The 57,671-nt window shown below is 44.4% G+C and carries 48 protein-coding genes (2 of these 48 running past the window's edge); 21 read left to right on the forward strand and 27 right to left on the reverse strand.

What is annotated here, in order from left to right:
• On the reverse strand, positions 1–197 hold the 5' portion of the coding sequence (locus tag KHS38_RS17290) for a VOC family protein (RefSeq protein ID WP_213489787.1). 25 nt of this gene lie to the left of the window's left edge; only the first 197 of its 222 coding nucleotides appear in the window; the start codon lies at positions 195–197; the stop codon falls past the left edge of the window.
• Between the two features lie 223 nt (positions 198–420).
• On the opposite strand from KHS38_RS17290, the gene KHS38_RS17295 reads away from it, so the two are divergent.
• A complete protein-coding gene (locus KHS38_RS17295) occupies positions 421–1,989 on the forward strand; it encodes a M28 family metallopeptidase (protein ID WP_213489788.1) in 1,569 nt (522 codons plus the stop codon).
• A 112-nt stretch (positions 1,990–2,101) separates the two neighbouring features.
• Positions 2,102–2,674 (forward strand): pentapeptide repeat-containing protein, encoded by a 573-nt coding sequence (locus KHS38_RS17300; protein ID WP_213489789.1) that lies wholly within the window; start codon positions 2,102–2,104, stop codon positions 2,672–2,674.
• 121 nt (positions 2,675–2,795) lie between these two features.
• Here the strand turns inward: KHS38_RS17300 and KHS38_RS17305 are convergent, their stop codons facing one another.
• From KHS38_RS17305 to KHS38_RS17320, 4 genes are all read right to left on the reverse strand, one after another.
• Positions 2,796–3,200 carry a hypothetical protein gene (locus tag KHS38_RS17305; protein ID WP_213489790.1) on the reverse strand — a complete coding sequence of 135 codons (405 nt, stop codon included), beginning with the start codon at positions 3,198–3,200 and terminating at the stop codon, positions 2,796–2,798.
• 106 nt (positions 3,201–3,306) lie between these two features.
• Positions 3,307–6,678: a trifunctional glycoside hydrolase family 18/polysaccharide deacetylase/glycosyltransferase family 2 protein gene (locus tag KHS38_RS17310; protein ID WP_213489791.1), complete on the reverse strand. Its 3,372-nt coding sequence runs from the start codon at positions 6,676–6,678 to the stop codon at positions 3,307–3,309.
• Between the two features lie 75 nt (positions 6,679–6,753).
• A complete protein-coding gene (locus KHS38_RS17315; protein WP_213489792.1) occupies positions 6,754–6,915 on the reverse strand; it encodes a FeoB-associated Cys-rich membrane protein in 162 nt (53 codons plus the stop codon).
• A gap of 188 nt (positions 6,916–7,103) precedes the next feature.
• Positions 7,104–8,309: an ATP-grasp domain-containing protein gene (locus tag KHS38_RS17320; RefSeq protein WP_249665447.1), complete on the reverse strand. Its 1,206-nt coding sequence runs from the start codon at positions 8,307–8,309 to the stop codon at positions 7,104–7,106.
• A gap of 263 nt (positions 8,310–8,572) precedes the next feature.
• Between KHS38_RS17320 and typA the strand changes: the two genes are divergently transcribed.
• From typA to KHS38_RS17335, 3 genes are all read left to right on the forward strand, one after another.
• Positions 8,573–10,387 carry a translational GTPase TypA gene (gene typA / locus KHS38_RS17325; RefSeq protein WP_213489793.1) on the forward strand — a complete coding sequence of 605 codons (1,815 nt, stop codon included), beginning with the start codon at positions 8,573–8,575 and terminating at the stop codon, positions 10,385–10,387.
• Between the two features lie 354 nt (positions 10,388–10,741).
• A complete protein-coding gene (locus KHS38_RS17330) occupies positions 10,742–11,671 on the forward strand; it encodes a glycosyltransferase (RefSeq protein WP_213489794.1) in 930 nt (309 codons plus the stop codon).
• A 345-nt stretch (positions 11,672–12,016) separates the two neighbouring features.
• Positions 12,017–13,036 (forward strand): LamG domain-containing protein, encoded by a 1,020-nt coding sequence (locus tag KHS38_RS17335; protein WP_213489795.1) that lies wholly within the window; start codon positions 12,017–12,019, stop codon positions 13,034–13,036.
• Between the two features lie 58 nt (positions 13,037–13,094).
• Here the strand turns inward: KHS38_RS17335 and KHS38_RS17340 are convergent, their stop codons facing one another.
• Positions 13,095–14,585 carry a lipopolysaccharide biosynthesis protein gene (locus KHS38_RS17340; protein ID WP_213489796.1) on the reverse strand — a complete coding sequence of 497 codons (1,491 nt, stop codon included), beginning with the start codon at positions 14,583–14,585 and terminating at the stop codon, positions 13,095–13,097.
• Between the two features lie 57 nt (positions 14,586–14,642).
• On the opposite strand from KHS38_RS17340, the gene KHS38_RS17345 reads away from it, so the two are divergent.
• From KHS38_RS17345 to KHS38_RS17355, 3 genes are read left to right on the forward strand one after another with little or no spacing between them, the layout of a single operon-like run.
• Positions 14,643–15,659, forward strand: coding sequence for a glycosyltransferase family 2 protein (locus tag KHS38_RS17345; protein WP_213489797.1), 1,017 nt, complete (start codon positions 14,643–14,645; stop codon positions 15,657–15,659).
• 56 nt (positions 15,660–15,715) lie between these two features.
• A complete protein-coding gene (locus tag KHS38_RS17350) occupies positions 15,716–16,495 on the forward strand; it encodes a class I SAM-dependent methyltransferase (RefSeq protein WP_249665448.1) in 780 nt (259 codons plus the stop codon).
• A gap of 14 nt (positions 16,496–16,509) precedes the next feature.
• A complete protein-coding gene (locus KHS38_RS17355; RefSeq protein WP_213489798.1) occupies positions 16,510–17,427 on the forward strand; it encodes a glycosyltransferase in 918 nt (305 codons plus the stop codon).
• Between the two features lie 449 nt (positions 17,428–17,876).
• Here KHS38_RS17355 and KHS38_RS17360 read toward each other — a convergent pair whose 3' ends face one another.
• From KHS38_RS17360 to KHS38_RS17385, 6 genes are all read right to left on the reverse strand, one after another.
• Positions 17,877–18,623 (reverse strand): class I SAM-dependent methyltransferase, encoded by a 747-nt coding sequence (locus tag KHS38_RS17360; RefSeq protein ID WP_213489799.1) that lies wholly within the window; start codon positions 18,621–18,623, stop codon positions 17,877–17,879.
• 214 nt (positions 18,624–18,837) lie between these two features.
• Positions 18,838–20,022 (reverse strand): GTPase HflX, encoded by a 1,185-nt coding sequence (hflX, locus tag KHS38_RS17365; RefSeq protein WP_213489800.1) that lies wholly within the window; start codon positions 20,020–20,022, stop codon positions 18,838–18,840.
• A 653-nt stretch (positions 20,023–20,675) separates the two neighbouring features.
• Complete coding sequence (trpC, locus tag KHS38_RS17370; RefSeq protein WP_213489801.1) at positions 20,676–21,461, reverse strand: indole-3-glycerol phosphate synthase TrpC; 786 nt, start codon at positions 21,459–21,461, stop codon at positions 20,676–20,678.
• Between the two features lie 110 nt (positions 21,462–21,571).
• Positions 21,572–22,156: an anthranilate synthase component II gene (locus KHS38_RS17375; protein WP_213489802.1), complete on the reverse strand. Its 585-nt coding sequence runs from the start codon at positions 22,154–22,156 to the stop codon at positions 21,572–21,574.
• A gap of 42 nt (positions 22,157–22,198) precedes the next feature.
• Positions 22,199–23,608 carry an anthranilate synthase component I family protein gene (locus KHS38_RS17380; RefSeq protein ID WP_213489803.1) on the reverse strand — a complete coding sequence of 470 codons (1,410 nt, stop codon included), beginning with the start codon at positions 23,606–23,608 and terminating at the stop codon, positions 22,199–22,201.
• Between the two features lie 226 nt (positions 23,609–23,834).
• A complete protein-coding gene (locus KHS38_RS17385) occupies positions 23,835–24,281 on the reverse strand; it encodes a cytochrome B (protein WP_213489804.1) in 447 nt (148 codons plus the stop codon).
• Between the two features lie 318 nt (positions 24,282–24,599).
• Here KHS38_RS17385 and KHS38_RS17390 point away from each other — a divergent pair, with 318 nt between their 5' ends.
• Complete coding sequence (locus tag KHS38_RS17390) at positions 24,600–27,695, forward strand: amidohydrolase family protein (protein WP_213489805.1); 3,096 nt, start codon at positions 24,600–24,602, stop codon at positions 27,693–27,695.
• A gap of 19 nt (positions 27,696–27,714) precedes the next feature.
• Positions 27,715–29,028: an amidohydrolase family protein gene (locus KHS38_RS17395; protein ID WP_249665449.1), complete on the forward strand. Its 1,314-nt coding sequence runs from the start codon at positions 27,715–27,717 to the stop codon at positions 29,026–29,028.
• Between the two features lie 66 nt (positions 29,029–29,094).
• Here the strand turns inward: KHS38_RS17395 and KHS38_RS17400 are convergent, their stop codons facing one another.
• On the reverse strand, positions 29,095–29,274 hold the full coding sequence (locus KHS38_RS17400) for a hypothetical protein (RefSeq protein ID WP_249665450.1): 180 nt from the start codon (positions 29,272–29,274) through the stop codon (positions 29,095–29,097).
• Positions 29,275–29,359: 85 nt separating this feature from the next.
• On the opposite strand from KHS38_RS17400, the gene KHS38_RS17405 reads away from it, so the two are divergent.
• Both KHS38_RS17405 and KHS38_RS17410 read left to right on the forward strand, forming a co-directional pair.
• Positions 29,360–30,301, forward strand: coding sequence for an SPFH domain-containing protein (locus KHS38_RS17405; RefSeq protein WP_213489807.1), 942 nt, complete (start codon positions 29,360–29,362; stop codon positions 30,299–30,301).
• Positions 30,302–30,428: 127 nt separating this feature from the next.
• Positions 30,429–30,992 (forward strand): DUF922 domain-containing protein, encoded by a 564-nt coding sequence (locus tag KHS38_RS17410; protein ID WP_213489808.1) that lies wholly within the window; start codon positions 30,429–30,431, stop codon positions 30,990–30,992.
• 439 nt (positions 30,993–31,431) lie between these two features.
• Here KHS38_RS17410 and KHS38_RS17415 read toward each other — a convergent pair whose 3' ends face one another.
• On the reverse strand, positions 31,432–34,041 hold the full coding sequence (locus tag KHS38_RS17415; RefSeq protein WP_213489809.1) for a ligase-associated DNA damage response DEXH box helicase: 2,610 nt from the start codon (positions 34,039–34,041) through the stop codon (positions 31,432–31,434).
• An 89-nt stretch (positions 34,042–34,130) separates the two neighbouring features.
• On the opposite strand from KHS38_RS17415, the gene KHS38_RS17420 reads away from it, so the two are divergent.
• Positions 34,131–34,760, forward strand: a complete 630-nt coding sequence (locus tag KHS38_RS17420; protein WP_213489810.1) for a hypothetical protein — start codon at positions 34,131–34,133, stop codon at positions 34,758–34,760.
• A gap of 23 nt (positions 34,761–34,783) precedes the next feature.
• On the opposite strand, the gene KHS38_RS17425 is transcribed toward KHS38_RS17420, so the two are convergent.
• Both KHS38_RS17425 and KHS38_RS17430 read right to left on the reverse strand, forming a co-directional pair.
• Positions 34,784–35,257 carry a DUF2059 domain-containing protein gene (locus KHS38_RS17425; protein WP_213489811.1) on the reverse strand — a complete coding sequence of 158 codons (474 nt, stop codon included), beginning with the start codon at positions 35,255–35,257 and terminating at the stop codon, positions 34,784–34,786.
• 4 nt (positions 35,258–35,261) lie between these two features.
• Positions 35,262–36,398, reverse strand: a complete 1,137-nt coding sequence (locus KHS38_RS17430) for an acyltransferase family protein (RefSeq protein ID WP_213489812.1) — start codon at positions 36,396–36,398, stop codon at positions 35,262–35,264.
• 116 nt (positions 36,399–36,514) lie between these two features.
• On the opposite strand from KHS38_RS17430, the gene KHS38_RS17435 reads away from it, so the two are divergent.
• Positions 36,515–37,702: an anhydro-N-acetylmuramic acid kinase gene (locus KHS38_RS17435; protein ID WP_213489813.1), complete on the forward strand. Its 1,188-nt coding sequence runs from the start codon at positions 36,515–36,517 to the stop codon at positions 37,700–37,702.
• Between the two features lie 57 nt (positions 37,703–37,759).
• On the opposite strand, the gene KHS38_RS17440 is transcribed toward KHS38_RS17435, so the two are convergent.
• On the reverse strand, positions 37,760–38,314 hold the full coding sequence (locus KHS38_RS17440) for a C40 family peptidase (protein WP_213489814.1): 555 nt from the start codon (positions 38,312–38,314) through the stop codon (positions 37,760–37,762).
• Between the two features lie 276 nt (positions 38,315–38,590).
• Here KHS38_RS17440 and pdhA point away from each other — a divergent pair, with 276 nt between their 5' ends.
• The 3 genes from pdhA (at position 38,591) to KHS38_RS17455 (ending at position 42,078) form a co-directional block, all read left to right on the forward strand.
• Positions 38,591–39,586 carry a pyruvate dehydrogenase (acetyl-transferring) E1 component subunit alpha gene (pdhA, locus tag KHS38_RS17445; RefSeq protein WP_213489815.1) on the forward strand — a complete coding sequence of 332 codons (996 nt, stop codon included), beginning with the start codon at positions 38,591–38,593 and terminating at the stop codon, positions 39,584–39,586.
• Between the two features lie 44 nt (positions 39,587–39,630).
• On the forward strand, positions 39,631–41,313 hold the full coding sequence (locus KHS38_RS17450) for a dihydrolipoyl dehydrogenase family protein (protein WP_213489816.1): 1,683 nt from the start codon (positions 39,631–39,633) through the stop codon (positions 41,311–41,313).
• Between the two features lie 66 nt (positions 41,314–41,379).
• Positions 41,380–42,078 (forward strand): uracil-DNA glycosylase family protein, encoded by a 699-nt coding sequence (locus KHS38_RS17455; RefSeq protein WP_213489817.1) that lies wholly within the window; start codon positions 41,380–41,382, stop codon positions 42,076–42,078.
• Positions 42,079–42,144: 66 nt separating this feature from the next.
• Here the strand turns inward: KHS38_RS17455 and KHS38_RS17460 are convergent, their stop codons facing one another.
• Complete coding sequence (locus KHS38_RS17460; protein WP_213489818.1) at positions 42,145–44,301, reverse strand: VWA domain-containing protein; 2,157 nt, start codon at positions 44,299–44,301, stop codon at positions 42,145–42,147.
• Between the two features lie 85 nt (positions 44,302–44,386).
• Here KHS38_RS17460 and KHS38_RS17465 point away from each other — a divergent pair, with 85 nt between their 5' ends.
• The 3 genes from KHS38_RS17465 to KHS38_RS17475 all read left to right on the forward strand — a co-directional run bounded on the left by KHS38_RS17465 (position 44,387) and on the right by KHS38_RS17475 (position 48,303).
• Positions 44,387–44,956: an RNA polymerase sigma factor gene (locus tag KHS38_RS17465; protein WP_213489819.1), complete on the forward strand. Its 570-nt coding sequence runs from the start codon at positions 44,387–44,389 to the stop codon at positions 44,954–44,956.
• Positions 44,946–46,463 carry a carboxypeptidase-like regulatory domain-containing protein gene (locus KHS38_RS22485; RefSeq protein ID WP_213489820.1) on the forward strand — a complete coding sequence of 506 codons (1,518 nt, stop codon included), beginning with the start codon at positions 44,946–44,948 and terminating at the stop codon, positions 46,461–46,463. The genes KHS38_RS17465 and KHS38_RS22485 overlap by 11 nt, the downstream gene beginning before the upstream one ends.
• 73 nt (positions 46,464–46,536) lie before the next feature.
• The gene (locus KHS38_RS17475; RefSeq protein ID WP_213489821.1) at positions 46,537–48,303 is read left to right on the forward strand and encodes a DUF885 domain-containing protein; all 1,767 of its coding nucleotides are present in this window, start codon (positions 46,537–46,539) and stop codon (positions 48,301–48,303) included.
• Positions 48,304–48,372: 69 nt separating this feature from the next.
• On the opposite strand, the gene KHS38_RS17480 is transcribed toward KHS38_RS17475, so the two are convergent.
• The 9 genes from KHS38_RS17480 to crtD form a co-directional block, all read right to left on the reverse strand.
• Positions 48,373–49,131, reverse strand: coding sequence for a DUF4197 domain-containing protein (locus tag KHS38_RS17480; protein ID WP_213489822.1), 759 nt, complete (start codon positions 49,129–49,131; stop codon positions 48,373–48,375).
• A gap of 35 nt (positions 49,132–49,166) precedes the next feature.
• A complete protein-coding gene (locus tag KHS38_RS17485) occupies positions 49,167–50,177 on the reverse strand; it encodes an inorganic phosphate transporter (RefSeq protein WP_213489823.1) in 1,011 nt (336 codons plus the stop codon).
• 20 nt (positions 50,178–50,197) lie between these two features.
• Complete coding sequence (locus KHS38_RS17490; RefSeq protein ID WP_213489824.1) at positions 50,198–50,848, reverse strand: DUF47 domain-containing protein; 651 nt, start codon at positions 50,846–50,848, stop codon at positions 50,198–50,200.
• A gap of 49 nt (positions 50,849–50,897) precedes the next feature.
• The gene (locus tag KHS38_RS17495) at positions 50,898–51,959 is read right to left on the reverse strand and encodes a sensor histidine kinase (protein WP_213489825.1); all 1,062 of its coding nucleotides are present in this window, start codon (positions 51,957–51,959) and stop codon (positions 50,898–50,900) included.
• Positions 51,960–51,968: 9 nt separating this feature from the next.
• Positions 51,969–52,670: a methyltransferase domain-containing protein gene (locus KHS38_RS17500; RefSeq protein ID WP_213489826.1), complete on the reverse strand. Its 702-nt coding sequence runs from the start codon at positions 52,668–52,670 to the stop codon at positions 51,969–51,971.
• A gap of 97 nt (positions 52,671–52,767) precedes the next feature.
• A complete protein-coding gene (locus tag KHS38_RS17505; RefSeq protein WP_213489827.1) occupies positions 52,768–53,934 on the reverse strand; it encodes an NAD(P)/FAD-dependent oxidoreductase in 1,167 nt (388 codons plus the stop codon).
• A gap of 3 nt (positions 53,935–53,937) precedes the next feature.
• The gene (locus KHS38_RS17510; RefSeq protein WP_213489828.1) at positions 53,938–55,044 is read right to left on the reverse strand and encodes a type III polyketide synthase; all 1,107 of its coding nucleotides are present in this window, start codon (positions 55,042–55,044) and stop codon (positions 53,938–53,940) included.
• Between the two features lie 12 nt (positions 55,045–55,056).
• The gene (locus tag KHS38_RS17515) at positions 55,057–55,593 is read right to left on the reverse strand and encodes a YceI family protein (protein ID WP_213489829.1); all 537 of its coding nucleotides are present in this window, start codon (positions 55,591–55,593) and stop codon (positions 55,057–55,059) included.
• 86 nt (positions 55,594–55,679) lie between these two features.
• Positions 55,680–57,152: a 1-hydroxycarotenoid 3,4-desaturase CrtD gene (gene crtD / locus KHS38_RS17520; protein WP_213489830.1), complete on the reverse strand. Its 1,473-nt coding sequence runs from the start codon at positions 57,150–57,152 to the stop codon at positions 55,680–55,682.
• Positions 57,153–57,268: 116 nt separating this feature from the next.
• Here crtD and KHS38_RS17525 point away from each other — a divergent pair, with 116 nt between their 5' ends.
• Positions 57,269–57,671, forward strand: the 5' portion of a protein-coding gene (locus tag KHS38_RS17525; RefSeq protein WP_213489831.1) for an alpha/beta fold hydrolase. Its footprint extends 413 nt past the window's final position; 403 of the gene's 816 nt are visible here — the first part of the coding sequence; the start codon lies at positions 57,269–57,271; its stop codon lies off the right edge, out of view.

The following is a 57,671-nucleotide window of genomic DNA, read 5'->3' on the forward strand; positions in this document are numbered from 1 at the left end:
CCGAAGTGAATAATATTGCCATTGTTATCTACAATACTAAATTGCCGCATTCCCCAGGGCTTTTCTTCTAACTTTCCATTTGGATGTACAATACCGAGCGGCTCATACTCGGCATATAAGTCATCAGCGTTGTCTGTATGGATATAGCATCCTGTTTGTTTAGGTATCTCTGCATCATTACAGGGCCATAAGTGCAAAAATATGCCATCCCGGCTTAGTATATATAGCCATCCCAGCTCGAGTGAAAGGAAAAGCCTGCTTTTCGGGTGTAAAATTCTATCGTTTCTTTCTCATTTAGAGAAGCCAGTACCGGAATGGCAGATAAAAGCATGTGATTTTAAGATTAAGTGCAAATTATTAGTTACAAAGCTAATAAACGGCCGGCATTTTTTAGATTTGGTAAACGCTAAAACAATCTGTATGAACAAATCTTTACTTTTTTCTGCTTTATTGGCTGCCGGTATTGGCTTTTCGGCCACGGCACAGGAGATGGTCGACAAAGCCGCCGTGCAAAAGATACGCGAAGAAGGCTTAAACCATTCGCAGGTAATGCAAACCGCATTTTATATTACTGATGTAGCCGGTCCGCGGTTATCCGGTTCGCCGGGATTAAAACGGGCGCAAGAATGGGCCGTAAACCAGCTTAAAAGCTGGGGAGTTTCTAATGCTAAATTGGAACCCTGGGGTAAATTTGGCAAAGGTTGGGAAGTGCAAAAAAATTATGCGGCTATTACCGTACCTTACTACCATGCTATCATCGCTATCCCCAAAGCCTGGACACCCGGCACCAACGGCCCGATAAAAGGTGAGGTGGTGTTGCTAAAAGCCGACACGATTACCGATCTGGATAAATACAAGGGCAAGCTGCAAGGCAAAATTGTGATTTTTGATACCAAAGCCGAGTTGACGCGCAACCCGCAGCCCGATTCAAAACGCTATACAGACGAAGAACTGGCCCAAATGGCTGCTGCTACGGTGCAGCCGGGTGGACAGCGTCGCGGTGCACCGGGTAGTAATCCGGCATTTGCGGCACAAATGGCTGCACGCCGTAAAGCAATAGCTATGCGCACTGCCATGAATAATTTTATTAAAACCGAAAATGCTGCTTTGGTTTTGAGCCAGGGCCGTGGCACGGATGGTACCGTATTTACCACTAATGGTGCATCCTATGCAGATACGGCAAAAGCAGTAGCCCCGGAGCTGGAAACCAGCGGCGAAGATTATTTGCGCATTGTGCGCTTGCTGCGTGCCGGCCAAAAAGTAGAAATGGAAGCCGACATTAAAACCCAGTTTTTTACTGATGATATGAACGGCTACAACGTAATTGCCGAAATACCCGGTACCGATAAAAAGCTGAAAGAGCAAGTAGTGATGATTGGCGGCCATTATGATTCATGGCATGCCGCAACCGGCGCTACCGATAATGCTGCTGGCAGTGCCGTAATGATGGAGGCCGTTCGTATTTTGAAATCTATTGGCTTTAAACCAAAACGTACCATCCGTATTGCGCTTTGGAGCTCGGAAGAGCAGGGGCTGTTCGGCTCGCGCGGTTATGCGGCCAGCCACTTCGGTACAGCATCAGAATTAAAACCGGAGCAGGCGAAAGTATCTGCTTATTATAATCTGGATAACGGTACCGGTAAAATACGTGGTATATACCTGCAAGGTAATGCCGCTGTTGATCCTATTTTTAAAGCATGGTTGGAGCCGTTTAAAGATTTGGGCGCTGCTACCACTACTATCAGCAATACCGGCGGTACCGACCACCTGTCGTTTGATGCAGTGGGTATCCCAGGCTTCCAGTTTATTCAGGAACCAATGGATTACAACACCCGCACCCACCACAGCAACCAGGATACTTATGACCGTCTTTCGGCCGATGACCTGAAACAAGCTGCTACCATTGTGGCATCATTGGTATACCATACCGCACAACGTGCCGAGATGTTGCCACGCAAAGAAGCACCTAAAGCTGCCGGTACCAATTAATTATTAAAACATACATACATTTATAAATGGCAGGGTACTAAAGGTGCCTTGCCTTTTTTTATTAACAGGGGTCGCAAGGGAATGATGTTATCGTTATTTTGGCTGCCTGAATATGAGTCGGAAAGTAGACGAAGATATCATCTTTAAAAATGCCAGCCCAGCAGAACTGGACGGTTTTGACCGCAGCTTTGATAACTGCCAGTTTATCGGTTGCGATTTCTCTTATGCCGATCTATCGAACAAAACATTCATCGATTGTACGTTCGATACCTGTAACCTGTCGCTCATCAAACTGGGTGGCGCAGGTTTACAAAACGTTAACTTTAAGGATTGTAAACTTACAGGCGTAAATTTTAGTGGCGCTTCTAATTTCTCCTTTTCTGTAAGTTTTAAAAGCTGCCAGTTGGATTACAGCATCTTTACCGGCAAAAAGATGAAGGCTGCAAAATTTGCAGACACTTCGTTGTCTGAAGTGGATTTTACAGAGGTAGACTTAACCAATGCCGTGTTTGAGCATTGTAACCTTAACCGGGCTGTTTTTAACCGAAGCATTTTAAAGGGAACTAACTTTGTTACCTCTTACAATATTGTTATCGATCCCGAAAATAACGTTATGGATAAGGCTAAGTTCAGCCACGATAGCCTGGCCGGGCTTTTAGCCAAGTATAACCTAATTATTAAATAATAGAGTCTTATTAAACCTAAAGTTATCAGGAATATGGGATCCAAGCCAGGCATTGGGTACTTATAAAGTTAAGCACCTACTATCCCTCTGTTTTATTCTTCCGGAATATTCGTCCCGACGTTTAAATAGACGCCCGTAAAAAAAGGAATAAGAGTAGAAGTACAACTGCTATAATGATGATCACACTAACACTGGCGGCAGCAGAAGCCTTATATTCTGGATTAGGGATATGCCTTTTTTGAACTGGATCCCAAATCAACTTTGGAGTTCCGTATGTAACGCCTTCCATCTTTGTTGAATGATTTGGATCTAGTGTTTTGCCTTCTCCTGGTTTAAAATCTTTTCCACAATTAAGGCAGGTAATAATAATTTTATTACTTCCAATTGTTCCTGCAAACAGGCCTATGCCACCTGTTACGAGAACACCAGCTACAGCTTTTTTGCCACTAAACCCCTTTTTATTAGCACTAAGTTGTGTGGAACCACATTTAGGGCAATGTATTTCGAGTTGAGAATCAGTAGTCATATTAACATTATAATGTGAGAATCAAAAAAAGTCAACGCAGCAGTTTTATGCTAAAAATAAACGCAAGTATTAATGATTTTTAGCCAGCTTGTTATCTTTTGTCCATTCAACTTGTAGTATCCATTTTATTAGCGCTTACATTACCTGTACGCTTCAGTACGCCCCAGCCGCTCAGCTCACCTTTCAGCGCCTTACGGATAGATTTGAACAGAATGTAGTACATCAGCTGCCGCCAAACAAAACGTTGCGGGATAATATATATCAGCTTCTTTAGACTTTCTCGCTCCATCTTGAAAGCAATGATAGCCACAACAAAGTCGATCAAAATAAAAGCTGCATAGTAACCGAATATTTTGCCCGGATGATCGCTGAAGAAACCGGCAATCATCATCAAATCGGCCAGTGGCGAAAACAGCGGCAGTATGATCTGAAATATCAGAATATTCGGCATACCCACCATGCCAAAGAATTTGTATTTGCGGTTAAACAGCGCATCGCGGTTTTTCCAGAAGCTTTGCATTACTCCAAAACTCCATCTAAAGCGTTGTTTCAGTAAAGCCTGCAGGGTTTCTGGCGCTTCGGTATAAGCAATGGCCTCGCCGGCGTTGCGGATAATGTAATCGTGCTTCAGGATGCGCATGGTCAGGTCGCAGTCCTCAGCCAGCGTATCGGTAGTGAAACCGCCTGCGCGGAAAATGGCTGCTTTGCGGAAAGCGCCGATAGCACCCGGTACTACGGTAATGCTATTCAACAGGTCGAATGCACGGCGGTCCATATTTTGCGCGGTGATATATTCGATAGACTGCCAGCGGGTAATCAGGTTAGTTTCGTTACCTACCTTAACTGTTCCGGCAACGGCGCCAATCTCCTCGTCGGTAAAGTAAGCCATCAGGTGCAAAATGGCATCGTTTTTCAATAGGGTATCCGCATCAATACAAACCACATAGTCGTGCCTGGCATGGCTGATACCAAAATTGAGGGCCGATGCTTTGCCACCGTTGGGTTTGGTTAACACCTTTACTACCGGGTGGTTACTGTAGGCCATGCTTACCACTTCAAAAGTTTTATCTTTTGAGCCGTCGTCCACAAAAATGATCTCCATTTCGGGATACTCCAGCTGGGTAAGGCTTTGTATTGTTTTTACAGCCGTAATTTCCTCGTTATATGCCGGTACAATAATGCTTACCGGTGGTAGCTTGGTCTTATCAATAATATGGTCGGGCGCATTTTTATTCGTTGCGAACTGCCTTACAGCCAGTATGCCAATCAGTATAATACGGCCTACTGCCAAAAATATGGCCGACAGGAACAGGTATAAACAGAACCAGTTGCTGTAAAACAGACCTACAGTAAACCAGTCATACAGTTTGCCGGTAACACCACTGTTGGCATCATCATGTACAGGCGGCATCAGGTCAGCCTTCTTTTTGTTCAGCACATCGGCTATCGTGGTAAACTGGTAGCCATGGCTTTTAAAATAACGGATGATGGCTGGCAGTGCTTTTACCGTTTCCTCGCGCGATTCGCCGCCCGCATCGTGCAATAGTATCATCGAGCCATTATCATGCTGTGCAATGGTACGGGCAATGATGCTGTCGGCTGTTACACCCGGTTCCCAGTCGTGCGGATCGATAAACTCACCGATGTTGATATAGTTTTCTTTACGGCTCTGCGCCACCGGGATAATTTCGGCCAGTGTTTGCGGCTCGGCATCGGCGTTAAACGGTGCGCGGAAAAGTACCGTACTATGCCCGGTGATGGATTCAATCAGCTTACGGGTAGAGTTAAGCTCCAGGCTTACACGTTGCAAGCTGATCTGTGAAATATCCGGGTGAAAAAAAGTGTGATTGCCGATTTCATATCCTTCGTCGTAAATGCGTTTCAGGATAGGGATATTTTTTTCGACCATGGAGCCAACTACGAAAAACGAAGCCGGTACTTTCTCCTTTTTCAGAATATCGAGTATACGGGGCGTATAGTTCGGGTCTGGCCCGTCATCAAACGTGAGTACTACTTTGCCTGGCGCGTAGCCATACCGCCTGATCACGTATTTGGTTGGCAGCTTGATATACCGCTGATTGGTGATAGTAAAGTTTTGGTTATCCAGGTTAACATCAATCTGGCCGGTGGTAGGGGTGGTCACCAAATCAAGTACCTCACCGTCGCCGGCGTAATCAATACGGTTGTTTAAACCTACGGTGGTAAGCTTCTTTACATCAACGCCGGTTTTGCGCAGCGAGTCGATCGATAAGTTTTTTTGGAAGAACGACCATAGCCGCGGGTCTTCGGTGCCTAAGCGCCATAGGGCTACACCGCCGGTAGCCCAGTCATCGGCCATGCGGATGATGTTAAAATTAGTAGCAGCATCGGCAAAGTACACGGTGTGCTGCAAGCTGTCAGAACCTTTATAAGTATAGCTCAGGTTGGCCGATTGCGGATCGAACTTGATTACACTACGGTGTTCTTGTGCCGTACTCACCGCCTGCTGATAGCCCATTGCCTGGCCTGCGCTGTTCAGGGGCCAGTCATAACCGCCGCCTGCTACGGCTAATATTACTTTTTCGCTGGGTACTTTGGCGCATACATCATCCAGTATCTCTTCAACCCAGTGCTGGTGCGATATATCTCCGGCATTGGTTACGTCGGTATGCTGGTCTATCGCCATAACAAAAAGGTAGTCATTTACCTTTTGCAGGCGTGCCAGGTCAAACTCATCGTCCTGCGGCGATACATTCTGGGTCACCAGGAAGCCCTTGGCATGCAGGGTTTGATAAAGTTCCTGTTGAAAAGCAATATAATTGGGCGTATTACGGCTGCCGATATCCTCAAAGCTCAGGTTAAGGCCCTTCAGGCTATACTTTTGCAGATTATCGGCCAGATTATTAATAAAGGCCGTACGCAGCTTTTTGTTATTGATAATACGGATAACATCCTTACTATCAAACCCGCCTGTCGTGTTCGTATAGTTGATATAATTGGTTAAAGATACGATGACCGGCTTTTTGAACTTTTTATTCAGATTTACCAGGCCCGTGTCCAAACGCACGGTAATCGTATCCTGATTAGGTGTCATAGAAAAGCCTTCGCTTACAATCATATCCAGCTTGGCTATATGGTCAACCAGCGAAGCGTAGGCCTGCGGCTCCCATGCATGGTAAAAACCTGCACTAATGCGGTTGGCATTATTGGGATGCTTAAGCTGGTGCTGCCGGCGGGCACGCTCCAGCGCCTTTATTTCTTCTTTTTGTATAGTAAACGACCTGTATTTGGTTGACCGCTTAAGCCGGTTCAACTCATCTTGGGTCAGTTTTTTAGGCGTAGGTGTAAGATTGGGCAGAGCGGGGTATTGTTTGGAGCTAACCGTAATAGCAGCAGCTACCACACCGCTAATGAGTACCAACAACAACAAGCGGCTAAGCCATTTAAAACGATTCCAACGATTGGGATTATCTGCTTGAAAGATTTGCTTTTCAGCCATTAACAGGATATTTAAACTTCGGCTACAAAAGTACGGCTTTTGTTATGAAGATAATAGAGAAGGAAGTACAGAGGCCTATTTGCCGGCTTTACCCGGCTCTACCGACGAAAAATCAACGCCGCATTTACAGTTGGTGCCACAGCCTTTTTTGGCAACCAGGCTCTTATAAATCATCCGCCCCACATAAAAAACAGCGGCAATAAAAAGTAAAATTATAATAGCTGTTTGTACATTCATCACACAAAATTACATTACTACTGCTATAATATACGCATAATGCGGCCGGTTATTATGCAGTTTTACTTTTATATGAAGCAAGTTAATATAGCTGTGTATAAATATTTTTAAAGCATAAAGCCATGCTCCGGAAGTATACTTTAACAGCATACCTCCGGTTGCATGGCTTTGTGAATTATTGCAGCAGGTTATGCTTTTTTCTTGGCGGCTGGCTTTTTAGCTTTGGCCTTGGCTGGTTGTGCTTCTGCAACCGGGGCTGCAACAGCTGGCTCAGCAACTGCGGGTTGCTCCGTAGCTTTGGCTTTTGCCTTAGGTGCAGCCTTTGCTTTTTTAGGTTTTTCGGCAACTGCTGGTTCCGGTTGGGCCTCTTCACTTATCGGGTGGTCAATTACACCAATGCTTACATCGGCTTTGGCAGCCGGCGCTTTTGCTTTTACCGGAGTGCTTACCAGCGGTGTTTTGCCAACTGCAGCTTTGATGTATTCGCCCCAGGTAAGATTGTCAATACCGTCTTTCTGCTTTTTAGCACAATCAATAGCGTAAGTAGCAAGCGTATCAACTACCCAGTCAAAGTTTTCCTGGCCCAATAGTTCGGCGTCAACCTCGGCTACCGGGTTGCTGAAATCAATGGCATAGGGTATGCCATCACGTACGGCAAACTCCACAGTGTTGAAATCATAACCTATGTACTGGTTTATTTTTAAAGTATACTCTTCAATGGTTTTTAACAGTTTTTTAGCTGCTGCCGATGTGCCCGGCTGGCCCAGTTGCTGGTTGCCCTGATTGTATTGCATAATACGCACATGCTTGCCGCCAATGCAATAGCAACGGAAGTACTCATCAAAGGTAATGGCTTCCTGCAGCATCATTACCTGCTGGCCGGTGCCTTCAAATTTACTCCACAGATCTTCCTGATCTGCTATCTGATAAACGCTGTCCCAGTTGCTGCCGTCAACCGGTTTTAAGTAAGCGGGGAAACCTACGTATTCAAAAATGGCATCCCAGTTAAGTGGGTAGGCCAGGTTTTGAAAAGATTGGTCGGTAGTACCGGCAGGCAGTTCTTTTGATGGTAACAGCACGGTTTTAGGCACCGGTATGCCTAACGTAACGGCCAGGGCATTGTTAAAGAACTTTTCATTGCCTACGGTGTAAAACGGATTATTGATAACTGCCGTTCCTGACAGTGCTGCATTTTTAAGGGTTGCCTGATAAAAAGGCACATCCAGTGAAGCGCGGTCAATAATAACGGCGTAATCCAGCGGTTCGCCCTGTAATACTTTGTCTATCCGGACAAACTCGGCGGTAATGTTTTTGTCGGCTTTTTCGTTAACACGATCAACAATGGCTTGCGGAAAAGTACTGTCCTGGCCAAATAAGATACCTATTTTTTTCATGGTAATGGATATGGATTTGTGGTCGGTTTTTGGAGTTTGCTATCTGTTTAATTTTTATTGATAAAAAACAAGACAAACGGATTGTTTGACCAAGCCGTAACTATTATACAGATATGATGCGAAGCAGCTTAAAATGTAACCGCAATTTAAACATAATTTGATATCAGCAACTATTAATTCTCAATGCATTGTAAAATCGTTGCAAAGCTTTAAAATGCAATAAATTAAGCGTATCTTTGCGCAAAATTCAAGAGGCATATTTCATGCAAAATCAAATTCGTAACATTGCTATTATAGCACACGTTGACCACGGTAAAACTACACTGGTTGACAAAATTCTGCATAGCTGCGCCATTTTTCGTGATAATCAGGAAACCGGTGAGCTGATTCTGGATAACAATGATTTGGAACGTGAACGTGGTATTACCATCGTATCTAAAAACGTATCAGTACGTTACAAAGATGTAAAAATCAACATCATTGATACCCCAGGTCACGCCGACTTTGGTGGCGAGGTAGAGCGTGTGTTAAAAATGGCCGACGGTGTATTGCTGCTTTGCGATGCTTTTGAGGGCGCCATGCCGCAAACCCGTTTCGTAACCCAAAAGGCTTTGGCTTTAGGCTTAAAACCTATTGTGGTTGTTAATAAAGTAGATAAAGAGAACTGCCGCCCTGAAGAGGTGTACGAGCAGATATTTGAATTGTTCTTTAACCTGGATGCTACCGAAGAGCAATTAGAGTTCCCGGTAATTTACGGTTCATCGAAACAAGGCTGGATGAGTACCGACTATAAGGTTAAAACCGATGATATTTTCCCTTTAATGGATGCTATCCTGGAAAATATCCCGCCGGCACCTATAAGTGAAGGTACGCTGCAAATGCAGATCACTTCGTTAGATTATTCATCTTTCGTAGGTCGTATTGCAGTAGGCCGTGTAGCTCGTGGCGTTATTAAAGAAAACCAACCGGTATCTTTAGTAAAACGCGATGGTACAATCCAAAAATCAAGAATAAAAGAGCTTTATACTTTTGAAGGTTTAGGAAAAGTTAAAGTTCAGGAAGTTAAGTCGGGTGATATTTGCGCAGTTGTAGGTATTGAAGGTTTTGATATTGGCGATACTATCGCTGATTTTGAAAATCCGGAACAACTGGAAGTTATCCACATCGACGAGCCTACCATGAACATGCTGTTCACCATCAATACCTCACCGTTTTTTGGTAAAGAAGGTAAATTTGTAACATCACGCCACCTGCGCGATCGTTTGTACAAAGAGATGGAAAAAAACCTGGCTCTGAAAGTAGTTGAAACCGAATCTCCGGATGCTTACTTAGTATATGGCCGTGGTATCCTTCACTTATCTGTACTGATCGAAACCATGCGTCGTGAAGGTTACGAGTTGCAGGTTGGTCAGCCACAGGTTATCATCAAAGAAATTGATGGTGTTAAATGTGAGCCGGTCGAAGTATTAACAGTAGACGTACCTGGTGATGTTGCTGGTAAGGTAATTGAGCTGGTAACCCAACGTAAAGGCGACCTGCTGGTAATGGAACCTAAAGGCGATTTGCAACACTTAGAGTTTGAAATTCCGGCACGTGGTATTATCGGTTTACGTAACAACGTATTAACCGCTACCGGCGGCGAGGCTATTATGGCACACCGCTTTAAAGCTTACGAGCCTTGGAAAGGTCAGATCCCTGGTCGTTCAAACGGTGTATTGGTATCTATGGATACTGGTAAAACTACCGCTTTTGCTATCGATAAATTACAGGACCGCGGTCGTTTCTTCATCGAGCCTGGTGTAGATATTTACGAAGGTCAGGTTTTAGGCGAACACATTCGTGATAACGATTTGGTGATCAACTTAACTAAAGGCAAGCAGTTAACCAACATGCGTGCATCAGGTAGTGATACCAACGTGCGTATTGCACCAGCTATCAAATTCTCGTTAGAAGAATCAATGGAGTATATCCAGGCTGATGAGTACATTGAGGTTACCCCACAAAGTATCCGTATCCGTAAAATATACCTGAACGAGAACGAAAGAAAAATTAACGCTAAAAAATTCGCACAAGCGTAATTTTCACTATACTAATTGAAAAGCGGGCTTTTTAAACCCGCTTTTTTTGTGCCCATCATTTTTTTGCTCAGTTTCAGATTATTTATTGCTTATACAGCAGATGTCTTGTTAAAAAGGGTATATTAGCGCAACTAATCCTTATTATCAACACAATTAATGCAATTGGTATGCAATTACACGTCCAATCTGTCGTACTTACAATCCTTCTCTCATCCGTCAAGCAGTCACATTTTTCCATGTTGCCTTTAGAAACAAATAATTCTTAAGAGGTAGCCCATTGTATCTTGTTTTTATAGCAAATACCCCGTATAGGCCATTTTGCTGATTCTCACACTGTTTTTAAGCTTGATTTTTATGATTCATAATATACGAGTTGAAGGTGTTGTTGTGCTGTACAATCCCGAACTGTCAGCTATTGACAATATCAAATCTTATATCAATCAATTAGATACCCTTTATATAATTGATAACTCTGAGCACCCTGATGAGGTGTTTTTACAACAACTTCGAGAGACCGGTAAGTACATTTATATAAGAAACATTAAAAACCCAGGTGTAGCATGGGCACTAAACCATGCTGCTGCATTGGCCATTGGGAATGGTGCCCACTGGTTACTTACCATGGACCAAGACAGTAAGTTTATGCCTGAAGCTGCGTTTAAGCTAATTGATTTTGCTGTGTTACAGGATAGCAGCCAGGTAGGATTAGTGTCTCCTTTTCATGAAACCGCTATTTCGGTGCGTCCGCAAACGCAGATAGATGAGGTGCTGACCACTATGACATCAGGTAACTTAGTCAGTTTAGCGGCATATAAACTGATCGGTGGGTTTGATGAGGATTACTTTATAGATGCTCTTGACTGGGATTATTGTTTACGGCTAAACTTGCATAAATTAAAAGTTTTGCGGCTCAATAGCGTTTCGTTGGGGCATCATCTGGGAAATCCGTCCTACCATAGGTCACCCTCGGGCAAGACTGTAGTAACGTTAAATTATAATAAATTAAGGCGTTTTTATATCACCCGCAATAAGCTTATCATTCTTGCCAAATACCGGAGTGTTTATCCTGATTTTTGCAGACAAGTTATCAAAAGTCTGAAGATGGATTTAAAGTATGTTGTTTTGTATGAGAAACAAAAAGCAGTGAAACTGCAATATATGTTAAAAGGAGCTATTTGTTATTATTTGGGCCATAGAGGTAAACTTGGATATACACCCAAACTGGTGCAGGATTTGGTTGTAACTCATAACGCCCCGGTACTTTTAACTGATGCTGCTATTTAACGTAGCCTATAACTACAGTTTTAGCGCTAACAGATATATGGAAAGTTTGTGTACCTAAGCTAAAGTGCTCGATTTTAAATTAATAGCTTAGCTAAGGTGAATATAATACTAAACTTTGAAACGGATTAAAATAAAGTAAAAGCCTTGTCATGCGAGGCTTTTACTTTACCTTAGCAGCGCTTTAAGCCAACCTATACAATATAAGCATATAAAATGCCTGAACTTATTACATGTATTCTAAAGTTATCATCATAACATACCTTAGCCGCGTTAACAAAGTAGGCAAAGTGAAACCTCACATTACAGCTTTATAAGCTGTTCTTTTCTTTTCATAATCTAAACTCAATGATAAAATCAATTTCAAAAGCAAAGCTTATTCAGGCTATTGGTGTGGCCTTGTTATTCACCTTAGGATTCAGTTCATGCCAAAAAGATGGCACCCTGCCCGAAGATATCAGCAAGATTGTTTTAGGTAAAGATACTTTAACTATGTATGCTGGTGATGTAGTAGATATAGATTACAAGATCACGCCATCTAACTATGATACAACTCTACTTGTCTGGTCGGTGTCTGACACCTCTGTAGTATCTATCAATAAAGGTAAAGCAACTGCAAAAAAAGAGGGCTTAACTACTGTGACTGTGAAAAATACGGCTAATACAGTATCAGTTAGTTGTGTAGTGAAAGTAATAGACGCCTTGGATAAAGGTTTGATTGCCTACTGGAAATTTAACGGTAATAACCGCGATGCATCCGGGAATAAAAATAAAGTGACTCTTTATAACATAAGCACAGTTGCCGACCGTTTTGGTAAGGCCAATCATGCTTTTTCTTTTAATGGATATAACAGCTACCTTTCGGTTGCTGATAACCAGGCGCTACGCTTAAACAATACCAACTTTACGCTGAATGCCTGGATTAAGATGGATACTCACAACAATTCTTATGGTTCCATGATTCTGAATAAACACCTTACCGGTGTTGATAACGGCTGGACCTGGAGTATAACAGGTTATGCGTCAAATCCATTTGCTGTAGGCTTTTTTGGTCCTGGTGGCGGTAGTAATAATGCATATGGCTCTAAAGAGATTACTCTTAACGGTTGGCATATGGTTACAGCAGTTTACAATGTAAGTACACAAAGGTTAAGCATGTACGTTGACGGTGTTTTGGATAACGTAACTAATAATGTTTTATCGCCTAATGCGGCTATTACCACCGGACTCTATATCGGGCGTGATAATCCAAGCGTTAATACCAATGGCTATTTCTATAAAGGTATTATGGATGATATTCGCATATATAACCGGGCTTGTAACCCAACTGAAATTCAGCGGTTATTTCAAGCTGTAGAAAAACAGTAACATAAACGAATATAACATTATCAAAAGGGCTGCTTTATCACGTAAAGCAGCCCTTTTATTAATGGTGCTTTTTGATGCCTGCTTTGTACAAATACTTGTTGATAACGTTGTTAATATCTTCCGATAGATCAAGGAAGTAAACGGCTGCACCAAATGATGCAGCTATAAAAGTGCTACGAGAGATTGCTGTCCAAAGTAAGTTGCCGTTTAATGGAAACAGCCATATACTTGCATAGTATATCAAAATTATAAAAATTAATGTTGCCGGAATTTTAAGTGTAAACGGCTGCATTTTGAATACAAACAGGATAAACATATACCGGCACAAATTAAAGATTATAATGGCGGCTGCATATGCCATTGCGGCTCCTGTAAGCCCGTAACGTGGTATGAGTAAAAGGTTGAACAGGATAGTGATGCCAATAAGAAATACGTAAAAGAACGAGTCGTATTTAAAGTACTTTGATGTACCGATAATAATGGAGTTGATGCCGGTTGCTGAATCTACTATATATCCCAGCCCGATAAAAAGGATTACATACTTACCTGAACCGTATGCAGGCGGAAGCAGGCTGAAAGCAAAATCAATATTGGCCCAGATGAGTATAAAAAGAAAGATAGAGCTGATGAGTTGGTTGATACAGCTCTTCTCATAAAGCTGTCGGATTTGCGGTAAGTCATTATTTTTCCAAGCATCGGCCACAATCGTAAAAGCAATGCCATATAGTGCCCGTGTAGGTACAGTAATGATGCTGGCAAGATTAAAGGCCAGGTTGTACACGCCGGTACTGTCTAAGCCGTATTTTTTATTAATAAAATAAGAATCCAGATTTTGTAGTATAAGTGGGGCGTAGCCGGTCAAAATAGCAAATAAGCAAATGCTAATCAGTTTACGTAACAGATCCTTGTCCAAAAACTTAAAGTCGGGCTTAAGCGGAAACTGCTTGTTGCGTATCAGGTTCTGCATCAGCATCAGAGTTGGCAAGCAATTGGCTGCCAACCATATCACCATAAAAAATTTAAAGTCAATGATCTTAAAATAGACCAGTGCCAGCGGCAAAAGGATGAGTGCGCGCTTAATGAATTCATTTAAAAAGGTGCCCGTTGTTATATTGTATAGCATGCGCGCATACAAATTGAATACATTAAAAAATAAAGTAAATACGGTAAGCGGCACCAAATACCAGTAAAAAGAGTTAAATAAATTTGATTTTTGCGATTTCTGGCTGATGATTTCGTCTTTGAAGATAAATGCTCCTGCAAGGAACAATATTGTGCCGGCCACGGCAACCATACACGATAAAAACAGATAGCCATGGTTTTGCGACTTTTCGTCTCTGAAGTAGGGAAAGTACCGTGTGGTGCCATTAAAACCCAGCATAGCAAACTGGGCAAACAGCAGTGCATAACTGGGTAACAGGTTAACTAAACCTACCTGCTCTGTAGTAAGCGCATGTGGTTGAATAAGATAAATAGAAATAAAAGCTATAAAAGTACCTAAGTAAGAGTATATAGAGCTTTTAATGGTTTGCTGCTGAATAACGCCCATTTAAAAATGTTGCTGTAAATCGGATTATAATATAAAGTAATATTTTTGACCAAATTTATGGCAAACATAAAACATAAAATCAGTGTACTCACAGTAACTTATGGTGATAGGTGGAAATTTTTACATCAGGTTATTGAACGGGTAATTGGTTTTGAGCAGGTAAGTGATGTAATTATCGTAAATAACGCATCCACCTATAGCGTAAGCGATAAAGTAAAAGCGCTGGGAGATAATCGTTTAAAGGTACTTGATTTTGAAGATAATTTAGGTTCGGCCGGCGGTTACAAGGCGGCACTGGCTTACGCTCATCAGCACACGGATGCCGATTTTTATTTTTGGCTGGATGATGATAACGTTCCTGATGAGAATAGCTTACCGGTATTGTTGAATGCATTTGCCGAGCTGGAGGGCTTAAATGAACTGACAGCCCTGTATTGCCTCCGTACCGACCGAAAAGCCCATATCAAAGTAGCTCAGGGTGAAAACCCGGACCGTTATTATCTGGTTCCGGATAATTTTTTGGGATTCAATTTATTTCGGATTCCTTATAACCAGCTGCAAAAATGGCGTGATAAGCGCGTTGCCGCAAGCCGGCCTCACCAAAAGTACGCTCAATTGCCGTATGTGCCTTATGGTGGTTTGCTTCTACCTAAAACCGTAGTAGATAAAATAGGTTATCCCGATGAACGGTTTTATTTGTATGTGGACGATTCTGAATACTCTTACCGTGTTACGGCAGCGGGGGGCAAAATTTGGCTAGTGCCTGCGTGTGAGGTAGCAGATGTAGATAAATCACAGGGTGTAGGGTACAAGCCCAAAGGTTTATTTGCTTCTGTACTGCTCGATCAGTGGTCGTTCCGTACTTATTATCATGTGCGCAACCGTATTTACTTTTATAATAAAGTAGCCACTAAAAATAGGCTGGTTTTTTACTTAAATAAGTTTCTTTTAATGAATTGGCTCAAATTAATTAGTATCATTAACGCGCAGCAAAAGGAATACAAAAAGTTGGCCGTAGCCGTATATGATGGGTTACACGGAAACTTAGGTAAAGCCGATGCGCAAAAGTTTTAGCTGGATATCTTATTAGCATTTACTGAGTAAAATCAAACCATTAGCACTGTAAGGGTATGCCTGAAAATAACAATATCATCAGTAAAGAATTAAAAAGCGCTTACGACAGCTTTTACAAAGAGCATGACGAAGCCTGGCGTATGTTAGGTGCCAAGTACAAAGCAGAACATATTATTGCTGTGTGTAAAGGCCATAGCTTTAACAAGGTGCTTGAGGTTGGTGCAGGTGATGGCAGTATATTAAAACTGCTGTCCGAACAGAACTTTGCGCCGGAATATCATGCAGTCGAGATTTCGGAAAGCGGTGTGCAGTATATCCAATCGCGCAACATTGCCAATCTGAAATCGGTACAGGTGTTTGATGGTTACCATTTGCCTTTTGCAGATGACAGCGTAGATTTAATCATCCTGTCGCACGTGCTGGAACACGTGGAGCATGAGCGCCTTTTGCTGCGTGAGCTAAAACGGGTTGCCAAAATGTATGTTATTGAGGTGCCGCGCGATTATAAGCCCGAGGTGGATAAGCGAATCAGCCATTTTTTAGCGTATGGGCATATCAATGTTTATACACCAACTTCGCTGCGATATTTACTGCGTACTGAGGGTTTTGAAATTGTTAATGATCTGACTTCGATGATTGCCCCCGAGGTAACCCGGTTTAACAACTATATAAACATGAAGAAGCCTAAAAGCTTTTTCACTGACCTGAAAATAGCAGCCGAATTTTCTGTAAAGAAAAGCCTTGGCAACTGGCTGGGTAAAAAGAAGCAGGAGCAACTGGCTAATGCCTATACTGTGCTATGCAGTAAGGCGACCGAACAAACCAGGATTTTCTAATACCTTTACACCCGATGCAAAACCTGGCTCCAATAGCATTATTTGTTTACAATCGTCCCGATCATACCCGGCGTACGCTTAGTTATCTTCAAAAAAATATATTAGCCGAAGAGTCGCGCCTTTACATCTTTTCGGATGGTGCCAAAACAGAATCCGATAAGGCCAAAGTGGAAGAAGTGCGCCAGCTTGCTCAGGAAGTAACCGGTTTCAAATCTGTAAAACTCATTAACCGGGAACAAAACGTTGGCCTGGCAAATTCCATTATCAACGGTGTTACCCAGTTGGTAAATGAGTATGGTAAGATAATCGTTTTTGAAGATGATTTGCTGGCCTCACCTTATACGTTGGAGTATTTTAACGAGGCTTTGGCGCGTTATGCTAATGAGGACAAAGTGATGCACATTGGTGCCTACATGTACAACCTGAAAACACCGGGTTTGCCGCATACGTTTTTTTACCGGGCGGCCACCAGCTGGGGTTGGGCTACCTGGGGGCGCGCATGGCAATACTTTGAGCCTGATGTAGATAAGCTGATGCAGCAGTTTGATACCAGTAGGATCCACCAGTTTTCAATTGAGGGCACCATGAACTTTTGGAAGCAAATGCTGGAGTTTAAGGCCGGTAAAAATAACTCATGGGCAATACGCTGGTACGCATCTATCTTTTTACGCGGTGGGTTAACGCTTAATCCTTCCCAATCCTTTATTCAAAACATCGGCCATGATGGTACCGGCGTACACTCCAACAAAGAAGATATTTATACGGTGCGCCTAGCCCAGCAACCCATAAAGGAATACCCCGCATTGATTGAAGAAAACGCACCTGCTTACCAGGCTATCAGGCAGTTCTTAAAAAACCGTAAAGGTACCTTGTGGCAAAGGGGTGTTAGATTTATCGTGAAGATCAAAACGAAGTATTGGCAGAAGGGTTAAGGCTGTTAATTTACTCCTAGTCTTGTATGACGGCCTAATTTAAAACATACTGTTGTTTTTCATGAGGATAAGGTTGAGATTTGACCACAGCCTATGGATAATACTTTCCTTTTTACCGCAAAAAAGAAAGTAACCAAAGAAAAAGCTCCCGGCTAAACTTTCCTTATGTTCTGCCTCTGCGTAAGTTCAAGGCAGTAGTAACCGGAAACGTTAAATATTCTTCAATGATATAAGTTTATTGGCTTAAAAAGCGTGGGGCTACTGTTGCGCCCGGGCCAGTGTTGGCATTGCGGGCTGACAGGTGATCGCAACAGATAGGCCCTTTTGTTTCTTTTGTGGCTATGGCAAAAGAATAGCCTCCGCGGCAATGAGCGGACAAAGTAGGTAAATAGAACTACAATAAGTTTATAGTGCAGAACGCAAATTTAACAGCATGAAGTATAAACCAATTACTTCACTGCCTTTACCACAATATAAGGTGATAAAGCCTTGCTTTCAACCGGAACAACTTTAGTAGCAACCTTGCCCGATAACCATAATAGTTTCAAAAAAGCTTTGGTAACAGCGCTTTGCTGATCACGGTTTTCGAGCCAGATAGAGAAATGACCATAATAATACGCTTCAACATCTTTTAAGCCCAACTCGCGGCAATATTGCGCCAGCAGGGTAGGGTTCATGCTGTTGATATTGTGCTTATTATAATTATCCATATCGTAACTGCGCTGCACCCAGCCGTTAACGCCGGTAAAATTAGGCAGGGTGATGAATAGCGTACCGCCGGGCTTTAAAAACTGCAGGTGGCGGTCAATCACATCTTTGGTATCGTTGAAATGTTCAATTAATCCGCATGAAAGTACCAGGTCATACTGCTGCTGCGGCTGGTAGTTGAACAAGTCGCCTTCAATCACCTGCACATCCTGGGTAGTAAGCGCATTAGCTGCTAATACCTCTTTTAAGATAGGCTGATGTACATAAAAGTCGAACAAGGTAGTATCCAGCCCAAAATACTTTTTCAGGAAGATGGCATAATAACCCGGAAACCCGCCCAGTTCAATAGCCGATTGTATAGGTTTGCTGCCAATCAGCTTTTTAAGCAATTGGTAAAAAGTATAATTGGCAGGTACATTGAAGGCGAGGTCTTTCTTCGATTCCCAGTAATTGGCCCAGAATTTACGGTCGGTGAGTTCGTTGCTCATTTCAATTGCAAAGAAAAGACTTTTACCCACAAGTAAGTGAAAAATATGCAGGCTTACTGCTGCTCTGTCATTGCGAGCGATAGCGAAGCAACCCCGTTACATGATAAGCTAATAAATGTGATTGCTTCGTCGTTAACACTCCTTAGATGACAGTTTGCGGTAAATAAAAAAAGCCATGTAAAATACATGGCTTGAAGTAATTCTATTAAAGTTATCAGTACAGTAACTGATCGTACGGATAACGCTCAGTATGTATGGCAATAATTTTGTCATACAACAGTTTCCTGAACTCATCTACATTCTCTTTTTTTAGGGCCGAAATAAAGATCGCCGGACTATTGTTTGAGGCCATCCAACTGCGTTCAAACTCCTCGATGGTCAGCGGTGTAGCCGGATCATCAGGGTGCGTTTGCACAGGTTGGTAAGCATCCACTTTGTTAAATACGGTAATCACCGGTTTATCAATAGCGCCCAGATCTTTCAGGGTTTCATTTACGGTTTTGATTTGGTCTTCAAAACTTGGGTGCGATACGTCAACCACGTGTACCAAAATGTCGGCTTCGCGAACCTCATCCAGGGTAGATTTAAAGCACTCCACCAAATGGTGAGGTAGCTTGCGGATAAAGCCTACCGTATCTGATAACAAGAACGGCAGGTTATCAATCACCACCTTGCGTACGGTGGTATCCAGCGTTGCAAACAGCTTATTCTCCGCAAATACATCCGACTTGGACAGCATGTTCAGGATGGTTGACTTACCCACGTTGGTATAACCTACCAAAGCCACACGCACCAGCTGGTGGCGGTTTTTGCGTTGTGTTTCATTCTGGCGGTCAATATCCTTCAGCTTGTCTTTCAACAACGATATCTTGTTCAAAATCAAACGGCGGTCAGTCTCAATCTGCGACTCACCCGGACCGCGCATACCAATACCACCTTTTTGTCGCTCCAAGTGAGTCCACAAGCGGGTAAGGCGGGGTAGCAGGTACTGTAGCTGGGCCAGCTCAACCTGGGTTTTTGCCTGTGCGGTTTGTGCACGGTTGGCAAAAATATCCAGTATCAGGTTACTGCGGTCCAGTATCTTTACCTGTAGTTCGTTCTCAATGTTACGCAGTTGCGAAGGCGATAGTTCATCATCGAACACCACCATATCTATTTCTTCAGCCTTTACATAAGCCTGTATTTCTTCCAGTTTACCAGAACCCACAAAAGTAGCCCGGTCTGGTCGCTGCATCTTTTGGGTAAAGGTCTTTACCGTTTTACCACCTGCAGTGTCCACCAGAAACTCCAGCTCTTCTAAATATTCTCTCTCCTGTTCTTCGGTTTCATTAGGTGTAATGATACCTACCAAAACAGCGGTTTCCTGCTTTATTGCAGTATCATAAAATTTTTGTCTCATTAACAGTAATATAACAATGTAAGTGCCAATTTACTAAATCCCGCTGAAATGTCGGGTATAGCCAATGGTTGTGCCAATATAGCAGTGGGGCGTTATCGGATTTTAAATGGATGAGGCAATTAAGTTAAAGGTTGTTAGTAAGTGCTTATTTGATACCTCCTTTTTGACTCTTAATTCTATCTTGCTTCTATCAAGGGCATTCCCGAAATGGGTCAGGCTTTCCGCTCATACGCCTGCAGGCCTTAGCCAACGGGCCGGTATCCGCTACAATCCTTAACGCAGTCCGTCTAGCGAAGTTTGAGAAGCAATAGGTATTTAGAAGTTAAAAGCGTTATTAAAATTGACGGAAAGTGGCACAGCTATTTGGTTGCGTGCAATAGGTCGCCTGCTAAGAGATTGCCACGCTAACGCTCGCAATGACAAGAGTTTTTAAACATAGAACTTTTCAAAAAAAAACAAGCGCGGGCCCTCTTTCGCACCCGGCCGGGAGCTGGCCTTGCAGCGTTGGCAGGGATTGCGAAAGATAGACTTTTGCTTACTTTGTGGCAATGACAAAGTAAGTAGCCTCCGCGGCAATGAGCGGACGATGTAAGTACACAACCGCTGTTGGGAGTTAGCTGCATAAACAATGTATAGCAGCAGCAGCACACATTTTACCTCAAATCCCGCACAAACTCCTCCATCGCCAATCCCGGATCAGCCTGCCGCATAAAGTTTTCGCCAATTAAAAAGCCGTTGAAACCGGCCTGTTTCAATTGCTTAATAGTATCGGGGTTGCTGATTGCGCTTTCAGATACCTTCATAAAGCCATCTGGTATATGCTCGGCCAGCTGGAACGAGGTTTCAACCGAAACGGTAAAATCGGCCAAATTACGGTTATTAACACCAATGGCATCTACGTTGTCATCAATGCTGCGTTGCAGTTCTTCCAGGTTGTGTACCTCCAGCAATACGCTCAGGCCAATACCTTTGGCCAGTGCAGCAAAACTTTTTATCTGCTCGGGAGTAAGAATGGCCGCAATCAGCAAAATAATATCGGCACCTAGGGTTTTAGCTTCTACAATCTGGTACTCGTCTATCATGAAATCTTTGCGCAGCAGCGGTATGTCGTTCACTTTACGGGCGGCTAATAAATCGTGCTTGGCACCCATAAAAAAGTGGCGGTCGGTAAGTACTGAAATGGCCGATGCACCGGCTGCGGCGTAAGCCTGCGTTACATCCTGTACCTTTACCTGGTCGTTAATGATACCTTTGGAAGGCGACTTGCGCTTAAATTCCGCAATGATGCCCGTGCGTGCCGGATCCAGTAAAAAATCCTTTAAAGATAACGGCTCGCGCGTAAACATCTCGCGCTCCTCGAGGTGTATATAGGGGGTAACAATTTTGGATGCTGCTACCTCTTTCTTTTTCTTTTGTACAATCTGATCTAAAATAGTCATAAAGCCTCCCTTTCCGGTAAAGAGAAAGTTGTGTGTTTTTGTGTTATATAATTAACGTACAATCAGCTGATTTTATGCGCTTGGCTGGCTGGCTACTCAGCAACTCCCACTTAAGCGGGCCTTGGGGCCAGCCAATTGCTAAGCATCTCCTTGCCGTACTCCGTCAGTACGGATTCCGGGTGAAACTGCACACCGCGTACATCAAAGCGGGTATGACGCAGCGCCATGATAGAGTTGTCGGTTTCATCAATTGCGGTTACGGTTAGTTCCTCAGGCAAGCCCTCGTTTGATACCACCCATGAATGGTAACGGCCCACGTTGATTTGCGTTGGCAGGCCGCTAAATAAAGGCTCGTGCTGGTCGGTCACTTTTACCGGTGTAGCTATACCATGCATCGGGCGACTCAGGTTGTACAGCTTGCCGCCAAATACTTCGGCAATAGCCTGTTGGCCAAGGCATACACCAAATATACTTTTGGTAGGTGCATAGGTTTTAATCACATCCAGCAACAAACCAGCTTCAGACGGTATACCCGGCCCCGGCGACAGGATGATCTTGTCGAACTGCTCTACATCTTCCAGTTTAAACTGGTCGTTTCGCCATACCTCGCAGTCCAGCCCCAGTTCATTTACCAGATGCACCAGATTATAGGTGAACGAATCGTAATTATCTATAATTAATATCTTATTGCTCATCTCAAAACCGTTTAAATGTATCTCAATTTCTTTACTCACAACTCAAATTTCTTCTGCCATTTCAATAGCCTTGCGCAGGGCGGCAATTTTATTGTTTACTTCGTTCAGTTCACTTTCGGGAATGGAATCGGCCACAATACCTGCGCCAGCCTGGTAGTGCAGCACGTTATTTTTACTTAAAAAGGAACGGATCATAATGGCATGGTTAAAGTCGCCATTAAAGCCCAGATAGCCTATGGCACCGCTATAAAAACGACGTTTAATGTTCTCATTCTCGTCAATAATCTCCATTGCCCTGAATTTAGGTGCGCCGCTCAGGGTACCTGCAGGGAACGTGTCGGCTACAATTTTAAACGAGGATACGGCAGGATGCAATTTGCCGCTTACGTGCGATACGAGGTGAATAAGATGCGAGTAATATTGCACCTGTTTAAATGATTTTACCTGTACCTGTTCGCAGTGGCGGCTCAAATCATTCCGGGCCAAATCAACCAGCATCACGTGCTCGGCCGATTCTTTAGGGTCGGCCTCCAGCGCGCGGGCTGCTGCTGCATCTTTCTCATCATCGCCGCTACGTTTAAAGGTGCCCGCAATGGGGTAGATGCTGGCCTCACGGTTTTTGATAGTAATCTGCGCCTCAGGCGATGAGCCGAAAATGCGGAAGTTGCCATAATCGAAATAAAACAGGTAAGGCGATGGGTTGATGGAACGCAAGGCGCGGTACACATTAAACTCATCACCTAAAAATGAACGGGAAAATGCCCGCGATGGCACAATCTGAAATACATCGCCCCGAAAAATGTGCTGCTTTACTTTCTTTACCAGTTCAATAAACCCTTCGTCGGTTAAGTTAGATTGCTCAACTGCGGTAGACTGGAAATGATATTCCGGGAAATCTTTATTCTTGATCAGGTATTCAACTTTCTCAATACCTGTTTGGTCCGGTTCATTTTCCGGGCTGTTCTGGAAAATGTAAAGCTCATTTTTAAAGTGATCTACCGCAATAATGTAGCGGTAAATATGGTACTGCATGGTGGGTATCTGCCGGGCATCCTCGGCTACCTCCTTAAGGCGTATGGTTTCAAAATGCTCTACCGCCTCGTGCGTAAAGTACCCAAACAAACCATTGGATAAGATTTTGAACGGCTGCACATCGGTTTCAAAGCGCTGTAAAAAGCTTTCAATACAATTCACCAAATTGAAAGTGCCCGGAGCCGATTCCTGTCTGCTGCCATCCGGAAAGGTTTCGGTAAGCGTACCTTCGTTTAATGTCAAGCCGCTGATAGGCTGGCAGCAAATATAACTCATGCTATTATCGCGACTATGATAGTCGGAACTTTCCAGCAGCAATGAGTTTGGAAATACATCGCGCAGGCGCAGGTATATGCTTACCGGCGTGGTAGTATCGGCCAGTAACTTTTTATAGGTGGTAGTGAGTTTAAACTTTTGCATTGCTTTTTAAAAATCCTTAATAAAACAAAAAACCCGGCGTGGTTGCGCCGGGTCTCAAATCAGGTTTATAATTGCTCAATATCTTTTGCTCTGATCACTAAGCTGTCCGGCTGCCTGTATTATGCAGGTGCCACCAGATCAGGTTATGTGATTTTTTTGTCATATTTAACAATGGCAAATATAGAAAGAATATTAAGATTGCAAATTTTTTTGAAAAATATTTTAGTTAAGCCGTAACTCCTAATAACGGACGTTTGGCTAATATTATTGCAGCTACAATTACTATCAGGGCTAAAATGTAAAAAATAGCAATTGCACGGTGCTTAGCTTCGGGCAGTGCCGCTTTTTTAGATTTGCTGTGGCCAATGGTAATCAGCACTATAGCAACCAGCATCATGGTTAAATGCTCAACCGTCCAGTAACGGATGCTGGCCTCTTTCATGGTGTTGCTGCCAAACTGCACAAACGGGCTTAAAAAGTACAGTACAGCGCCAATTAATAGCTGTGTATGGGCCGATATCATGGCAAACAAGTTTAGCTTGCGATTGCCGGCAGTGTATGATTTTTTGCCTAACCATCCGCTCAGTGCTTGAATGATAGCAACAAGTATCAATATCAGAACTAAAAAGCGAAAGCCTGAGTGCAGGTATTTTACCAGATTATAAGCGTTCATAGAGGGTTTATTTTTTGGCGAATATACAACATTATAAGCAGCTCTGATATAACCGCTATCTGATACCTTTTAAGCATGACTAAATAACCGTTTAAGGTTTGAAAGTTTAGTTGTTGGTCTTTAATCGTGCTTAGCGGTTTTTTGGATGTTATATCGCAGTAATTAAGCAGGTTTTTATCCTGATGGAAATCAAATACGCTGTTTGTAATCATTTTTAAATAGAAAAATGTGTAACAAATACATGATTGTTAGCCGCCGGGCTTAGTTTGGTGGCAGATTTAAATATATTTAATGCATAAAACTATTAACTAACGCAAAATGAAGAAACTTTTACTCTTTTGTGTTGCCTTGATGACCTTACACTTAAGCCGAGCCCAGGAAACATTCCCGGTAAATGGCTCGTGGGATGTACGCACAGGGCAATACGCCTTTACTAATGCTACCATTGTGGTAAGCGCCGACCAAACCATTACCAATGGTACCCTGCTGGTAAAAGATCAGTTGATTGAAGCCGTAGGGCAAAATCTGAATGTGCCTAAGGGATATGTAAAGGTTGATTTGAAAGGTAAATATATCTACCCTGCGCTGGTAGATGCCTTTACTACCTATGGTATACCCGAGGCGCCACGCCAGGCTACCGGCTTTTCGGGTTACGGCCGTGGTGGCGTACCGGTATCAACCAAGCCCGGTGCTTTTGGCTGGAACGAGGCTATCCGTCCGGATGTGAATGCGAAAAGTTTATTCCATGTAAATACAGCTAAAGCCGAAGAACTTAAACGTAACGGCTTTGGTACGGTGCAATCGTTGGTGCAGGATGGTATTGCACGGGGCACATCTGTAGTGGTTAACCTGGCCGATGATCGTGATAATGAAGTAATGCTGAATGATCAGGCTGCGGCTCATTACTCTTTCAGCAAAGGTACCGCTGCTACCAATTACCCATCCTCATTAATGGGCAGTATTGCTTTGCTGCGTCAAACTTACTATGATGCACAGTGGTACAAAGGCCAGAGCAAGGAGTACAATATCTCGTTAGCCGAATTTAACCGTACACAAGCTTTACCACAGGTTTTTGAAGTGAGCGATGTGCAGAGCATCCTGCGTGCTGATAAGATTGCTAAAGAATTCGGCAAGCAATATATTTTTAAAACCGATGGGCAGGAATATCAGCGCATTGATGCAGTAAAAGCAATTGGTGGCACTTTCATAATCCCGGTCAGTTTCCCGGCAGCGTATGATGTGGAAGATCCCATTGAGGCCCGCAATGTTAGTTATGCACAGCTGAAAAACTGGGAAATGGCACCTACCAATCCCGCCGCACTTGAAAAAGCCGGTGTCCGCTTTGCCATTACCTCATACGGTTTAACCAACCCGCGCGACTTTTGGTCCAATATCCGCACAGCTATTGGCTACGGATTAAGCGAAAAGCAGGCTTTAAGATCACTTACCGAAATCCCGGCGCAAATATTGGGTGTGAGTAATAAGGTAGGCACTTTGGCCAAAGGTAAAATGGCCAATTTCATTATCACCTCGGCCGAACTGTTTAAGCCCGACAATGTAATTTATGAAACCTGGACCGGTGGCCGGCAGTTTGCCATCAGCAAAATGGAGCTTACCGATCTGCGTGGTACCTATACCTTAAGCGGTACTAATTTAGCTGCTTCAACACTTATCATCAGTGGCACGCCTGGTAATTACGAGGTAAGCTTATCCCGTACCGGAGCCGACAGCGCCCGTACCCGTGGCAGCATTACCCGTACCGGCGATATAGTGAACTTGTATTTTGATTTCAAAAACAAACCATCTGGCAATATCCGTTTAGGCGGTTACATTTCCTCCACATCGCCAGTTACCTTGCGCGGCGATGGCATTATGCCCGACGGCTCTTCAATAAAATGGACAGCTACTTATTCGGGTACAGCGCCGGGCAACAGTGGTAGCCTGGCCGGTAAAAGCGGTACGCCTGCGGCTAAATCAGTTGCGTCGGTTGGGCAGGCCATTTATCCGTTTACAGCCTTCGGCTATACACAGGTGCCTAAAGCTGAAACGGTATTGTTTAAAAATGCTACCGTTTGGACTAATGAAAAAGAAGGTGTTTTGAAAAATGCCGACGTGCTGATTGAGAATGGTAAAATTAAAGCCGTTGGAAAAAACCTGTCGGCCGGCGGAGCTAAGGTGGTTGATGCTACCGGCAAACATATATCGCCCGGCATAGTGGATGAGCACTCGCACATTGCTGCATCTAACGGTATTAATGAAGGTACGCAATCCGTAACCTCAGAAGTGCGTATTGCCGATGTAATTGACGGCGAGGATGTAAACATTTACCGCCAGCTGGCTGGCGGGGTTACTACTTCGCATATATTACACGGTTCGGCCAATGCTATTGGTGGGCAAACCCAGCTCATTAAGCTGCGTTGGGGAATGCTGCCCGAGCAATTGAAGTTCGAAGGCAGCGATGGTTTTATCAAATTTGCGCTGGGCGAAAACGTAAAGCAAAGTAACGTGCCGCAGCAATATGGCTCTGCTTATACCCGCTTTCCGCAAACCCGTATGGGTGTGGAGCAGGTGTATGTGGATGCCTTTACCCGCGCTAAAGAATATAAAGCAGCGCGTGCAGGAAAAAACAGCACTGCCCGCCGCGATTTGGAACTGGACGCTTTGGCCGAAATTCTGGATGGCAAACGCTTTATTACCTGTCACTCTTATGTGCAGTCAGAAATTAACATGCTGATGCACGTGGCCGATTCTATGGGCTTTAAGATCAATACTTTTACCCACATTTTAGAAGGGTATAAAGTGGCCGATAAAATGAAAGCGCGCAAAATTGCAGGTTCTACCTTTTCTGACTGGTGGGCTTACAAGATGGAAGTGGCCGAAGCTATTCCGTACAACGGTAAGCTGATGCACGAGGTGGGTGTACTTACTGGCTTTAATTCAGACGATGCCGAAATGGCCCGCCGCCTTAATCAGGAAGCAGCCAAAGCGGTTACTTATGGTCAGTTGGGTCAGGAAGATGCATTAAAACTGGTAACGCTTAACCCTGCCAAAATGCTGCATGTGGATAACCGCATTGGCAGCTTAAAGCCGGGTAAAGATGCTGATTTGGTTGTATGGTCTGATAACCCGCTATCCGTTTATGCTGTTGCCGAAAAAACTTATGTTGATGGCGTGCCTTACTGGGATTATGCCAAAGATGCAGAGCGCCAAAAAGCCATGAAAGCCGATGAAGGCCGCATCATCCAGAAAATGCTTGAGGCTAAAGGCAAGGGTAACAGCACACAGCGCCCGGCCTTTCAGCGCCCGCGTTTATATGAGTGCCAGGATATTGAAGAGAGTGCCTACACCGTAGCCGATAGCTATAACGGCATGCTGCAAAATCAGGCGGCACAGCAATCCCAAAACAAAAATTAATCCTCGTTAAAGTACAGATATGAAAAAGAAATTTTTATTAGGTTTTGGAGGATTAATGCTCAGCACCGTCCTCTCATTTGGGCAGGCCAACATTATGCCTGCAAAAGCACAGGCGGGGCCGGTTGTAATTACCGGCGCTACCATACACATAGGCAACGGGCAGGTAATCAACAATGGTTTCATTGCTTTTGATAAAGGAAAAATCACCGCCGTTGGCGAGGGAACCGCGCCTGCAACTACCGGCGCTACGGTAATCAATGCAGCAGGCAAGCAGGTTTATCCGGGCTTTATTTGTCCTAACACCTCACTTGGGCTGGTTGAGTTTGAAGCGGTTCGGGCTACGGATGATGAAACAGAAACTGGTGAGCTCAATCCGCATATCCGTTCGTTAATTGCCTATAATACCGATTCTAAAGTTATTCCTACCGTACGGTCAAACGGTGTGTTGCTGGCACAGCCCACACCGCAGGGCGGTGCTATCTCGGGCCAGTCGTCAGTAATGATGCTGGATGGCTGGAATTGGGAAGATGCCGCTTATAAAACAGATATAGGCATTCACATAAACTGGCCGGTTGCACGTGCTGCGCGCCGCCGTGGTTCTATAACGCCGGGGCAAGGTCAGGAGTCGCCTGCCGAGCGTGCGCAAAAACAAATTGATGAATTTACCAGCTTGTTTGCCCAGGCGCAGGCTTATGCCGCTGGCAGCAAGCCTGCCGTAAGCAATGTGCGTTTAGCCGCCATGAAAGGTTTGTTTGATGGTTCCAAAAAACTGTTTGTAAATGCCAACGGTGCCAAAGAAATTTTGCAGGCCACTAATTTTGCCAAAAAGTTCGGTATACAACTGGTGATAGTGGGCGGTAAGGAATCCTACCTGGTGGCCGACGTGCTGAAAGACAATCAGGTGCCGGTAATTATTCAGGAAACCCAAGCCCTGCCCGATAAGGACGAGGATGATGTATACCTGCCCTATAAACTGCCGCATTTGCTGCAGGATGCCGGTGTGCTTTATGGCCTTAGCGGAATCGGTTTCTGGCGTCAGCGTAATTTGCCTTTTGAGGCGGGGCAGGCTGTAGGCTACGGCCTAAGCAAGGAGCAGGCCGTATCAATGATTACCCTGAACAATGCCAAAATTTTAGGTATTGATAAAACTACGGGTACGCTTGAAACCGGTAAAGATGCCAACCTTTTTATATCAACCGGTGATGCCCTGGATATGCTAACCCTGAATGTAGAGAATGCCTTCATCAAAGGCAAATCCATCAATCTGGACAATCTGCATAAGCAGCTGTACCGCCGCTACAGCGAAAAGTACAGTTTGACACCCAAGTTGTAATTAATTAGAATGTTTATAGTTTAAAGCCCTGCCGGATGCGATATCCGGCGGGGCTTGTTTATTTTATTAAAGGTCGTCTTTAGTGGTTTTAACTAAGCCGATACCCGAAAAGAAGAATAGCAAGGCGATAATGCCAATTACAACCTGCGTTGTAGTGCTGGCTGTGTGTTGGATTACCGTTATACCGGTATAAATTAATCCGATAATACCCAATACCGTAAGTATTGCGCCAAAGGTACGTTTCATGTTCATAGTGTTGTTTTATTAATTTTAGTGATGTGTTCTATCTTTTAGTTTATTAGCTATATTTATTGCATATAAACACTATTTTATGTCAGCCGTTTGGATTATTATCGCATTTATTTTATTAGTTGCATTATTTACCTCTTTTGTAACCATAAAGCAGGGTACTATAGGTGTTACTACTATCTTTGGTAAATATCAACGTATACTTTTACCCGGTCTTAATTTTAAGATTCCATTAATTGAGGTTGTGTATTCGCGCATCTCTATCCAAAACCGTTCAGTTGAGCTGGAATTTCAGGCCGTTACGGTCGATCAGGCGAATGTTTATTTCAAAGCCATGCTGTTGTACTCGGTGCTTAATCAAAGTGAGGAGGCCATCAAAGCAGTAGCTTTTAAATTTGTGGACGAGCGTAACCTGATGCAGGCGCTGGTTCGTACCGTTGAAGGATCCATCCGCGCTTACGTGGCTACCAAAAGGCAAAGCGATGTGCTGATATTGCGCCGCGAAATTGTAGAGCATGTAAAAGAGCAGATTGATAATATACTGGAAGGCTGGGGCTATCATCTGCAGGATCTGCAGCTCAATGATATTACTTTTGATGAAGTGATCATGAAATCCATGAGCCAGGTAGTGGCATCCAATAACCTGAAAGCCGCTGCCGAAAATGAAGGCCAGGCACTGTTGATTACCAAAACCAAGGCCGCCGAGGCCGAAGGTAATGCTATTAAGATTGCCGCTGAGGCCGAGCGCCAGGCATCGCAGTTGCGCGGTCAGGGTGTGGCGCTGTTTCGCGAAGAGGTGGCTAAGGGTATGACGGTAGCCGCCAAAGAAATGCACCAGGCCAATATGGATACCTCCGTTATCCTGTTTACCATGTGGACGGAAGCCATCAAGCACTTTTCTGAAAATTCAAAAGGCAACGTTATCTTCCTCGACGGTTCTGCCGAAAATATGGAACGCACCATGAAAGAGATGATGAGCTTAAATATGTTGCATACTGTTAACGAGCCGGATAAACGCCGTTAGGGCCCAGCTAATCGTTTGCCAGGGTAACACTTGCTTTGTTTGCTGCGTAAAAAGGAATGCTTCCGCTTTAAACCTTCAACGCATAAGTAAATCAAACTAAGCGATAATTTTATAGTTCTGGTAATACATGAAAAAGTTAGGAATGCGGGTATGGTTGATAGTGGCAATGTGCTTAAGTGCGATAAGCTGGGCAAAAGCGCAGCAATTATACCGGCAATTAACGCCTAATGATTTTGCCGGTAATGTACCGGTTGGCAGTGAGGCTTACATTGCTTACACCAATTGCAGTGTAACTATGAATTATCAGGCTAATCCGGGCCGCAACGGGTATTACCAGCTGGCATTTGATGTGCAACTGGTTATGAACCGAAATAAATCGTGGATGAACCGCCAGCGCATCACCTCGCCCGAGATGATGGCCGAAGTGTTACGGCATGAACAGGGGCATTACCAGCTTGCTTATTTAATGCGGCAGGAAATGCAGAGTGCACTGAGCCAGGCACGGTACACAAACAATTACCAGGCGCAGGTTAATGAGATCTTTAACCACATCAATCAAAAATATAAACAGCTTAATGCAGACTATGACGAGGATACCAACCATATGCTCGACCGCAAACAGCAAAATGCCTGGATAGACTGGCTTAATAAAGAAGTTAGTGCGGTTAATAACCTGGCTATGAACGATTAATAGTTTAATAGTTTCGTTTTTACAAACGCCTTAAAATAAAGTAGGTCATGCTTACTAAGCATGACCTCTCATTACTAAAACACTAACGGATCGGCTAATAAAAAATATATATAGAGATATTAGGGGATCTACGAGACCGGATAAGCTTATCTAAAGCTTCGGTTATTAAAAACCACAATTACGTTGGCAACTACTAATCCGGTTATTAAGGCAATCATGGTTTTAAAATCTTATTCTTCAACTTATCTGTATAATAGAAGACAAACGCTGTTCCAATAATAAAAACCATGCTAAAACGGGCTTATAGAGCACTTTTTAACGGTTTGCCAAGTTTTATGAGTAAGCATTTCCCCGCCCCATAAGCTTAATTTGTGGAAAAAGAGAGGGTTTGTTCCCCAATGGGTTTATTGACGGGAATTTGGTAGATTAATGAGTAGTTCTATAAGCCTCGGATCCGCCGGCGCTTTCTAACCACAGGTTCTTTTGTTTTAGGCAACTCTTCGTCAAAATCTTCAAATGCATCATAGCGGCGGGCCATTTTGGCAACGCGGTCTTCCAGGCTTTCAAGGGATAGTTTTTCGCGCAGGCCATCTACCAGTATCGGGAAGGCGAATGGGGTAGGGCGTGCTATCTGCTTAATAACAATTTCCTGCTTTTGTATTCGCTGTAAAGCCGCGCGTAAGCGGAACTCTTCTAACTGGTAAGCCAGCGCCTCGTTGTAAGCCTGACGTACCAGCAAATTGTTGGGTTCGTATTCTTCAAATACATCAAACAGCAGCGATGTGGAAGCCTGCAGGTGCCGGTTTTTAATCTGCTGACCGGGATAACCGGTAAATACCAACCCGCCGATGTGTGCAATATCCCGAAAACGGCGACGGGCCATTTCATTTGCATTTAAGCTGTTCTGTATATCTTCCAGCAGATTTGTAATTCTGAAAAGATCTTCTTCCAGCGCTTCCATTAAGGGTATGGCATCATCTGTAAGCAGTTCAAAGCCATAATCGTTCATGGCTATGCTGTAGGTGGCGTTTTTGATTTGACCAATGCGGTAAGCAATTAACGATGCCATACCCTCATGCACCAACCGACCTTCAAAAGGATAAAAAAACAGGTGGTGCCCATCGCGCGATTCAAAAGCCTCGATAAGCAGCTCATTTTGTTTGGGCAGATGTGAAAGATGCCCCTGCAGGTCAAATAAGGATCGCAATGCAATGGCTTCTTCATCTTTTTCCTGGTGCAAAGCCACTTCGTTAAGCTTTTGCCGCAATACTTCGGATAGCTGAGAAGACAAAGGCATGCGCCCGCCTGCCCAGCTGGGTATGCGCCCTTTGGTAACGTTTGATTTTTTAACGAACGCCGTCATTTCCTTCACATACATAAACTCTAAACTGCGGCCTGCAAACCAAAAAGTATCACCGGGTTTAAGGCTGGCAATAAAGCCTTCTTCAATAGTGCCCAACCCGCCGCCATGTAATAGTTTAACGCGCAGGCTTAAATCGCTGGTAATGGTGCCAATGCTCATGCGGTGGCGCATGGCCACACGGCGGCTGTTTACTTTATATAGTCCTTCTTCTACCTCCACTTTCAAAAACTCATCATATTGCGATAGTGTGGCGCCGCCTGTAGTAATAAAAGCTAACAATTCTTCAAACTCGCCACGTCGCAAATCTGCGTAAGCAAAGGTGCTTTTAATCTCGTTGTACAACTCGTCGGCCCTGAAACCGTCTGACACGGCCAGGGTAACCATGTACTGTATAAGCACATCCATGGCCAGCAGGATCGGGTCGCGACTTTCAAAAGTCTGACTAGCGATGGCCTCTTTCAGCGCGGCCCCTTCCATTAACTCCAGCGAGTGCGTAGGTATAAAATACGCTTTGGATGTAGCGCCGGGATGGTGCCCGCTCCGGCCGGCCCGCTGCATAAACCGGGCAACGCCTTTAGGGCTGCCTACCTGTATTACCGTATCTACTGGTCTGAAATCTACACCCAAATCCAAGCTGGATGTACATACCACCAATTTCAATATGCCTTGGTGCAAGGCCTGCTCCACCCAGTTGCGCAGTTCATTATCCAGCGAGCCGTGGTGCATGGCCATAATGCCCGCATACTCCGGGTAATTATTCAGGATGGCATGATACCAAATTTCGGATTGGGCGCGGGTGTTGGTAAATATGAGCGTGGTTTTGCTTGCCGCCACAATTTCCATCACTTCGGGTAATAACTTGAGCCCGATATGCCCCGTCCACGAGTAATTCTCAATGTTTTCGGGGATAACCGACTGTATCTGCAGCTTTTTATTGATATGCGCCCGCACCATACGTATCCGCTCTGCCGGAAAATTATTACCCAGCAACACCTCAGCCGCCTGCTCCAAATTACCAATGGTAGCACTGATGCCCCATATTTTGAGGCGTAAGGCAGCGGGGTGCGAAGATTGAGGAGTGGTGAGCGAGGAAATGGAATTTGACGTGTCCCTGCTCTTTCTTTCTTCGCTCCCCGCTCCCAAACTCCTAAGCTTCGACAAGCCTAATTCTACCTGTACGCCGCGTTTGGTGCCCAGCAACTCGTGCCACTCATCAATCACCACTACCTGCAGGCTTTGGAACAGTTTGGGATAGTCTTTTTGGGCCAGCATCAGGTGCAGGCTTTCGGGGGTGGTAAGTAATACCTCGGGTAGCTTTTTGCGCAGCGCCTGCTTTTCGGCTTGTGAAGTGTCGCCAGTGCGGGTAGCCACACGCCAGGGTAGGCCCAGCTCGTCGCATACCTCCTGCATAGCTTTGCGGATATCGTTGGTAAGAGCCCGCAGTGGTGTTATCCACAACATTTGTAACCCGTTGTTGGTACGGGTCTGATACGTGTCGGGGTATTGGTTGATGTAACCAACCAGAAAGGGTAAAAACAGCGCAAAAGTTTTGCCACTTCCTGTCGGGGCATTCAGCAAACCGGAATTGCCTTCCAGGTAAGCGTCCTGCATTTCCTGTTGAAACGGGAATTGCTGCCAGCCTTTCTGGTTAAACCAATCGTTTATAATTTGTTGCCCTTTGCCCATGCTGTAATTATACAAAACAACGCCGTTTTAGTTGTGCTGCACTATATAAACGAAAAATTTAGTGGTATAATACTTGTAATAAATGAGGTATGACTAAGTATATGCCTATGCTCTTTGCAGCTGCATTATTAGCAGCCTGCAATAACAGACCGAATACACAACAAACCGAAACCCAATCCGGACAAACCGAAACATCTGCTAAAACCGAAGTGGTAAAACAAGATACCGCAAGTGCTGATAAGCTGATTGTTCCGGGAAAGGCCATAGGTCAAACTCAGATAAATGAAGATGCAGCCCGCGTAGTACAGCGGTTAGGCAAGCCCGATGGTGGGGATGCCGCTATGGGTAAAGCGGTGTCGATATGGTATGCGCATCATGATACCAGCGATTATCAAACAGCCGTTTTTAGCTCGCGCCAGGTGGGTACGGCCGATGATACCAGCCGGGTAAAACAAATCCGCATTACATCGCCCTGGTTTGTTACTAAAGAAGGTGTACATGTAGGTTCAGCATTGCAGCAACTAAACGATGCTTACCCGCTTAAAAAAGTAGCTCACTTCACCGAAAAAGGTAATCGTTATGATTTATACGAAACTAACCAGGGGATAGCGTTTGAGGTGAATGCGCAAAATAAATGCACCGGCATAGTAGTACACGAAAGGGATAAGCAGGCGGCTGGTACTTACTTGCCATTTTATTCAAACCTGGTTAAGTATTAACAGCCGACAGCTGGTTTAATTTATTACTTCATTTCAGGGAATGCTTTTTTAAGCTGGGCCTGAAACTCCGGCAAATGGGCCTGCATTTTTTGCTGGCCTATTTGCATGCCTTTTTGCTGTAATAGTGCCATTTTTTGCGTCATTTTTTTACCGGCAGGGGTAAGATAGAATTGCGTGATCTGCTTTAATTCAGGCTCACTAAATTCTTGCGCATATAATTTAGCCAAATCAGGCTTTAGCGCGCTATAGCTCATATATTTGCTTAAAAATCCCATCATCAGTTCTTTGAATTTCGCTTTTTTATCGGCAGGTACCTGTGCACTGCTTACATCAACCATGTTGCTGTACATGCTGGTGAGCTGGCTGGAAACGCCGCTGGCATCAACCAAGGCTTCGGCTGTTTTAAGGCGCGATGCCGGAATAGCGGTTTGTGCTTTGGCTGCTGTACCAGCTACTATTAATAAGCAAACTGCAAGGTGTTTAAGTTGAAATTTCATGTAGTTAAATTTTGATAAAGATACGCTTATTGTACATAACCCACAGAATAGCCATCCAAAACAGCACATAGGCAATTGCCCATGCCAGTGAGGCGTTGAGCGGCGAAAAGTAGGGCTCAAAATATTTGTGGTACAAGCCGTAGCTCAGGCTCATGGGTTCGCCATCAAAACTTATTTTAATTTTATTCATGGCACGGGCCATCATGCCCGATGCTACAAACACCACAATGGCATTCATGCCGTATACTAAAAAAGGTTTGATAAAGCGGCGGTAACCATGCACGTCAATCAGCCAGTAGCATAGGGTTAAACAAGCCATACTCAGGCCACCCACAAATAAAACGTATGAGCTGGTCCATAGCGCTTTATTGATCGGGAAAAACGTATTCCATACTAGTCCTGTCCCAACTAATAGCGCTGCAGCAAAAAGTAAGCGGTATACTTTTGTTTTATCGGTTACGTCTTTACGTTTTAACCATGTGCCTGTAAGCACACCAAGCAACCCGGTGCCAATGGCTGGTAAGGTACTTAGCAAACCTTCCGGATCCCAGGTCTTTGATTCTTTCCATAAATGTGCAGTGGTAAATATGGTACGATCCAGCCATGCACCTAAATTGGTTTCGGGCTGCAAGTTAGCCGGGCCAACGCCCGGCACAGGTACAAACGTCATGAGCAGGTAGTAAACCACCAGTACAAAAGCGATGATGGCTGCCTGAACTTTTGTGCCTGTTTTTATGAACAACAACCCGCAAATCAGGTAAACCAAAGCAATGCGCTGTAATACACCGGGTATGCGGATGGTACCCAGATCCCAGATCAGGAACGTTGACATGAGCAGCCCCAGTGCAAAAATAATCAGTGCCCGGCGAAGCACCTTGGTTATCATTTTGCCATGATTAGCCACGTCGGCCCTGGCGCTTTGCATGGCGTAAACTACCGATACGCCCATGATAAACAGAAAGGACGGAAATACCAGGTCGGCTACGGTGCAACCGTTCCATGCAGCATGTTCTAATGGTGTATAGATATGGCCCCAGTCGCCGGGATTGTTAACGAGCGTCATGGTAGCAACGGTCAGTCCCCTGAAAAAGTCAAGCGATTGCAGTCGTTGTTTCTGTGTGGCAGGTTGTATAGTTTGCATAGTTGCTGTGTTAGGTTTGATGTTGGTTTATTCAACTTGGAGGCTTAAAGTACAATGTTTTAGGCAGGCCTGCAACTCCTGTTTTTACTATCGGTTAATTTCGCTATTTTTAAACCATGCCATCATTAAACCGTAATCTGCAAAAACTTTTTACCATCACACAAAAGCCTGAGCGCCTTATTATTGGCTTAATGTCAGGCACGTCGTTAGATGGGTTGGATATTGCGGTGTGCCGGTTCTCTGGAAACGGTTTTGATACAAGATTTGAGCTGCTTAAATTCATTACGCTGCCTTATGATGATGCGTTCAGGCAGGAGGTTAAGCAGGTGTTTGCCCAACGGCAGACTGATCTGGAAAAAGTTTGTTTGCTAAATGCCCGGATAGGTATGCTGCATGCAGATATGATTAAGCAGGCACTACGGCAATGGGGATGGGATTTTTCTGCAATTGATATTATTGCCAGTCATGGCCAAACTATCTATCACGTCCCCCGGCGCTTGCATGGCGGCGAAAGCTGGCCAAATGCAACCTTGCAGATCGGTGATGCTGATCATATAGCGGTGCAAACCGGTATTATCACCATCAGCGATTTCAGGCAAAAGCATATTGCTGCAGGCGGTGAAGGTGCACCCCTGGCTTTGTATGGTGATGTTTTGCTGGGTTCAGATGCCCGGTGTAATCGCATTTTGCTCAACATTGGCGGTATTGCCAACCTAACGTGGCTGCCTGCAGACCGGAACGAAATTATTTGTACAGACGTGGGCGCGGGTAATACTTTAATTGATGCGGCCTGCCGGCAGTATTTCAATTTACCTTATGATGCGGGCGGGCATATTGCAGCCAGCGGACAAGTACATCTGGCCTTACTCGATGCATTGCTGGCTCATCCGTTTTTTGCCGAAGCGGCGCCTAAAACAACCGGCCCCGAACTGTTTAGCAGTGATTATGTACAGCAGGCACGGCAACGTGCCGACGCTACGGACATACTTGCGGCTGACCTGGTTGCCACCCTGTCGGCCTTTACGGCCGAGGCCATTGTACGTTTTGTAAAATACAGTATAATGGGCAAGCCCGATGAGCTTTTGCTAAGCGGGGGAGGCGCTCGGAATAAGTTTATTGTAGATTATTTGAAACGGGCATTGCCGGGCGTTAAAGTTGCAGATACCGATACTATTGGTTTAAATGCAGATGCTAAAGAAGCTATCCTGTTTGCCTTGTTGGCTAATGAGGCCTTATGCGGCGAGCCTGTAGTGGTAGGAAATAACCCTGCTGTACTGATGGGGAAATTTAGCTTTCCGGTATGAAATTACTAAAAGGAAAGCAGGTTATAAAAAAAGCCCCTTAAGTGAGGGGCTTCATTTTTAGTTATCTTTATTTTCAGCAGCTTCTGATAATAAGCGGCCGCCTTTGTAGTAATATCGCGTCCAGTATGGGTCGGCAAGGTAGCTAATCATTACGCCTTTGCTTGATGAGGCATGAGCGAATTTGCCGTTGCCAATATAAACACCTACGTGCGTAATGGCTTTACTGTGAATTTTAAAAAATATCAAGTCGCCTTCTTTCAATTCCTCTTTACCAACAGGATTAACCATGCTGAAGATGTTGCGGCTGTTATTGCCAATAGAGGTATTGAAAACCTTTGTGTACAATTGATAAGCAAAGCCAGAGCAATCAATACCGCGTTTGGTATCGCCGCCTAAGTGGTAAGGGGTACCAATCCAGTCATACACAAACTGGAATAATTTTACGTTTGATGTAGCAGATAACGCTACACCCATTATTTGTGAAAAGTAATCTTTGGCTAAACTTTCTTGTTCGTCATTCTCTTTTGCTGGTGCATTTGGAATGCTTTTTGTTTGTGCCTGCGTGCTTAAAATACTCAGGGTTAGGGCAATAGCCAAGGTCAATTTCTTCATCTAATCAGCCGTTCTTGGGGTAAAATCCTTTACTTGTTTATTAAACTGGACACGGGTGTCTATTGTTGAAGACAAAACTATAGATAAATTTCAAATATCCAAATCTTGAAAAGAATTTATTCTAAAATTAATTTACACTCGTCCGACAGTTAAGCCTATTACGTAAGCAGCCTTAAAAAGGATAATTATTTTTGATAAAAATTTCACTTTGTGGATTTTTTACGAGGATATAATTAGATTTGCGCATTCTCAAAAACAGAAATTGATTCTTATATAATGAGTTCAATCGAAATTACAAAAGACACCTACCTGATGTGGTACGAGTCTATGCTGTTGATGCGCAGATTCGAAGAAAAAACAGGCCAGTTATATGGTCAGCAAAAAATCAGAGGATTTTGTCACTTATACATTGGGCAGGAGGCTGTTTTAGCCGGAGCCATGTCGGTATTGCGCCATGAGGATGGTATGATTACCGCCTATCGTGATCATGCTCACGCTTTAGCTAAAGGCACCCACCCAAATGCGGTGATGGCCGAAATGTATGGTAAAGCTACCGGTTGCTCAAAAGGTAAAGGTGGTTCCATGCACATGTTCGATAAAGAGAACAACTTCTACGGTGGTCACGGTATTGTAGGTGGCCAGATTCCACTGGGTGCCGGTATTGCATTTGCCGAACAGTTTAAAGGTACAGACAACGTATGCGTTACTTATATGGGTGACGGTGCTGTTCGTCAGGGTGCTTTGAACGAAACCTTTAACATGGCTGCATTGTGGAACTTGCCTGTTATCTTCATTTGCGAAAATAACGGTTACGCAATGGGTACTTCAGTAGCTCGTACTACTAAAGAAACCGATATCTATAAATTAGGTTTACCTTACGGTATCCCTTCATCACCGGTTGATGGTATGGATCCTGTAGCTGTACATAATGCTATGGATGAGGCTGTACAACGCGCACGCAAAGGTGAAGGCCCAACCTTCCTGGAAATGCGTACTTACCGTTACAAAGGTCACTCCATGTCCGATCCGCAAAAATACCGCACTAAAGATGAGGTAGAGAGCTACAAAGCAAAAGACCCTATCGAAATAGTAAAACAAGCTATTGAAGAAAAAGGCTACGCCGACGAAAAATGGTTTGAGGAAATTGCCGCTAAGATTAAAGCCCAGGTTGACGAAGCAGTTAAGTTCTCTGAAGAATCACCATGGCCTGAAGCTTCTGAACTATACACCGATGTATACGTACAGCAAGATTACCCATACATCAGAGACTAACCTATTTTTACATTATTTAACCCCAAACTATTCATCAATATCATATGGCTGAAGTAGTTAAGATGCCGAAAATGAGCGATACCATGACCGAAGGGGTTATCGCAAAATGGCATAAAAAAGTTGGCGACAAGGTGAAATCCGGCGATTTACTGGCCGAGGTAGAAACCGACAAAGCCACTATGGATTTTGAATCCTATCAGGAAGGTACCTTATTGTACATTGGTGCTGAAGAAGGTGCTGCTGCTCCTGTTGACTCTGTGATTGCCGTTATTGGTAATGACGGAGAAGACTACAAAGCTGCTTTGGAAGGTGCCGGTTCCGGCGCTCCTGCTGCTGAAGCTAAAGAAGAAAAGCCTGCCGCTCAGGCCGAAGCTGCTCCGGCTGCAAAACCGGCTGCTGCTCCTGCTGTAGATACATCAAACATTCCGGCCGCTGTTATTCGTATGCCGCTTTTGAGCGATACCATGACAGAAGGCGTTATCAATAAATGGAACTTCAAAGTTGGCGACAAAGTAAAGTCTGATGACTCACTGGCCGACGTTGAAACCGACAAAGCTACCATGGAAGTGGTAGGTTACGAAGAAGGTACCCTGCTTTACATTGGTGTAAAAGAAGGTGAAGCTGCCAAAGTAAACGACATCATTGCAATTGTAGGTAAAGAAGGTACGGATGTTACCCCATTGCTGCAAGGCGGTGGTAGCGCTCCGGCACCAGAAGCTGCTGCTCCTGCTGCCGAAGAAGCTAAACCTGCTCAGGAAGCTGCTTCAACCGAAAGCTCATCTGCTGATGATAGCCGTGTAAAAGCATCTCCTTTAGCGCGTAAAATTGCTAAAGATAAAGGCATCAACTTAAACGATGTAAAAGGTTCAGCCGAAGGCGGCCGCATTGTGAAGAAAGATGTGGAAAGCTTTACGCCATCTGCTAAATCTGCCGAACCAACTGCAAGCGTTGCACAGGTACAAGCCGAAGAAGCTGCCAGCGCCAAAGCTAAAGAAGGCGCTGCTAAAGCAGGTCCAACCATTACTTTGGCACCGTTTGTAGGCGAAGAGAAATTCACCGAAAAACCGGTTACCCAAATGCGTAAAGTGATTGCTAAACGCTTAAGCGAAAGCTTGTTTACTGCACCTCACTTCTTTGTAACCGTTTCAATTGATATGGATGCTGCTATGGTGGCCCGTACCAAAATGAACGAAGTGTCTCCGGTTAAAATTTCTTTCAATGACCTGGTAGTTAAAGCCTGTGCGGTTGCTTTAAAACAACACCCTGCTATCAACTCATCATGGTTAGGCGACAAGATCCGTTTCAACGAGCACGTGAACATCGGTATCGCTGTTGCGGTTGATGAAGGTCTGTTGGTACCGGTTGTTCGTTTTGCTGATGGCAAATCACTGAGCCGCATCAGCGCCGAGGTGAAAGAATTTGCTAAGAAAGCAAAAGACAAGAAACTTCAACCAGCAGATTGGGAAGGTTCAACTTTCACTATCTCTAACTTAGGTATGTTTGGTGTGGATGAGTTTACTGCCATCATTAACTCACCTGATTCATGTATCCTGGCTGTTGCCGGTATACAACAAGTACCGGTTGTTAAAAACGGTGCTGTTGTTCCGGGTAATGTGATGAAAGTAACCCTAAGCGCCGACCACCGTACGGTTGATGGTGCTACCGCAGCTGCGTTCCTGCAAACTGTTAAATCATTGCTGGAAGAGCCGGTTAGATTACTGATCTAATATTGCATTCAAACAATATATCAAAAGGCCATGCACATTGCATGGCCTTTTTTGTTTAGTAGTTGTATGGAAACTTTTGCCGATAAGGTACTCAGCTTTAACCGAAGCCTGGTTTATACAGGCGGGCCGCTGCCGCAAGGCATTCGTATACTTAATCCTTTTCAGGAGTCGCCGCAGGCTATATCTATAGCTCAGCAGTTTTATCAAAAGTATTATCATGACACTAACAAACGTCATATCATAGTGGGCATCAATCCCGGCCGGTTTGGCGGTGGTATAACGGGTATTCCGTTTACCGATCCTAAACGCCTCGAAAAGGAATGCGGCATCCGGTATGAGGGCTCGTCAGCACACGAGTTATCTTCGGTATATGTGTATGATGTTCTTAATGCCTTTGGTGGTGCGGCGGCTTTTTATAAGCATTTTTATATAAGCTCGGTTTGTCCGCTTGGCTTTACTACGGTTGATGCTAAAGGCAAAGAAAAGAACTATAATTATTATGACAGCAAAGAACTGACACAGGCGGTTTATCCTTTCATTGTAGATAGCTTTAAAAAGCAAATTGAACTGGGTATACATACCGATGTTGCTTTTTGCTTTGGTAACGGTAAAAACGAAGCGTTTTTGTGCAAGCTTAATGCAGAGTATGGCTTCTTTGGCCGCATTGTAGCCTTGGAGCATCCGAGATTTATAATGCAATATAAACTGCCAGCAAAGCAGTTTTACATAGATAAATATTTGGATGCTTTCCGTTCTGAGTTGTAGCAATTACCCTTGCTGTTACCAATAGTTTGGATAAGCAACAGCAAGGGTAATTAATGATATTAGCGTTTAATTGTTAGCGGCTAACTCATTCTTGCTTAACAAACGTGCACTTTCGGCCAGCTTAATAAATTCTGCCTGGTAACCTTCCTTGTCCTCACCTTTGGCGGCGCGGGCAATGTCAATGGCTTGTTTAAAGGTAGCTTTCTGTTTGTAATCGGATTCGCGCAACAGCAGACCCACTTCGGCCACCGCAGCTGCAAAGCGAAAGTCGGCCGATGTAGTTTCAAAAGTTTTAGGTCTGTCCATCACTATAGCTTGGCTCAGCTTGCTTTGCGATGATGTGGGTTCCTTATACCTAAACTTAATGGTCATCATTTCGGACGAGCTGTTGGTTATGGCCGATTTATCTGTTTTCTGATATTTGAGTGGATCTACGCTGGTTGTAAAATTGTCTTTCACGCCCGTAGGAATTATTTCATAAAAAGCCGTAACGGTATGCCCGGCGCCCATGTCGCCGGCATCTTTTAAGTCATTGTTAAAGTCTTCTTTATTGAGCAGGCGGTTCTCATACCCAATCAGGCGGTAAGCCTGCACCTTGGCCCCGTTAAATTCAAGCTGTAGTTTTACATCCTTAGCCACGGTAAACAGTGTACCGCCAAACTCGCTTACCAGGGTTTTGCGTGCTTCGGTAATATTGTCGATATAAGCATAGTTACCATTGCCTTTATCGGCCAGGGTTTCCATCTTACTATCTTTATAATTACCCATACCAAAACCCAGTACCGACAGGAAAATACCGCTTTTCCGTTCCTGTTCAATCAGGTGTTGCATATCCTGATCGGATGAAGCGCCTACGTTGAAATCGCCGTCGGTAGCCAGTACTACACGGTTGTTGCCTGCTTTTATAAAATTGTTTTTAGCAACCTCGTAAGCCAGTTTAATACCCTGCCCGCCCGCAGTGGAGCCGCCAGCACTCAGGCGGTCAATGGCGTCTTTAATAGTTGTTTTCTGGTCGCCGGGCGTAGCAGGCAATACCAGTCCGGCAGCGCCGGCGTACACTACAATAGCTACCTTATCCTGCGGGCGTAGCTGATCTACCAACATTTTTAACGACGATTGTACCAACGGCAATTTATTGTAAGCATTCATCGATCCTGATACATCGATCAAAAAAACGAGGTTACTGGCCGGTAGTTTCTCAGTAGCTACCACTTTGGCTTTTAACCCGACGCGCAGCAGGCGGTGTTGCGGGTTCCAAGGAGCGGCGGCCAGTTCAGTATGGATGGCCACCGGCTCGTTATTTGTTGGAGCCGGATAATTGTAGCCAAAGTAATTTACCATTTCCTCAATACGTATGGCGTCTTTTGGAGGCAGTTGCCCGTTGTTGATGTAGCGGCGTATATTACTGTATGATGCGGCATCCACATCAACACTAAAGGTAGAAAGCGGATTGTCCTTCGGGTTCTGAAAAGTGTTTTCTACCAATGGCGCGTACGATTCATCTGTCAGATCGAGCTGCGTAAAGTAGCCAGGATTTGGTACAACGGCTTGTTTGCTTTTTGCCTTGCTGTTTTTGGTGGTAACAATAATAACACCGTTTGTAGCCCGTGAGCCATATAGGGCTGTTGCTGATGCATCTTTAACTACGTTTATTGATTTGATGTGCTTGGGTTTGATACCGGCAATATTGTTAACAGGTACGCCATCCACAATATAAAGCGGTTGCTTACTATTGGTACTGGCTATGCCTCGAATTGTCAAATTCGATGCTGCACCTGGGCTTCCGTTAGCGGATATACTATGTGCTCTGCCTGGTAATGCTTTTGTTATGCCGTTCACCTGCATGCCGGGTAATGTAGCAATACTACCCGTTAAAGATACCTTTTGCTGCGTTCCATAACCAACCACTACCACCTCATTTAAAGAATTGGTATCAGCTTTTAAGTAAATGTCAATCCTTTCTTTTTTACCAACGGCTATTGTTTGGCTTTGAAAGCCGATAAACAGGAAGGTTAGTTTCTTTACATTTTGCGTAAGTAGCAACCGGTAATGTCCGGCGCTGTCCGTAATGCAGCCTGTGCGAGTACCTTGGGCAATGATGTTTACGCCGGGTAGAGGTTGCTTGCTCTCATCATAAACAGTGCCGGTGATGGTGCGGTTGCTACGTTGTGCCCAGGCGGTTAGGCTTAGTAATAGCAGCAGTAAAAGTGTAAGCTTTTTCATGGTTGTATAGTTTTGGTTTTTATAGAAGATGCAGTAACCGATACATTTCCATAAGCCGCAGAAAAAAATTATTTTACATCCGTTCATGAAACTGTTCAGCCTCAACAAAAAGCCCGTTACAGAAGGTGATGAAGACCTGCTGCAACGCTATCGCCAAACCGGCGATTTGGCTGTGCTTGGACAGCTTTATGAACGCTACATGCCGCTGGTTTACGGTGTGTGCTTAAAATATTTGCAAAATGAGGAGCAGAGTAAAGATGCGGTAATGCAGATATTTGAAGAGCTGATTGTTAAAGTTACCCGGCACGAAGTAAAGCAGTTTAAAAGCTGGCTGTATGTGCTGGCCCGTAACTTTTGTTTGATGCAGTTACGTGCAGGTAAAAAAATGGAAACGCTAAGTATAGATGAGGTTATGGAATTTCCGTTTGTTTTGCATCCTGATGATAACAACGAACTGCAGTTGCAAGGTTTGGAACGTTGCATGCAAAAACTAACCGCCCCGCAGCAACAAAGCATCGATTTGTTTTACCTGCGCGAAAAGTGTTATAAAGAGGTGGCCGAAATAACCGGCTACACCTTAAACGAAGTAAAGAGCTATATACAGAACGGAAAACGAAACTTAAAAATTTGCCTGGAGACCAACCGTGAGCGCTAATAAGCCCGACATATCGCAAATAAGAAAGTACCTCGCTGGCGAGCTGGATGCCCGTGCTATGCATGAGCTGGAGCGCCAGGCCCTGAGCGATCCGTTCCTGATGGATGCGCTGGAAGGATATGAGCATAGCGGTAAAAGTCAGCAGGCTAATTTGGACGAGCTGAGTGGCAGGCTGCACCAACGCACGCAGGCTAAAAAGCGAGTGGACTTATGGCCTGCTATAGGCATGGCAGCATCAGTATTGTTATTTATAGGGGTAGGGGCCTGGTGGCTGTTACGCCAGGGGCGTGTAGAGCCAACGGCCCATCAACCGGTTGTTGTACAGTCGAAACCACACGAGTTAAAACCTGCAGGACCGGCTCCAACAATTGAGAGGTCAGGTAAAGAGTTGGTGCTAACGAGGCCACAAAAGCATAAAGTAAAAAGGGAGGTAACTCAAAAACCATCCCTTCCTGTTAAAGAACAACCGGTTTTTGCAGCAGCCCCTCAGACTAAAAAATCGTCATCAAATTACGGATATTTTAATGACGTAGATACATCGGCAAAATCAAATATGCTGAATGATGTCGTAGTGGTGGGTTATGGTACACAGCAAAAGGTATCTTTAACAGGTGCAATATCCACAGTTAGGGCCGATAGTGTAAACTTAAGTACTGCGCTGGCCGGCAGGGTTGCCGGAGTTGCTATTGTTCCCAAAAAAGGCAGGCCTGGAGCCAACCCTGCTATTCGTATTCGGGGTGTAAGTAGTGTAAAGGGGAATGAGCCTTTGTATATTGTAGACGGCATACTGGCAGACAAAGTGCCTGATCTTAAATCTACTGAAATTTTATCAGTGAATGTATTGAAAGACTCGGCTACAACAAGTATCTATGGCAGCAGGGCATCTAACGGTGTGGTGGTGGTTACCACCAAAAAAGGAGAGCAAAGCAAAAGCAAGCGCACTTCAGATAACTCAGAAATCATGTTAACCGGCCAGGTGGTAGGACGGTCTGATAAACAACCTTTACCAGGTGTGCAGGTTATTATTGATGGCACAAAAACGGGCGTACAAACTAATGCAGACGGACGTTTTGTTTTAAAAGCTCGTAAAAATGATATGCTTAATTTTCGCTTTATTGGCTATGAAGGTCAAAAGGTAAAAGTTAAAAATCAGGATAAACTGCAGGTGGTATTGAATGAGAGCCAGCAAGCATTATCAGAGGTAGTAGTTGTAGGCTATGGTACCCGGGATGGTATCATCGAGGAAGCTCATCCAGCTGCGGGGTGGTCTGATTTTAAAAAGTATTTGAAAGATAATGCCCGCTCACCCGATGGCAAGACGGGGGTGGTCAAGTTAAGGTTTATTGTAAATGCGGATAATTCGCTGAGTAATTTTGAGGTGAAGAAAAGCCTGAGCTTGGCGGCCGATCAAAAGGCGGTAGAACTCATCAGGAATGGCCCGGCGTGGCGGCATAATGTAAGCGGCGAGTCCGAAAAGGTTACCGTTCGTGTCCGCTTTACCGAATAATACATATTTTACATAGTAAGCCTATATTTAATATAGGCTTGTTTTCTATATTTAGCTTTCACCAACAATCATCATGAAAAAAATCGGAATGCTGCTGTGTGCAGCTGCTATATTGGGTGCGTGTAAGCAGCCGGCCCAAAAGGGGAGTCAGAGTTTTGATCAGGTACTTAATAACTATTACGAAGATCGCCTGAAGCTTTTTCCGCTTGATGCAACCTATGCCGGCGATAACCGCTATAACGACCAACTGCCGAATGACGGCTCAGGTCAATTTATCAATGAGGCCAAAAGCTTTTATGCCAAATACCTGAACGAGCTGCACAAATTTAAACGTGAAGATTTAAACGAGCAGGATCAACTATCCTACGATGTACTGAATTATCAGGCCGGCACCCAGTTAGATTACTATAAGTATCATTATGAGTATATGCCCTTTAACCAGATGTATGCCCTGCCGCTAACCATGGGGCAATTAGGTTCGGGTACAGGTGCGCAGCCGTTTAAAACCGTTATAGATTACGATAACTGGTTGAAACGCTTATCGGCCTTTTCTGTATGGGCGGATACGGCTATTGCTAACTTTGATAAAGGAATTAAGCACCACATTGTACTCCCTAAAGCCCTGGTGGCAAAAATGATACCGCAGATGCAGAGCATGGTAGTTAGCGATCCTGCTAAAAGCTTATTTTATGGCCCTGTAACTAATTTGCCCAAAGAGTTTTCGGATGCAGATAAGCAAAGGATTATTGAAGCTTACAATAAAGCCATCTTAACCGTAGTGGTACCAACCTATCAAAAGTTAGGTACTTATCTGCAAACACAATATCTTTCGCATGCACGCAGTACCTCGGGCCTTTCTGCAATGCCTGGTGGTATGGAAATGTACACCTACCTGGTAAAGCAGCAAACCACTACCAATAAAACACCGGAAGAGATTCATCAGCTGGGCTTACAAGAAGTAGCTCGCATACGCAGCCAGATGGACAGTATTAAAAATAAAGTAGGCTTTAAAGGCGGTCTCAAAGCGTTTTTTGAGTACATGAAAACCAATAAGCAATTCATGCCCTACAAAACGCCTAAAGAAGTGCTCAAAGCGTTTGAAAACATTCATAAGCGCATGGAGCCTAACTTGAACAAGATGTTCAATCACAAGCCTAAAACGCCTTTTGAAATCAGGCAAACGGAGGCTTTCCGTGCGGCATCGGCCAGTGCCGAGTATAACCAAGGCAGTGCAGATGGTAGCCGTCCGGGTATATTCTATGTGCCCATTCTGGATGCTACGCAATTTAATATCACTTCGGGTATGGAATCGTTGTTTTTGCATGAAGCCATTCCGGGGCATCACTACCAGATTTCCCTGACACAGGAAAATACTGCTCTGCCTAAATTCCGCCGCTTTGGCGGGGATAATGCCTATGTGGAAGGTTGGGCGCTGTACTGCGAATCATTAGGTAAAGAACTGGGTCTGTATCAAGATCCATACCAGCATATGGGTGCTTTGGGCGATGAAATGCATCGCGCCGTACGCCTGGTGGTGGATGTAGCCATTCATACCAAAGGCATGACCCGTGAGCAGGCCATCAAATACATGATGGACAATGAACCTATCAGCGAACAAGGGGCTACCGCCGAAATCGAGCGCTATATGGGTATTCCTGGTCAGGCGTTAGGCTATAAGATTGGTGCACTCAAAATACGTGAGCTCCGCACCAAAGCCGAGAAGCAATTAGGCAGCAAGTTCAATCTGGCCGATTTTCATGACCAGATACTGAAGGATGGCTCATTGCCACTTAGCGTACTGGAAAGTAAAATTGATAAATGGATAGTGAGTAATAAATAGCATTTGTTGTATAATGAAAAGAGCCGGTTGATCAACCGGCTCTTTTCATTATAAGAATATGGTAAGCTTTTATCCTCTGGTTTTCTGTTGCGCATACCCAAATACCTTTTGCAGTAATGGTGTAGTACGTGAAGTTAGATTGGTTCGGATATTTAATTCTTCTTGTGCTATGCGGTAAAAAAGGCCGTCGATAGCTTTTTGCGTAACGTAAGCGCTCAGGTCGGGATTTAGCTTGTTGAATACCAGCGGTACTTTGTTGTATTGGGTAACCAGCTGGCCGTAATATTTAGTGGCACCTACCTGGCTCAGGCTGTTGTTAATTACCGGCCTAAACTCGTTGGTAAGCTGGCTGTTAGTAGTGCGTTTAAAATACTGAGTAGCCGCATCTTTTTGTCCGCCCAGCAAAATGTTGGTTACATCCTGTATGGTCATCTGCTTAATAGCCGAAACAAATATCGGTTTAGCTTTAGCCGCCGCACTTTCAGCCGCGCGGTTTAAGGACAGGATGGCATCGTCACACAGTTTATTAAAGCCCAGTTTACGCAGCGTATTCTCTGCTTTTTGCGCTTCGGGTGGCAATAATATCTTAATAGCAGCATTGCCAAAAAAGCCGTTTGCAGCTGATAGCTGGCTTGAGCTCCGGTCTGTTCCCTGCTCCAGCGCCTGCTTCAGGCCGCTGATCATCTCAATGGTTGATGGCGTGCCGCCTTGAGATGGGTTTAATACTGAACCATAACCCGAATTTGCAGCAACCTTGTTTAAGGTATCGCAGCTGGAGGTAACGGCAAATAGCAATAACAGTGGTGTAAGTGTGTATATTCTTTTCATACTTTATGAGTATGACAACGTACCGGCTATAAAGTTTACTTTATAAAATGAATAAGGGTAAATATAGCAGCTGCAACTAGTGCAGAAATTGGAATGGTAATGATCCATGCCCAAAGCAGGTTGATGGTTACTCCCCAACGTACAGCCGATACGCGTTTAGTTAAGCCAACACCGATAATAGAACCGGTGATGGTATGCGTAGTAGATACCGGTATAGCCAAACGTTCTGTCATGAACAGGGTAATAGCACCGGCTGTTTCTGCAGCTACGCCCTCAAGCGGTGTAACTTTGGTGATTTTAGAGCCCATGGTTTTTACAATCTTCCAACCGCCAGACATGGTGCCAAAAGCAATAGCACTATAACAAGCCAGTGGAATCCATTCGGGCATTTCGGAGGTGTTGGTGATTACATTAGATGCAACTAAAGCTACATATATAATACCCATCACTTTTTGGGCATCGTTACCACCATGTGCAAAGCTTAATCCTGCTGATGATACCAATTGTGCACCTTTAAACCAACGTTCTGCAGATGCCGGACGAGAGTTTTTAAAGATGTGTAAAATAAGAATGGTAATTACATAAGCGATAAACAAGCCAATGAAAGGTGCCAATACGATGTATAACAATATTTCAGTTACATAATGGCTATTAATAGATTCCAATGCGCCACGACCCATAAATAGAGCATTGGTCATGCCTGCGCCGGCAAAGCCGCCAATAAGGGTATGCGATGAACTGGAAGGAATACCAAACCACCAGGTAATTAAGTTCCAAGTAATAGCAGCAATTAAGCCTGCCAAAACCACATGCATGGTAATAAATTCTTCATGTACGGTTTTGGCCACGGTGTTGGCAACTTTGTGATCTTTGATCAGGAAGAAGGCCAGAAAGTTAAATGCCGCAGCCCAAAGCACCGCCTGAAATGGGGTTAATACCTTGGTAGAAACAACAGTAGCGATAGAGTTGGCCGCATCGTGGAAGCCGTTGATAAAATCGAATATTAATGCCAGCAGAACGACAATAACGAGCAGGGAAGTAACCATGTAGGTAAGTATTGAAACAATTAAGCGTTTTTAACCAGTATTGATTCCATCACGTTGGCTGCATCCTCGCACATATCTGTAGCTGTTTCCAGCGCAGCTAAAATCTCTTTGTATTTAATTAATCTCAGGGCGTCTTTTTCGTACAAAAACAAATCGGCTACTGCACGGTCAAATACATAATCAGCTTGGTTTTCAACACTGTTAATGCGAATGCATGAGTCGGCAATGGCACGTACATTTTTCAAATCCTTCAGTTCGCGTACCGCTTTTTCCAGGTCATTACTGCCTTGCAAAATCAAGTCGGCCAGTTTGCAGATAGGCTCGGTGTACTCCTCAATGTTATACAGCAGCATACGGTTAGCTGAACCTTGTATATAATCGGCCACATCATCAATAGCCGTAGCTAAAGCGTGTATATCTTCACGGTCAAAAGGGGTGATAAAGTTTTTACCCAGTTCCAGATAAATCTGGTGAGTTACTTCGTCTCCTTTATTCTCCAGCTTGTCAATTTGTTTAAAAAGCTCCTGACGGGCGGTTGCATCTTTCGAGTTCACAGCATCTACCAACACGGCAGCCATGGCAACAACGTTGCTGGCAGCTTGCTCAAACAAAGGGAAGAATACCTTTTTATCTTTAGGTACAAAGTACTGAAATATACTATTTAACGACATTGATTTTTACTTATTTAAGCAAAGGTACATTTGCAATGTTAAATTAATGTTAACTGTTCAATATAGGTATAACCGGGAAGGTGGTTTGCTTGGCTTTTTGCAGTGTAAAGCCAAATGTTGATCCTAAACCTTCGGTACTGCGCACGTTAATTACTTGTTGGTGAGCCTCAACAATATGCTTCACAATAGCGAGCCCCAAGCCCGAGCCGCCAATTTGCCTTGAGCGACTGGCATCCGTACGGAAAAAGCGCTCAAACAAGCGGGGGAGGTATTTTTCTTCAATGCCAATGCCATCATCAGTTACTTCAACCAATACCTGGTCATGTAGCTCAAACAGGCTTACCGAAGTACTGCCGCCATTTTTGCCGTATTTAAAGGAGTTATCAATGAGGTTGATAAGCACCTGGCAAATTTTGTCGCGGTCGGCATTTACTGGTATAGGGTCGTCATACTTCTGCTTAAAAATAAGCTTGATGTTGTGCTGCTTGGCTTTCAGTTCCAGCGATTCAAAAACTTCTTTAATCAAATCGTTGATCTTAAACCGGCTGTAGTTAATCGGTATCTCGCCCGATTCCAGTTTAGAAATTTCGTCCAGGTCTTTAATCAGGTAGCTTAGCCTGTCCACATTTTTAGAAGCTTTCTGCAAAAATTGCTCGGCCATGTCGGTATCCTCAAAGTTATCATCCAGTATAGCTTCGATGTAACCCTGTATGGCAAAAAGCGGTGTTTTAAACTCATGCGAAATGTTCGACAAAAACTCCCGGCGAAACTTTTCCTGGCTGCGCAGGGCATCAATTTCTACCTTTTTTTCTTTTGCCCAGGCTTTTACTTCACGCTCTACATCGTTAATGGGGTCAACACTTACCGATTCGCCCAGGGCATCGCGCAGATCGCGGCCCAGCTTCAGGTTATGGATCAGTTTGTAAATAAGCTTAATTTTGGAATAAACGTATTTTTCGATGAGGTAGTAAAATACAACAAAGCTGGTGATAAAACCAATGGCAAAGGTTACCGATGAATCAACCCAGTTATGCCTGAAATAAAAGTTAACAATGGATAAGGCCAGCGCCACAGCGAGCGCATTAATAAAAACCAGTACACTTAGCTTCATAAAACAAAGCTATGATTTATAAATGATTACCTCCCAACGGAAAGCCCATTTCCATTTTATTTTGTAATGCGTAATGCCCGCACGTTTAAGCAAATGTTCCAGTTCGTGTTTTTTAAAGCCGCGCTGTACCGACAGTGGTGCATCATAACGCATCATTTTATTGGGGATGATGGTGGTGGTAATTGCTATTAAAGCATAATACAACAGCCAGTGCCGGTGCAAATCGGTAATGATAATGCCGCGCTTGGCGCTATGGTACATTTGCCTGATGAGCTGTATCCATTCTTCATCTTCAAAATGGTGGGTAAACAGGGTAGAGATGATGATATCAAATTGATTTTCCTGCCAGGTATCGCTTAAAACATCAGCCTGCAGGTAATTGATATTAGGGTAGGCCCGGGTTTCTTTTTTGGCAAATTCAATAGCTGCTGGGGCGGCATCTACACCGGTTAGCTGCAGCGGCAAATTTTGCTTTTGTGCCCAGGCGGCAATGGCTTTCAGGCTGTCGCCCCCGCCACAGCCCCAATCGCTGATAAGGTCGCCGGCCTGTACGGGAAACGCTTGTAACGCCTTGATGAGCATTTGATGTCCGCCAAACCACGCATTAAGGTTACCTAAACCTTTCAGCACCGGGTCCAGCTGGCTTGCCGGCAAGCCAAAATCATCCATCAATTCATCAACACCTGTAATGCGTTTGCTTAAATTCACCATAGATTTTTTATTCTACTTCTAAAACGAAGCTGACTTTGAATGAACACAGGACAGGCCCTGTTGATTGCCTGAAATAAAATTTAGTTAGTCTGATAGTTTATTTGGGCGACACAAAAGGGCTAAAAGCGCTGGGTTTTAAGTTAAAAGGTTTGCCATGTGTTCTTTCCATTACCAGTTGAGATAGTAGCGGCGCATAATTCAAGGAGCGTATGGCCCAGTCAATCATGCGGTTGCTGCCAAACAGATGCTGTAACTGCCGGCCAACCCATAAGCGGCGCGCAAACTGCTGGTTCCATGCCTGGCGGTAGGCTTGTTCCAATGCTGCCCTTTGCTGAACAGGAAACGGACGATTGGGGCGGTAGTATTGCCTGATGGTTTCGGATAGTATTTTGGCCGAATGTATGGCCATCGTCATGCCATTGCCGCACAACGGGGCAATCATGCCGGCCGTATCACCACTCATCAGGATGTGGTTTTCTACCGGCTGCTTTTTCTCGAATGAGATTTCATTGATTACTTCCGGCTTATCCATCAACAGCTCGGCGTGGTCAAAAAGTTCTTTTTGGTAGGGGTTCTGGCAAATGATGTTTTCCTGCAAAGCTTCCAGGCTGCCATACTTGCGTAAATCGTCCCGGTGCGCCAGCGAACACATGCAGTAGCGGTCGGCCTCTACCTTAATCACGCCGCAATAGCCATCCTTGTAATTGTTTAGTTGTATCAGATCGTCGGGGAAATTGATCTTGGCATGTACCTTAATACCTACATATGGGCTGCGCCTGTAAAAGAAAGCACGGTTAAGTTTGCGATCTAAATTGGAGCGTTTGCCAAAAGCGCCTATCACCAGCGGGGCGGTTAAGGTTTCGTGGTTGGTAATAACTTCAAAGCTGTTGTTATGAAAGCGAATATCCTCTACCTGTGTATCAAGTAAAAAACGTACACCTTCGGCACTCGCTTTTTGGTACATATAATGATCGAACGTGTAGCGGCTTAAGCCAAAGCCACCCAAATCGAGCGGATGCGAAAATTTTGCCCCTGATGCTGCTGTTACTTCAAGCCGGTTAATGCGTGAAACCTGGAGCGGTGCCACATCGATACCTAACTGATCAAAAAAAGGAAGTACTTCGTTCGAGATATACTCGCCGCATACCCGGTGAAAAGGATAAACCTTTTTTTCGATCAGCGTTACCTGCATGCCGGCGCGGTTTAGCAGCAGGGCATTAAAAAGTCCGGCAAGGCCGCCACCAACAATAATTACATCGGCCATGGGTTACTGCATTTTTAATACCATGCCTTCTACCGTTAAACCCGGACCGAAAGCAAAACTTAAAATATGCTGATTGGCTAACTGCCCGGCATACATCATTTTTTGCAGAACAAATAAAATAGTTGCCGACGACATATTGCCATATTGGCGCAGCACTTCATAAGCAAATCCATTGCTTTCTTCCGGCAGGTCTAATGCCTCTTCTACCGCTTCCAGTATTTTCCGGCCGCCGGGGTGTATGGCATAGGCGCCAATCTGCTCAATGGGCAAATCAGCTTTCTGCAGCAAACGGTCGGTAACATTGCGTATGTGTTTCTTTATTTGTTTAGGTACTTTGGATGTTAACTTCATCTCGAAACCGGTATTGCCCACGTACCACGCCATCTCATCGCGGCTTTCCGGCATAAATTCGGAGTAAAAGCTTTCCAGTTCCAACCCGGGGTTGGCTGTAAGTTTATTGCCCGCATTTTCAATGAATGCCACGGCCGATCCGTCGGCAAAAAGCGAGTTGGCTACCCAGTTATCTAATGTATTGTGTTTTTGAAAATGCAGGGTGCATAGTTCTACACTAACTACCAGTACTTTGGCATTGGGGTTGGCCCGGCAAATATAATCGGCTGTTTTAATGCCGTTAATAGCGCCATAGCAGCCCATAAAGTTAATGCAAATACGTTCGGTGGTTCGCGGCAGGCCCAGTTGTTCTACCAAATCTATATCAATACCTGGCGCGTACATGCCGGTGCAGCTTACGGTAACCAAATGGGTAATCTGACTGGTAACATCGATATTGAAATTTGCCAGGCAATTACGGGTGGCCTGTAAAGCTATTTGTATAGCATGGGTTTGGTAAGCCTGCATGCGCTTTTCGGTGGTTACGAAAGGCTCCAGATCGGCAGTGGGCTCAAAAAAGGTATAATCGGCGCGGTCGGCTCCAAAATCTTCTATGACAGAGTACCGGTTTTCAATGGCCGAATTGTCATAAATGCTTTTCAATCGGGCGGCATGATCAGTATTTAATCCGAAAGCCTGTACCATAAAATGGTAGGCATCCTGTTGGCTAACCTTGTTAGGTGGGTTGGCAATTCCAATGGCACTGATACAGCTGCCCATATGCGGTCGTTTTTAAGTTTTACTCGTCTCTACACTAATCAGTATAGTGGCATCGTCGGCCAGCACCATGCTGTTGCCGCCAACGCCAAAATCACGACGGTTAATCTTAAAGCTTCCTTTAAATAAGCCCGTAGTGGCACTATCTGTATAAGTAAAAGGTACTTCAACCGCTTTTGTTTTGCCTTTTATGGTGATATTAAACAATCCGATATAGTTGTTACCACTCTTGTGTTTAAAGCTGGTCGACCTCATGGTGATATGCGGATAACGGGCCACATCAAAATAGTCTTCGGCTTTCAGGTGGTTATCGCGCATGGCATTATCTGAGTCGATAGTAGTTACATCAATGCTGGCCTCAATGCTGCTGCTATCCAGTTTGGCCTTATCGAATAAAATATTGGCCTGCAAGCCGCCCAGTTTGCCATCGGTTTTAATACCCATGTTCTTAATCTCGTAAGTAACGGACGATTTAACGACTGTTTGCTTGCTTTGTGCAAAGGTGTTCAGCGTAATAACCAAAGCTATAATCAGAAAGAATACTCTTTTCATAATATTAAAATCTCTTATCAAACCTGAAGATTTGATGCGGTAAAATAATTGATGGAAGATATAGAAAAATTGCGGGTTTAATGGGTTTATTCTATCCAATCGCCCACAATCTTAGCCGAAAGCAATGCCAGCGGTATACCGCCTCCCGGATGCACGCTGCCACCACAGAAGTACAAGTTCTTGACTTTTGACGACCGGTTGGCGTGGCGCAAAAACGCGGCAAACTGGTTGTTGGAACTGTTGCCATATAGCGATCCCTGGTAGGATGATGTGCGGCTTTCAATAGTGCGCGGATCGAGTATGCTTTCGCAGGCAATGAGTGGGGTTATGTCTTCACCCAAAGTAGCTGATACCTTACGAATAATATTTTGCCGTGCTTCAGCAATCAGCGCATCCCAATCCTGGCCACTGTTGGCAGGTACATTAATCATTGCAAACCAGTTTTCATGCCCCGCAGGCGCATCATCGGGTTTATATTTAGAACTGATGTTCAGATAAACGGTAGAATCATGGAGAATGGCTTTCTGTTTCCAGATAGCGTTAAACTCGGCTTCATAGTTGGCACTGAACAGGATATTATGCAAGTCCAGCTGCGGAAACTGTTTGGTTATACCCCAGTAAAATATCAATGCCGAACTGCTGCGTTCCTGTGCCAGTATCTTTTCTGGGAAAAGCTCAGGATGGTTTTGCAATAGCTTACGGTAGGTAAACCATACATCCATGTTGGATACTACCAAATCTCCTGCTATAAATCCAGCAGGTGTTCTTATACCTTTTGCCCGGCGTTTATCCAGCACAATCTCTGTAACGGGCGTTTGATAATGGAATTTAACACCTAACGATTCGGCCAGTTCAACCAGGCTGTTCGTGATTTGGTACATGCCCTTGTCGGGAAAGTAAGCGCCAAAGTGCTGCTCCAGGTGGGGGATGACGTTTAACGTTGCCGGTGCCTGGTAAGGGTTGGAGCCATTGTAGGTAGCATAGCGATCGTAAAACTGGACCAGGCGCTTGTCTTTAAAAAAGCTTTGATTAGCCTGATGCATGCTTCGGAACGCATCTATCTGGAACAACCGTAGTATAGATTTGAAGGTACGAAAGTTGAGGAACGTTTTAAGCCGGTGCAGCGATTGCTCCAAAAATACATGATTGGTAATATGATAAATGCGCCGGCTGTTTTGCGCATAACGTTGCGTGGCTTGTAAAAGCTCGCCTGTTTTAGCATTCACCTCAGCTGCAAACTTTTCGGGATCGGCATAGGCGGTAAGGCGGCTGCCATCGGTATAAAAGTAATTACAAACCACATTCAGCTTTTGGTAGGTAAAGTAGTCGGCCGGGTTTTTACCCGCCAGCCGGAAAAGTTCATCCACATACTGCGGCATGGTGAACAGGCTGGGGCCGGCATCAAAGCGGTAGCCCTGCTGCTCAAACTCCGATAACTTACCGCCGGCATAAGCATTGGCCTCAAATACCTCCACGGCATATCCTTTTACAGCCAGCCTTATGGCGGTGGCAATACCGGCTATACCGGCACCAATAATGAGTGCTTTTTGCTGGGGCATGTGGCAAAGATATAAAAGAACGCTGTACAATCGGGTTTACCTTATTACCTCTATCAAAGCTGAAATTGAACATCCGAAATCCGAAATAAATCTAAAATAAGTAATATTGCCCTCCCATGGGATTTTTACAGCTACCGGATTTAGGCAAAGTATGTTATTATGAATATGGCACGGGCACCAGGCCCATGCTGGCTTTTCACGGCTATGGCATGACGGGGCGGCAATTCGAGGTGCTGCAAAAGTCTATCCTGAGCCAATACCGTGTGTATAGTTTCGATCATTTTTTTCATGGCGAAAGTGCCATCAACTGGGACGAACCGCAGATACTGGATGGCATGCCCAAGCCCATGATCAAAGCTTACCTGGAAGAATGGTTTAAGGTGCATGGCAGGCAACGCATCAGCTTGATGGGTTATTCTATTGGCGCCAACATGGCTCTGGTGCTGGTTGAGGAGTTTGCCGATCTGATAGATGAAATTTATCTGATGGCGCCCGATGGGCTTTCGGTTTATCGCGGCT

It is taken from the genome of Mucilaginibacter sp. Bleaf8 (genome assembly GCF_018390515.1).
GTDB lineage: Bacteria > Bacteroidota > Bacteroidia > Sphingobacteriales > Sphingobacteriaceae > Mucilaginibacter.

Coding starts and splice junctions, on each gene's coding strand:
- KHS38_RS17295 (WP_213489788.1), top strand. CDS start 421: ATGAACAAATCTTTACTTTTTTCTGCTTTATTGGCTGCCGGTATTGGC.
- KHS38_RS17300 (WP_213489789.1), top strand. CDS start 2,102: ATGAGTCGGAAAGTAGACGAAGATATCATCTTTAAAAATGCCAGCCCA.
- KHS38_RS17305 (WP_213489790.1), bottom strand. CDS start 3,200: ATGACTACTGATTCTCAACTCGAAATACATTGCCCTAAATGTGGTTCC.
- KHS38_RS17310 (WP_213489791.1), bottom strand. CDS start 6,678: ATGGCTGAAAAGCAAATCTTTCAAGCAGATAATCCCAATCGTTGGAAT.
- KHS38_RS17315 (WP_213489792.1), bottom strand. CDS start 6,915: ATGAATGTACAAACAGCTATTATAATTTTACTTTTTATTGCCGCTGTT.
- KHS38_RS17320 (WP_249665447.1), bottom strand. CDS start 8,309: ATGAAAAAAATAGGTATCTTATTTGGCCAGGACAGTACTTTTCCGCAA.
- typA (WP_213489793.1), top strand. CDS start 8,573: ATGCAAAATCAAATTCGTAACATTGCTATTATAGCACACGTTGACCAC.
- KHS38_RS17330 (WP_213489794.1), top strand. CDS start 10,742: ATGATTCATAATATACGAGTTGAAGGTGTTGTTGTGCTGTACAATCCC.
- KHS38_RS17335 (WP_213489795.1), top strand. CDS start 12,017: ATGATAAAATCAATTTCAAAAGCAAAGCTTATTCAGGCTATTGGTGTG.
- KHS38_RS17340 (WP_213489796.1), bottom strand. CDS start 14,585: ATGGGCGTTATTCAGCAGCAAACCATTAAAAGCTCTATATACTCTTAC.
- KHS38_RS17345 (WP_213489797.1), top strand. CDS start 14,643: ATGGCAAACATAAAACATAAAATCAGTGTACTCACAGTAACTTATGGT.
- KHS38_RS17350 (WP_249665448.1), top strand. CDS start 15,716: ATGCCTGAAAATAACAATATCATCAGTAAAGAATTAAAAAGCGCTTAC.
- KHS38_RS17355 (WP_213489798.1), top strand. CDS start 16,510: ATGCAAAACCTGGCTCCAATAGCATTATTTGTTTACAATCGTCCCGAT.
- KHS38_RS17360 (WP_213489799.1), bottom strand. CDS start 18,623: ATGAGCAACGAACTCACCGACCGTAAATTCTGGGCCAATTACTGGGAA.
- hflX (WP_213489800.1), bottom strand. CDS start 20,022: ATGAGACAAAAATTTTATGATACTGCAATAAAGCAGGAAACCGCTGTT.
- trpC (WP_213489801.1), bottom strand. CDS start 21,461: ATGACTATTTTAGATCAGATTGTACAAAAGAAAAAGAAAGAGGTAGCA.
- KHS38_RS17375 (WP_213489802.1), bottom strand. CDS start 22,156: ATGAGCAATAAGATATTAATTATAGATAATTACGATTCGTTCACCTAT.
- KHS38_RS17380 (WP_213489803.1), bottom strand. CDS start 23,608: ATGCAAAAGTTTAAACTCACTACCACCTATAAAAAGTTACTGGCCGAT.
- KHS38_RS17385 (WP_213489804.1), bottom strand. CDS start 24,281: ATGAACGCTTATAATCTGGTAAAATACCTGCACTCAGGCTTTCGCTTT.
- KHS38_RS17390 (WP_213489805.1), top strand. CDS start 24,600: ATGAAGAAACTTTTACTCTTTTGTGTTGCCTTGATGACCTTACACTTA.
- KHS38_RS17395 (WP_249665449.1), top strand. CDS start 27,715: ATGAAAAAGAAATTTTTATTAGGTTTTGGAGGATTAATGCTCAGCACC.
- KHS38_RS17400 (WP_249665450.1), bottom strand. CDS start 29,274: ATGAAACGTACCTTTGGCGCAATACTTACGGTATTGGGTATTATCGGA.
- KHS38_RS17405 (WP_213489807.1), top strand. CDS start 29,360: ATGTCAGCCGTTTGGATTATTATCGCATTTATTTTATTAGTTGCATTA.
- KHS38_RS17410 (WP_213489808.1), top strand. CDS start 30,429: ATGAAAAAGTTAGGAATGCGGGTATGGTTGATAGTGGCAATGTGCTTA.
- KHS38_RS17415 (WP_213489809.1), bottom strand. CDS start 34,041: ATGGGCAAAGGGCAACAAATTATAAACGATTGGTTTAACCAGAAAGGC.
- KHS38_RS17420 (WP_213489810.1), top strand. CDS start 34,131: ATGACTAAGTATATGCCTATGCTCTTTGCAGCTGCATTATTAGCAGCC.
- KHS38_RS17425 (WP_213489811.1), bottom strand. CDS start 35,257: ATGAAATTTCAACTTAAACACCTTGCAGTTTGCTTATTAATAGTAGCT.
- KHS38_RS17430 (WP_213489812.1), bottom strand. CDS start 36,398: ATGCAAACTATACAACCTGCCACACAGAAACAACGACTGCAATCGCTT.
- KHS38_RS17435 (WP_213489813.1), top strand. CDS start 36,515: ATGCCATCATTAAACCGTAATCTGCAAAAACTTTTTACCATCACACAA.
- KHS38_RS17440 (WP_213489814.1), bottom strand. CDS start 38,314: ATGAAGAAATTGACCTTGGCTATTGCCCTAACCCTGAGTATTTTAAGC.
- pdhA (WP_213489815.1), top strand. CDS start 38,591: ATGAGTTCAATCGAAATTACAAAAGACACCTACCTGATGTGGTACGAG.
- KHS38_RS17450 (WP_213489816.1), top strand. CDS start 39,631: ATGGCTGAAGTAGTTAAGATGCCGAAAATGAGCGATACCATGACCGAA.
- KHS38_RS17455 (WP_213489817.1), top strand. CDS start 41,380: ATGGAAACTTTTGCCGATAAGGTACTCAGCTTTAACCGAAGCCTGGTT.
- KHS38_RS17460 (WP_213489818.1), bottom strand. CDS start 44,301: ATGAAAAAGCTTACACTTTTACTGCTGCTATTACTAAGCCTAACCGCC.
- KHS38_RS17465 (WP_213489819.1), top strand. CDS start 44,387: ATGAAACTGTTCAGCCTCAACAAAAAGCCCGTTACAGAAGGTGATGAA.
- KHS38_RS17475 (WP_213489821.1), top strand. CDS start 46,537: ATGAAAAAAATCGGAATGCTGCTGTGTGCAGCTGCTATATTGGGTGCG.
- KHS38_RS17480 (WP_213489822.1), bottom strand. CDS start 49,131: ATGAAAAGAATATACACACTTACACCACTGTTATTGCTATTTGCCGTT.
- KHS38_RS17485 (WP_213489823.1), bottom strand. CDS start 50,177: ATGGTTACTTCCCTGCTCGTTATTGTCGTTCTGCTGGCATTAATATTC.
- KHS38_RS17490 (WP_213489824.1), bottom strand. CDS start 50,848: ATGTCGTTAAATAGTATATTTCAGTACTTTGTACCTAAAGATAAAAAG.
- KHS38_RS17495 (WP_213489825.1), bottom strand. CDS start 51,959: ATGAAGCTAAGTGTACTGGTTTTTATTAATGCGCTCGCTGTGGCGCTG.
- KHS38_RS17500 (WP_213489826.1), bottom strand. CDS start 52,670: ATGGTGAATTTAAGCAAACGCATTACAGGTGTTGATGAATTGATGGAT.
- KHS38_RS17505 (WP_213489827.1), bottom strand. CDS start 53,934: ATGGCCGATGTAATTATTGTTGGTGGCGGCCTTGCCGGACTTTTTAAT.
- KHS38_RS17510 (WP_213489828.1), bottom strand. CDS start 55,044: ATGGGCAGCTGTATCAGTGCCATTGGAATTGCCAACCCACCTAACAAG.
- KHS38_RS17515 (WP_213489829.1), bottom strand. CDS start 55,593: ATGAAAAGAGTATTCTTTCTGATTATAGCTTTGGTTATTACGCTGAAC.
- crtD (WP_213489830.1), bottom strand. CDS start 57,152: ATGCCCCAGCAAAAAGCACTCATTATTGGTGCCGGTATAGCCGGTATT.